The organism is Massiliimalia massiliensis (genome assembly GCF_900155615.1).
Classification (GTDB): domain Bacteria; phylum Bacillota; class Clostridia; order Oscillospirales; family Ruminococcaceae; genus Massiliimalia; species Massiliimalia massiliensis.
This window is the reverse complement of the sequence record NZ_FUHT01000002.1, coordinates 230687-288357: the sequence shown is the minus strand read 5'-3', so window position 1 is coordinate 288357 and position 57671 is coordinate 230687. Positions and strand designations below refer to the sequence as shown.

Below are 57671 nucleotides of genomic sequence, written 5' to 3'. Positions count from 1 at the left end.
TCCTCTCTGGCCTGTTTAAGCAGGAAGTGTAGATCCGTCAAAGCAGAGAACGCCGCGCAGCCGGCATACTGCTCCGGTTTTTTCAGCGCGCATTTCAACGCGCCATAGCCGCCCATAGACAATCCCATGACATAGTTATCCTCCCGCTTGTCGGAAAGGCCGAATAAGCGCTTGCAGATTTTCGGCAGCTCCTCCGTTACATAAGTGAAATAATCCAGGCCATAGGCCATATCAGTATAGAAACTGCGCTGCACCTCCGGCAGGACAAAGGTCAGGTTATAGTCATTGGCCAGCAGGGGAAGCTGGGCGTTTTTTAACCACGCGTCCGCGTCGTCCGAAAGCCCATGCAGAAGATAGACGATCTTCCCATTGTCCGGTACGTCCAGGATATCCTTGGGGGTAACAATATTAAGGTGCGTCCGCATGTCCAAAGTTTTGGAATAGATGGTTCCGCTGAAATTTGCCATATCATTTGCACTCCTTTTTGCCCGATCTTGTATCAGGACTCTTTTCCTTTATTATAACATAATTCGTGTACTTTGTGAAAGGATATCCTGTTTTGCAGAATAGAAAAGCCTTCCGTTTTACGGAAGGCTTTTTTGTTACTTGAGCTGGATGATGAAGTCAACATCATAATCAATGTGCGTGAGTTCTTTTTTGCCAGTATATACGGAGAGCTCGCCTGCGCCGTCGTTGCAATCATGGATTAACGCGACATAGTTTTCATTCAAGGCGGAGAATGACGAAACATCATAAGCGAGCTGCTGTGTTTTGCCGTTTTTGAATACGCAGAATGTTCCCATCTGGGCCAGGCTGTCACAATCAGATTGGAAGAAGGCGGCTCCGTCCAGGATAGAAAGAGAATCCATTTTTACGTCATATGCAATAGACTGATCCTTATAGTACAGGTCTGCTACGTCGGATCCTTCCTCACCGTCCCGGAAATACCAGATTTCTCCATCAGAAAGAACATAGCTTGATACATCGTCATATACTGTTTCGGATTCCCCGATTCCCTTATCGGATATTTTAGCACGGAACAGAGTGCCGGCAGCCTCTGGGAATTCTTTTTCCACATAATATAGATAGCCGGAGTCTTCCACTTTGATATCATAGATTCCTTTTTCCTTGTCTACATTGACGATGGATTCGGTTCCGGCAACAGAAATGCAGGGGACTGTTTTCACTTCGATCTCCTCAAACGGATTCTCTTCTCCGGCAGCAATCCGCAGACTGAACATGGAGATATTCTCCTCAGTATCGAAATATTCTGACATTTTAACCTTTTCGGGAGCGGCAGATTCGTTTCTGTAATAACAGATGATATTTTTTTCTTCATCCGCAGAGACAAGATCGGAACGAGAAATGGATTCTAAATAGTTCTCACAGACCTTGACATCTTCCTTGCCGTTGTAATAGAATAGGTTGGTTTTGGTATAGCTGACCGATGCGCCCTTGATATCCTCACGAAGCTGATTACGGAGCTGGTAGACCTGCAGCGGTTTTTCCCAGCTATAGGAGATATAATACTTCCCTTCCGCGACAATTGGGGCTTCAGTTCCTTCGCCATCCGGCGCCTCCTCAATCATCTTGTTGGTCACCTGGATAACGGGACGGTCATTCTCCATTTTTAGAGTAAAGGTGTTTTCCAGCTTACCGTTCCCATTATAGTCGGTAGTAGTATAGACCGCGGTATTATCATCGGTGAATTCCGCTTTTCCGCCATCAAAGCCGTTATACCAGTCGTTCAGGTCAAAGGAAAAACCGTCGGCCGTCATATCATAGATATAAAGTGACGTACTGTTAAAATAGCTGGAATCATTATCCGGATAGAAGATAGTATCGTTCAGGTCTCGCAGGGTCAACGGCTTTTCATCCTTGGCAGCCTGTGTATCAGCTTCGAGCAGGTCATCATCAATAAGATCGGAAATCGGAGTGCTGACCTCTTCATTTTTTGTATAATAGAAGGTTCCGTTATCATTAAAACTAAATGCCTCTATGATATCAGAAGCCAGCTTTTCGGATTTGTTATCCTGCACGGAATAGCGATAGCAGGCTTCATCTTTGATGTAGAAGACCTCCTGCGCATCCTCAGAGACATAAGAAATGCTGTCAGCCTCTGCTGTGATTTTTTGTTTTTCCTGCGTGTCCATATCAGCCTGATACAGTGCCTCGTCTTCTCCTAAGTAAATGAGAGTACTATCATCCTCAGAAAGCCGATAGGTAGAGACGCCATTGAAGAGACGTTCCTTTTGCCTGCTTTTTAAATGATAACGGAAAAAATCTCCATTGCTGGTCAGATACAAAACAGACTTTTCATCTGAGGAAAATTCAAAATAATAAGAAATATCATCATCAATTTTGATCCGCTCTCCGGAACGCAGCGCCTTGTCAGTGAGATCCTGATAATAGAGTGTATCGTTTTCACCGTCCATATAGAGCAGCTTTGTCTGCTTCTCATTGCAGACATAATAGGGGATTAGCGCTTCGCCCTCCAGCTCATAGCGGTTCTCTTCTTTTCCTTGGAGGGTGAGATGCACCTCATCGCCAACAGCATATGCCAGGAAATGCTGCTCCTTTTGCGAGGCAATCAAAACAGGGATTAAAATAGCAAGAATTATTACAAGAGCCAGGCCGCATCCAGAAAGGATCAGTGCTTTGGGGTGCTTGCTCCATTTTTTCCATAGCAGAGAGAGGCGTGACGATAAGGCCGGGGAGATTGGCTCCTTCGGTTGGGGGATTGCCTGAACGGTAGGAGCTGGCGTTTCCTGCGATTGACCCGATACCGGCTGCATAGGAGCAGCAGCCTGTTCCTCTGGTTTGTTCGATGCTTCTTCAGTGGAACGAAACGGGACTTGTTCCGCTGTTTTCCCTTCCTCAGGGGATTTTTGGATGATAGAGCCGCAGTTCGGGCAGAAGAAATCGTCTTCCGTGACCGGCGAACCGCATTGTGTACAAAAAGCTGCCATAAATCATTCTCCTTCTGTCTAGTTAATTATAGCTTTTTAGGCTGATCTTTTGTTATCTTTGTATGCAAATCACGAACCAGTGATTTTAATAAAAAATGAAAAGGAGACCTACGTATGAAAGCAATGAAAACACTTGTGTCCATTCTACTAGCAGGCGCCTTAACCGCTTCCGTTTTTTCCGGATGCGGTAAAGAAGGGGAAGGCGGCACATCAGGCGATGCGAAGAGTGGCGAAACGACTAAAATCACCTTTTGGAAAGCGCCGCATGCCTCGAATGAAGCCGAGCTGTGGCAGCCTGTTTTTGACAAATTCGCTGAAGAGCATCCTGAGATCGAGCTTGAATTTTTGGTTACGCCTTGGGAATCGTGGAATGAAAAATATTCCGCAGCGTTTGCCGGCGGAACACCTCCGGACGTTTCCTACATGACAGAAGGTTTCCCGAATTTTGTCGCGGCTGGGCAGTTGGAAGACCTGACGCCTTACATAACGGATGAACTGAAAGATAAATATACCGACGCGTTGTGGAGTTCCGGCGAATATGACGGAGTTATGGCCAGGGTTCCATTTCTTAACCTGACCTCGATTGTGTTCTACAATAAGGCGCTGTTGGAAGCCGATGGCGTAGAAATCCCGCAGACCTGGGATGAACTGCTTGCTGCGGCGCAAACTCTGACGAAGGATACTGACGGGGATGGAAAAACTGACCAGTGGGGTTATTTTTTGAACCATTTCACTGGTGAAATCAGCATCCACCAGACCGCACCCTATATTTATCAAAGTGGCGGTACTTTTCTGAATGAGGATGAAACTGCATTGGGATTCAACAACGAGGAAGGAATCAGGGGACTGAGATTCGTCACTGATCTGATGGTTAAATACAAGGTTGCTCCGGCGCTTGACGACTACTCCGCCGAGGAAGCACAGCAGCTTTTCTATAACGGTAAGGTTGCAATGTTTGCGGATCAGTGCCAGGCTGGCAGCGCAATCAAAACCAATGCTCCGGATCTGGACTTCGGCGCATTCCAGATGCCTGCCGGGCCGAATCCGGATGAAGCGATGAGCCGTGCAAACTATGGCGGAAACGGCGGCCTGTCCATCGCATCTGCAAGTAAAGTCAAAGATCAGGCTTGGACCTTGATCGAATTTTTGACATTAGAAGAAAACGGCGCAATTTACCTGAAAGCAAATAATATGCTGGACGCTTCCGCAGAAGTAAGCAAGGAGATGTGGGGCGACGATGAGATCATGTCTGTTGCGGCGGATGCAGTACCGTCTGCCTATCCGGTTCCGACAGATCCCAGATGGTTCTCGCAGGTTGACCCTGTAATCAAACTGATGATTGAAGAAATTTTGCGCGGCACCAAGGATGTTGAAACAGCCGTTGCTGACGCAGACGCACAGGTAAAAGAGATTCTTGCCCAATAAAACAGATCATTAAAAGGTGGCTGCCACTATTGCTGAAGAGCAGTTATTGTGGCAGCCCTTTTCCATTCGGATGAGAGGAACGATGTCCATGAAAGAGAAAAATACAGACACTGTCTCAACGATTGTAACCAAGAAGTATGGGACGAAAGCGAGGCAAAGGGAAATGCTGTCCGGGTATCTGTTTATCCTTCCCTTTATGCTGTTTCTGATTACCTTTTCACTCCTGCCTATTATCATGACCTTTATTCAAAGTTTCCAGACAGGCGGAACGGTGGGACCGAGAACCTTCGTCGGACTGCAAAACTACGTGAAGATTTTAACGGACCGGCAATATTATGATTATTTGCTGAACAACTTCCTTTATATTATTATGTCACTGCCAGTGGGCCAGTTCATTGCGTTTGGCTTGGCATTATATCTGAAAAAAACCTCTAAACTGTCTCCTTTCTTTGAGACTGTTTATTTTATGCCGCTCTTAATTTCCATGGTAGCGGCCAGTATGATCATGTCCTATATGTTTTCTGTCAATGGGCCGATTAATTACCTTCTGGAGATCATTGGAATTGATGCGCCGAATTGGCTGAATAAAACAGAAACCGCCCGGATAGTAATTGTCATTCTGGAAATTTGGAAGGGCTGTACCTTCTATATTTACATCTATGTCGCCGCTTTGCGCGGTATCCCAAACGACTTTTATGAGGTTGGTCTGATCGAGGGAGCAAATCCATGGCAGATGCTGCGGAAGGTAACCTTGCCGTTAATGAGAAACAGCATTTTGCTCTGTATCGTAATGTCTACAATCTGGCAGCTTCAATTATTTGATTCTGTCTTTACTACAACAAACGGAGGGCCTCTTAATTCTACCAAAACTGTCGTATTTGCAATCTACGAGCTGACCTTTAAGAATAATTTGACTGGATTAGGCGCGGCATTATCTATGCTGTTCCTGCTTGTAATTCTGCTGATTACAGCTTTGCAGCTTCGATTGAATAAAGGCGATATTGAGTATTAGGAGGATGAACAGATGAAAAAGGGAATTACGCTTGGCAAGGTAATAAAGGCTTTGATTCTGCTTATTACCAGCCTGATTATTATTCTGCCGTTTTGGCTTTTTTTAATGACCTCTCTGCGCGATAAGACCGTACTGTTTGAAACGCCTCCAAAACTATGGGTGGAGAATCCCACGCTTGACAACTATGCGGAGTTGCTGCTGAGCAAAACCAGTGCCTTTCCACTCTGGTTTGTCAACAGTCTGATAGTATCCGTAACTACAACAGTTCTTACCCTAATCCTGGCTTCCCTCGCGGCCTATGCCTTTGCCAAAAAGACATTTCCGGGAAGAAACGCGATCTTTATGCTCTGCATGGCGACGATGATGGTGCCGAGCACGGTAACTCTGTTGCCTGCATTTATGATCGTGCGCCAATTTCATATGGTAGATTCCTTATGGGGGATGATTATTCCATGTGTTACAAATGTGTTTGGTGTATTTCTCCTTAAACAGTTTATGTCGACAATTCCAAGCTCATTGATAGAGTCCGCCAGAATTGACGGAGCTTCGGAGCTGAGGGTATTCGTCAAAATTATCGTCCCGGTGTCCCGTTCCGCGATGGGCGTATTAGCAATCAATACGTTTATGAACCAGTGGAACAGCTTACTTTGGCCGCTCATTATGGCAAATACGGAAACAGTCAAAACACTGCCGGTCGGAATCGCAGGATTGAAGGGCCAGGCTCTGGTTCCGTGGAATCTGATTATGGCGGCAACTATGCTGTCCTTCATCCCTGTGCTGATTGTCTTTATCTTCGCAAGAAAGAGCTTTATTGAGGGGATGACCGCAGGCGCGGTAAAAGGATAGTGGAACTTGGGCTGAGATGACGGTAGAACTTCCGGCCAAGATATGTTATGATAGAACGAAAGTAGAGTTGAGAAAATGATGTCGCAGACAATCTTGCAGCGTGCAATGAACGGAGATTCCTTTGAGGATTTAGAGATTATAGACGTTCATTGCCATATGGGGAATTTTGCTTGTTTCCAGTTTTCGGAGGCAGGGATTGATCCCATGATCGAGGATGCGAAACGGATGGGTGTGGCCAAAATATGCGTTGTTGCGCAGGCCGGCACCTCTAACGCATATCAAAGAGGAAATATGGATACCCTGCAGGCTGCCGAACGCTATCCGGAGCATGTTCTGGGATATGTGGCGCTAAATCCGCATAAACCGGAGGAGGCAGAAAGGGAAATAAAGGCCTATTATCCATATCGTCAGTTTGTAGGGGTGAAGATTCATCCCGGAGCTATGCAGGCAAAAGCAAACTGCGAGGGATATCGAAGAATCTTTGAGCTGGTGCGGCAGTACGGCGGCTATGTGCTTGTCCATACCTGGGAGGCCTGCCCGTACAGCAATATCGATTTATGTGAGGATATCATCAAGGATTTTCCGGATGTGAATTTTGTGCTGGGGCATTCCGGCGGCTATGTGCTTGTCCATACCTGGGAGGCCTGCCCGTACAGCAATATCGATTTATGTGAGGATATCATCAAGGATTTTCCGGATGTGAATTTTGTGCTGGGGCATTCCGGCGGCACGGTGGACGGAGTAAAAAAGGCCATTCATTTGGCAAACCGTTTTTCCCATGTCTATCTGGACTGCTGCGGCTTTGATGTGACAGAACATGCCCTGCCTGAAATGGTGGAGCAGATGCGTGATCCGGAACGGCTGTTGTATGGTTCGGATTATCCGTTCCATGATCTTCGCTATGGATTGACAAGGGTTTTATTTTCTGATTTGGATGATGACATGAAGCAAAAAATCCTGTCCGCCAATGCGCAGACCCTGTTAGATCGCAGCCAGAAAAGATAAACATTCAGAAAGGATCGAAGATAAATGCAGTTTATAGATATTAACGCAATGCTGGGAGAATGGACTCCCAAGAATTTGTTCCTTCGTACTGCTGACGAAATGGAGCAGGAAATGAAACGGGTTGGTATAGAAAAAGCCTATGTGATGGATACCAAAGCGTGGCTGTCTGAACTGACTGCAGGGAATAACGCTGCAGTGCAGGCGGCTAAAGAGCACAGTATGCTCTCGCCGGTTATGGTGATGACCCCGTTGCTGGAGCAGGAGTTCGGCGGACGGGAAGGAGCTGTGGAGTTTATCTGCAAAAACAGGATCGTCGCAGTGCGGCTGTTTCCTCGTGATCACGGGTATACGTTAAACCCCTGGAACATAGATAAGCTTTTTACCTTGTTAAGTGATTTGAGAATGCCGGTGCTGATTGACGAAATGGAGCACACAGGCGGCCTTGAAAGCTATGATGAGCTGTACCATCTGTGCTGTGAGTATCCAGATGTCCCTATCGTGCTGCTGACTCCCGGCTACCGGAGCGCCAGGATGATTTACCCCATGATGGAGAAATGCAAAAATTTCCATATTGATACCAGCCTGCTGATCGCTTACCGCGCGGTAGAGGAAATCGTTGCGTGCTTTGGCGCGGAGCATATTCTGTTTGGTACCAGAATGCCTTATCTGGAACCAGGTACCTTTGTAGGACGAATTCTTTATGCGGACATCAGCCAGGAGGATAAAGAAAAGATTGCATATGGTAATATTGATTCACTAAACCGTCAAATCCGGTATCCGTATTAAGGAGGTGGCATGATGGCACAACAAATTTTTGAGAGAGCGATGAAAGGGGAAATATTCCCTGAGCTGCGTATTATTGATGCTCACTGCCACCTTGGAACTGGACACGAATTTTATCATGCGCCGGCAGATATCGACCAGATGATACGCGAGGCGGATTCAATGGGAGTTGAAAAGCTGTGTATCGCTCCCGAAGCAGGAATCGAATGTGATTATAAGTATGGCAATGAGCTGATGCTTGACAGTATTCGCAGATATCCGAACCGAGTGTACGGTTATTTATGCTTGAATCCGTTTCATGAAGATGAAATTGAGGAGATGTTTGATACCTACTATCCTGTGGAACAGGTAGTCGGCGTAAAAATCCATCCGTCCGGACATCGCGCGCGGATTGACTGCGAGGGATACCGGAAAATTTTTCAGCAGGTAGAAAAACGCGGCGGCTTTGTTTTAAGCCATACCTGGGGGGATTTTGATCCTTTCTGTAATCTGACCTTGTGCGAAGAGGTCATGGGCCGGTTTCCGAAGGTTTCATTTATCCTCGCGCATTCAGGCGGGACTGTAGAGTCGGTTAAAAAGGCGATCAGACTGGTAAACGCCTATCCGAATATTTATTTGGACACCTGTGGATTTGATATAACTGAGCACTGCATTAATGAGCTGGTTGACCAGTGCCCTTTTGAAAAGATTATATTTGGAACAGATTTTCCTTATCATGATCTGCGGTATGGAATGACGCGGATTTTGTTTGCTGATCTGGATGATTCCCAAAAGGCCGGGCTGCTTCATGAAAATTTTGCTAATCTTTTGAAGAAGAATCCCAAAAAATAGAACATGATTGGAACTTAGCGCATGACGAATAATCTAACAACTGGAAATGAAACAAGGGTGATGCTCCGGTTTAGCATTCCGTTCATCATCGGAAATTTGCTGCAGCAAATTTACAATATTGCAGATACCTTTATCGTTGGCCATTTTTTGGGCTCGAACGCATTGGCGGCCGTAGGGTCTGCCTATGCGTTCATTGTTCTGTTTACTTCGATTATCTTAGGGCTCTGCATAGGAAGCGGGATTGTATTTTCCCAGTTGTTTGGCGAAAAAAATATCGGGCAGCTCAAAACGGCGATCTGGAATGGCCTGGTCTTTGTCTTTGCGGTGACATGCCTGATTTTCTGTGTTTCATTTTTTCTGTTAGATCAATTCCTTTTACTGCTTCAGGTTCCAGAATCTATTTTTGAGGATACCAAGCTGTATATCCAGATAATTCTTTATGGGCTTTTTTTCACCTTCCTTTATAATTTTGGCGCGGCAATTATTCGAAGCATTGGAAATTCCCTGATTCCTTTACTTTTTCTTGTAATCGCCTCGGTCATTAATATTGTACTGGATATTGTACTAATCGTTGCCTTCCATATGGGTGTTGCCGGCGCCGCAATTGCGACTGTGATTGCACAGACCGTTTCGGCAATCCTGATCGTAGGCTATTATCAAATGAAAATCCCTATGCTCCGTTTAAAAAGAGAGAATTTGCGGCTGGATAGGGAGCTGTTGAAGCGGGTAGCAAGCAATTCTGTTTTGAACAGTATCCAGCAGTCGATTATGAATTTTGGAATCCTTATGGTGCAGGGACTGGTTAACAGTTTTGGCGTTTCTGCGATGGCTGCGTTTGCGGCCGGGGTAAAAATTGACGCCTTTGCTTATATGCCGGTACAGGATTTTGGCAATGCGTTTTCTACCTATATTGCCCAAAACTATGGCGCACGGAAAATGGGACGGATTAAAACGGGAATTCGTCAGGCGATGAAGCTCAGCCTGTCCTTCAGCGCCGTAGTTTCTCTGTTGATCTTTCTGTTTGCAGAGCAGCTAATGGGGATCTTCGTAAGGGAAGAAGAAATCATCCAAATCGGTGCGTCATATCTGCGGATTGAGGGAGTCTTTTATATGGGAATTGGACTGTTGTTTCTCCTATACGGTCTGTACCGTGGATTGGGAAAGGCGCAAATGTCCATTGTTCTGACGGTAATCTCTCTTGGGAGCAGGGTACTGCTTGCCTATGTGCTGGCTCCGATTCCCAGGATTGGGCTTTCCGGTATCTGGTGGGCAATCCCGATTGGCTGGATTTTAGCCGACTTGACGGGACTTCTGTACTGGAAACGATGCCAGAAAGCATGGAAAAATTTGAATGAATAGAAGCTATCATTTAACATAGTCTTTGAAAACGGAAAGGAGTGTCAAATCATGACTACATTACCAATTGGCGTACAGGTTTATTCTGTGCGGGATACAGCGGAAAAGGATTTTAAAGGTACAATTCAGGCCTTAAAGGATATGGGATATGATTTTTTAGAATTAGCCGGACTTTATGGATTGACGGCCGGAGAGCTTCGGGCAATAGCAGACGAAGTAGGAATTCCTGTTTTTTCCGCCCACCTATCGCTCGATGAGCTGCTAGCCGATCCGGAAAAGATAATTGAGGATTATATTTCAATCGGCTGCAAATATATTGTGATTTCTTATCTGCCGGAAGAACTGCGGCCGCTGACGCCGGGCTTTGATACAGTGCTGGAGGAAATGCCAAAGCTCGGTAAGCTCTGTGCTGAAAAGGGAATCGTGCTGTTGTATCACAACCATGATTTCGAATTTGTAAGATTAGCAAACGGGGAATATGGGCTGGATCATCTGTATCAGACAGTACCGGCGGATTTTCTGCAGACTGAGCTTGACTGCTGCTGGATTAAGGTGGCGGGAGAGGATCCGGTCTCATATGTCCGCAAATATGCAAACCGCTGCCCGGTAGTGCATTTGAAGGACTTCTATCTGGAGGGTGCACCCAAGAGCCTGAATGAGCTGATCGGGCAGGCGAGCGGGGAAATAGAGGATCAAGGAGACGGGTATTTTGAATTCCGTCCAGTGGGACATGGGATGCAGGATATCCCGGCTATCCTGAAAGCAGCGGAGGAGAGCGGTGCACACTACGTTGTTGTGGAGCAGGATTATTCCAAGGGGCGCACACCGATGGAGGCTGTTAAAATAAGCCTGGATTATTTGAAATCTATATAGGTGGCATCCACTGCAAATAGAATATTGGAAAAGGCTCATACCATATGGTATGAGCCTTTTTGCATGGGATAAAGCGGTTTTGCGGCTTGATAGCGTTTTTACAGCAGATCCTCAGTGATGATTCCGATCGGAATCTCAATCCACGGCTCGGGCTGCTGCTTTTTCACCAGATATTCGAATAGAACCTTTACAAGCTGATAGCCTTGTGTCTGTGGGCCTTGGTCGATTGCAAAGTCGAGCGTGCCGTCTGCCAAAAGCTTTTTGGCCTCCGGCGTTACATCGTGGCAGACCAGCTTTACGCGGGGTGATTTTCCGGTGATAGCCAGTGCCCTTGCACATCCCATCACACCGCCGCTCGTGATATAAATCCCGGACAGGTTGGGATAACGGCTGCAGTATTCCAGGGTAAGCTCAAACGCCCGGTCCTCCTGATCCTGGTTTTCCTTGATGCCGATCACAGTGAGTCCTGAATTCTTTCGCTGGATCCGGTCTTGAAAGCCGCTCAGCCGATCCTCGTGGCAGGAAAGAGAATGAGAACTGATAATCACGCCGATTTCTCCGCCCATAGGCAGCAGCTTTTGCAGCAGTCCGGCTGTGGCGGCCCCTCCCTTGATATGGTTCTGTCCAACAAAGCACAGGCTGTTGATTCCTTCGGCCCGGGAATTGAAGGTAATGACCGCAATGCCTTCTTTAATGAAGGTATTTACCAATTGTCTTACCCGGTCATCGTCAATAGGAAATAGGGCGATTCCCTGTACGCCGTTCATTTTGAGCTCATTTAGGATGCTGATCTGTTCAGCCGGTTCCAGCGCGGTCAGCATCCGTACCGAAATTTCGAGATTAAAAACAGTATATTCCCGCTCTGCACGCCGGATTCCTTCCAGCATTTCGAGAACAAAAGGATTATATTCCGGCGTTAGGATGATACCTATCTTGACCGGTTCGCGGGAAACCAACGCTTTTCCCAGGATGTTGGGCTGGTAATGAAGCGCCTTTGCGATTTCCAGCACCTTTTTCTTAGTCTCGGCTTTCACACCGGGACGTCCGTTGAGCACCTTGTCTACTGTTCCCCGTGATACGCCTGCCAGCTCGGCCAGCTTTTTCATAGTGATTTGTGTAGACATATCTATTCCCTCCCTTATCCGCACTGAATTCATCTTCTGCGGTGCTGCTCCCGCTGATTGAGCCGGAGTAAAATTTTTCAAATTTATGAGAAAGGTCTTGCCTTCCAAATCAAATCGTGATATAATTGCAATCAGAAATTGAGCACGTGCTCAAAAAGAAAAATCAATATCAAAATCTATTATAAACTAAATATATCAGATATTCAAGCAGTTTTGCCGATGTATTGCAAATTTACTTTATACACGTGATCATAAACTGGAACTAGTATACGCTTCAAATAGGAGATGGAGGATGACGCTGTGAAATTCGGGATTTTATTCGCTTATTGGACTCACGATTGGACTGGTGATTACCGATATTATTTAAAAAAAGCAAAGGAACTGGGACTGGATATTCTGGAAATTGCCGCGGGGGATCTGTTGCAGATGACAGATTCTCAGCTTAATCGGCTAAAAATGCTGGCAGATGAATTAGATTTGGAAATAAGCTGTAACATTGGCCCGGCAAAACAATATGACGTAGCTTCCGGCGATCCGTTGATCCGGGCAAATGGAATCAGATTTCTCACAAGTATTATGGAACGCATGGAGCAGCTTGGCTCTCATACATTAGCCGGAGTCATGTACACCTATTGGCCTAATGACTTTACTGATCTGGATAAGCCGGCTTTGTGGACGCGCGGAGTGGAAAGCTGTGCGGAGATGGGGAGAACCGCACAGCAGCTCGGAATCGACCTGTGCCTGGAAGTGGTGAATCGGTACGAAACCCATATTCTGAACACTGCCGAGGAGGCGGTGCAGTTTTGCCGGGAGGTCGGGAACCCAAATGTAAAGATTTTGTTAGACACCTTTCACATGAATATCGAAGAGGACAGCATTGCAAAAGCGATTCACTGCGCCGGCGATTTGCTCGGACATCTGCATGTCGGAGAAGGAAACCGGAGGATGCCCGGGCAGGGCAGCCTGCCATGGGCGGAAATTGGGACAGCGCTGCGCGGTATCGGCTATAATGGAAGCGTTGTGATGGAGCCGTTTGTATTGCCGGGCGGCCAGGTGGGAAAGGATATTAAGGTTTGGCGTGACCTTTCGGGAGGTGCAGATGAAGAAAAGCTTGACCGGGATGCAAAAATGGCGCTCAGTGTGCTGAAACAGAATTTTTTGAGATAGGAGAGATTGAGATGGCGGAAATTTGGACTATGGGAGAACTGCTCTGTGAGGTGATGAGACCGGAAGCGGATCTTCCTTTAGACCGGCCGGGAACATTTTTAGGGCCGTTTCCCAGCGGCGCGCCGGCAATTTTTATTGATACTGCGGCGAGGCTGGGACACCCGGCCGGAATTATCGGTGGTGTTGGAAAGGATGACTTTGGAAAATGCCTGCTTGACCGGCTGAAACGGGATGGGGTGGATTGCTCCCATGTGACGGAATATCAAGACGGATCAACCGGAGTAGCATTTGTAACCTACTTTGGGGATGGCTCACGCCGGTTCCTTTATCATTTTTCTGACACTCCGGCAACCAGGCCGTCGGCGCCGGAAGCAGCTTCTTTGGGAGAAGGGGTGCGTTTTTTCCACATTATGGGCTGTTCCTTGATGGCCAAACGCGCCTTTGGTGAGGAAATTGTCAAGCTGATGAAAGCGCTTTCCGAACGGGGGGCAAAAATTTCCTTTGACCCCAATATCCGGCCGGAATTGATGAAGGATGAGTCTGCCTTATCTATGGTTCGGGAGGTCATGCGGCGATGCAGTGTGTTTTTGCCCGGAGTTTCAGAGCTGTTGATGATCAGCGGAGAAAAAACAGTAGAAGAAGCGGTAGAAGCCTGCTTCGAAAATCCGGCTTTGGAAATTATTGCGCTGAAAAACGGCTCCAAGGGCTGTACCGTTTACACGAGAGAAGAAACGGTTACGATGGGAGTCTACCCGGTAAAGGTAGAGGATGCCACAGGAGCGGGAGACAGCTTTGACGGCGCTTTTCTCTGCGGACTGCTGGAAGGAAAAAACCTGAAGGAAGCAGCAGAGCTTGCTACTGCGGCAGCTTCCTTGAATACCGCGGCATTCGGCCCCATGGAAGGGAAAATCAACCGGGAGAATGTGGAAAAAATAATCCGTGAAAATCGGCGCGTGGAGGGATAGCAAGGTGATTTGCCTTATACCTTCTGTCAAACAAAAGAAAATGAGAAAGCTGAGGAAACGAGTATGCCTTATGTAACATCCGGGCAGTTAATCAGAGAAGCCCATAAAAATCATTATGCAGTGCCTGCTTTTAATTTTGAAAATCTCGAAATGGCGCAGGCGATTATCCGAGCAGCCGAGAGGGAACACTCCCCTGTACTGCTTCAGACAACGCCTTCGACTGTTGATTATCTGGGAGTAGAACAGGCGTATGCCGTTGTTTCGTCTCTTGCACGTCATGCTGCTGTCCCGATAGCACTGCATCTTGACCATTGCGAGACCTTTGAGCGGGTGATGCAGGCGATCAAAGCAGGATATAGTTCCGTTATGATTGACGCTTCCAAGCTTCCGTTTGCAGAAAATATAGCGCTGACAAAAAAAGTGGCAGAGACAGCGCATGCTATGGGTATCACGGTGGAAGCAGAGCTGGGCAAAGTGGGCGGAAAGGAGGACGGACTCAGCGTGGAAAACGCGGCATATACCGATCCGCAGGAGGCAGAGGAATTTGTCCGGAATACAGGGGTGGATCTATTCGCCCCGGCCATCGGAACTGCCCATGGGTTCTATAAGGGGGAACCGAAGCTTGATTTTGACCGCTTGGCCGCGGTGCAGCAGACAACGCGGGTACCGTTGGTTCTGCATGGCGGCTCAGGGATTCCGGATGAAAAGGTGCGGAACTGTATTGCGCTTGGGATTGCCAAAGTCAACTATGCCACGGAGCTGCGGTATGCCGCAACGGCTGCTGTGCGGGCTGCTCTGCAGGACGAAGCGGTATTTGATCCCAAAAAATACCTGGGTAAGGCAAGAGAAGCGGTAGAAAAGCTATGTATCCAGAAAATAGCGGTTTGCGGTTCGGCAAACCGGGTGTGAGCTGGATCGGTTTCATAATAAAAAGCTGCCAGAGGATTTATCCTCTGGCAGCTTTTTATTATTTGGATAAATTCAAGACGCTTTCTCTTGCGATTAAATGTGTTCCTACCTCCACTTTAACGGAATCGGAGTCCGGGTCAGCAATCCGCTTCATCAAGAGATCCAAAGCGCATTCGCCTGTTTTTTTTGCATCCTCGTGAAAGGTGGTTAACGACGGCGTAACTACTGAGGAAATGGGAATGTTGCCAAAACCAATGATCGATATATCCTCTGGCACTCGATATCCGGCCTCCAGCAATGCACGCATACAGCCGATAGCGACCAAATCATTATCCCCGAAAAACGCAGTAGGAAGATCACTGCGGATCATCTGCCCAAAATCCTGGCAGGAGCTTTCAATCGAAGTGGGATCTACCGCATAAATCCAATCCTCTTTTAGCTTCAGGCCATAGTGAACGATTGCATTTTGAAACAACTGATACCGAAGCTGAAATACATTCAGCGGTTGATTTCCCCGCAGATATCCGATGTTTTGATGTCCGCGTTCTACCAGATAGGAAACTGCGCCGAATACGGCTCTCCTGTGCTTTGATATGACAGTATCTTGATTGTCGCTGTCCCATTCATTGCAGACGATAACAGCAGGAACCTTTAAGGAACGTATCCGTACCAAATCCTCTTTGGAGGCCTGGATTCCCCAGACGATAATCCCATCGTACTGTTCCAGCTTTTCTAGGTGCGGATCTTCCTTTTCGATGGTTAGACTGCAGAAATCACATTGGTATTTCGGACACTGGGCTGAAATAGAATCGAACAACTGCCAGAACCCGGGGTTGTCCGGAGCAAGATCGTAATTTTTTAAAATCACCAATGCAATATGATATTGAGGCTTTGCCGCAACCTGGATCATTCCTTTTTCTTCTGCCAGATAGGAGAGCACCAATTCCCGGGTCTTTTCACTGACGCCCGGCTTGTTATTCAGCACAAGGGAAACTGTTGCGGGAGATATGTTGAGCTTCCGTGCAACATCCTTGCTCTTGATCTTGTTCGTTTCAATCCCTCCTAAAGATTTATTAGTTTTATTATAAAAGATCAACAGAGAAAAGTCAATGAATTTTTTAAATTAAATTTAAATACTATTTAAACAAATTTAGATATAGTTATTTGGATATATTAACAAATTGCATAGTTTTTCAAAAAAATATTTGACAAAAAGAGATTATAGTGATAATATTTAAATAAATTGATAAATAAGTTCAAAAATAAGTTGAAAAAATTTAAAAAGAAACATTCTTTTTTAACCTCATTACAATACCTAGTTGAATTTAAAGTTATGAAAAAGAATGACCTTGGGAGGTGATATAAGAACAAGCATAAAATCGTACACAGTTTAACAATGATATGGAAAGGAAATGTAACATGAAAAAACTTTTGGCAAGCTTACTTTGTGCAGCAATGGTAGTCTCAATGGCGTCCTGCGGCAGCGGCCAGGACAATGAAAACTCGAATGGCGGCGGTAACGAAGGCGGTGCGGCGAATATCCGTTTAGCGTTGCAGGCAGAAGATCCGGCGCTTCCCTTGATGCAGTCATGGGCAGAAGAAAATGCGGATGCTGTAAAGCTGGATATTGAAACAGCAGCCGGAAATGATCTGCGTACCAAGCTCACTACCGACATGGCATCAGATAATATGCCGGATATTTTCTATTACTGGACCCGCTCCTCCTTAAGACCGTTCATCGACAACAATATGCTGCTTGATATCTCAAAATATTTTGAGAAGTCTACCAAGGTAAAACGAGAGGACTTCAGTGCGACTGACTTTTTGGCGGTAAACCTGGATGGCGGCGAAACTGCTTATGGAATTCCGTGCGGCGGAAGCACACAGCTTTTGGCCTGCAATAAAGACCTGTTCGATCAATATGGATTGTCCTATCCGACAACCTATGAGGAACTATTAGAAGTAGGCGAAGTATTTAAAGAAAACGGTATTATTCCGATCGCCTGCGGTTCTGCGCACGGTGATATCGGATACTTCCTCTGGAGCTCGATCCTTTATCAGTATGCAAGCGTTGAGGAAGTAAACCAGATGATTTCTGAACCAGATGCTTTTGCTTCCTGCGACGGAGCAATCAAGGCAAGCGAATATATTTCCGAAATGGCAGAAAAGGGAATGTTCCCGGCTGACACAGTCGCCTCCGGAGATTTTGACGGAACTCTGGCTCTGTTCAACGCTGAACAGGCGGGGATGCTGGTTGCAACCTGCTGGAAAATTTCCGGTATCGAAGTGGAAAATACCGATTTTATCACCTATCCGAAATTCCCTGGTGCTAAAAATGATCCGGCAGCCTTTACTACCGGCGGAGCAAACAATGGTATCTATATCTTCCGTGAATCCTTTGAGGATGCTTCTAAAACAGACGGAATTGTAGCGGTAATGGATCAGTATTGCTCAGACGAAGTGATGTCTGCAAAGGCGGAAAACCTCTCTAACAGCAAAAATCTGCCGGAACAGCCGGCATTTATGAGCGAGCCGACCATGGAAAAATTCTTAACTGCCGGTGAAAGCCTTGACCTGCATATGGCAATGTGGGCTCTGATGCCGAATGTAGATTCCCGCGAGGTTTACATGGATCTGATGGACAGCTTATATGCGCGCCAGCTTACACCCAGCGAATATCTTTCCCAGGTACAGGAAGCTGTCAATGAGGATTTAGCGGACTAATCCAAAAATAGGAAATGCAATGGCCGGGCGGGCATCCGCCCGGTTCAGAAAGGACTGATAGAGGTGAATAAAGGGAAAAATCTGTTTGCCGCCTCCTTTTTGGCACCCGGACTGATCGTTTTTATCGGCTTTATAATTATTCCAATTATTATGAATTTCAGCTACAGCCTGTCGGAATGGGATGCGATTGGCTCGCCCGAATTCATTGGGCTGAAAAATTACATCGACATCTTTACCAATGACCCAGGCTACTGGGAGGCTGCGAAGAATAATCTGATAATCGTATTCTTTGCGTTTATTGTACAAAATCCGGTGGCCTTTATCATCGCGTGGCTGGTAACACGGATCAGGCGGTTCAGCAAGGCATATCAATCCGTATTTTTCCTCCCGGTTGTCATCTCAACAGTAGCGACTGCAACCATGTTCTACATCATGCTAAACTCTGATGTCGGTGTAATCAGCAAGTTTTTGGCAATGCTTGGGATTGAATATGCCTGGCTTTCTGACCCCAAGGTTGTGCTGGTTTCGGTTATCGCGCCGCAGCTTTGGCAGTATCTTGGCATCCATTTTATTATGTTCCTGGGGGGAATTCAGGCAATCGAAAACGATGTGTTAGAAAGCGCGAGGATAGATGGCGCCTCTACCGGCTGCCTGCTGTGGAGAATTATCGTACCTCTTTCATGGCCGAGTATTCAGATGAGCCTGATTTATACCTTTATCGGATGCCTGAAAACCTTTGATTATTCCTATATCATGACCAAAGGCGGGCCGGGGAACGCTTCTTCTTTTATTGCGACAATCCTGTTTAAGGAAGGATTTATGAAGAACCATTATGGTTACGCAACTGCAATTGCAGTGACGATCTTTGTCTATTCTTTGGTATTTACGCTGATTTTTAAAACGGTGACCAAAAAGATGGATCTAAACTAAAGCCGTCAAAAAAGAAGGGAGGTTTTCTGGTGCATAAGGCAAAAGTCTGTAAAGCAGCAATTTATTTTGTATTATCGATCCTGTTTCTGGTGAACCTGTTTCCGTTTTGGTGGGTGCTCAATACCTCTTTCCGGGATAATACAGCCGTATTTACCAATACGCTGGGACTGCCGGACAGTCTGAATTTTGAAAACTATATCAAGGCGTGGGATATTGGAAACTTTAGGCAGTATTTTGTTAACACATTTATTACAGTGGCGCTGACGCTGCTGATTTGTATCATCTTTGCTTCTATGGCGGCTTATGTTTCCGCCAGGATTTGGAAAAGTGTCTTTCTATATGGGTTCCTATCGCTCGGATTGATGGTGCCGACCCATGTTCTGCTGATTCCGGAAAAGGTAATTTTGCAGACATTAAACCTGACACAGAGCCGTTTGGGGATCACCCTGGTTTATATTGCGGTCAATTTCTCGTTCAGCTTCTTCATTATATACACCTCCATGCTGACTGTTCCAAAGGAACTGGAGGAGGCTGCGGCAATTGACGGGGCGAGCCGTGTCAGAACATTTTTCACGATTGTGCTTCCGATTGTAAAACCAGGCCTGGCAACTGCTTCGGTAATGCTATGTTATACCGCGTGGAACGAGTATCTGCTTCCATTGTGTATTGTCACGAACAATAATCTGAAGATGCTGTCCCAAGGGCTGAATGAGCTGAAAGGGCAGTATGGGATGGACTATGGCTTGATGACAGCGGGAATTGTCATTACAGTCATCCCAATTGTATTGATTTACACCTTTCTTCAGAAATATATTGTGGCTGGTGTGACATCTGGCGCGGTCAAAGGATAATATCAAACTACATATAAAGGAGATTACAACATGAACAACTATGAATTTACCTGTCCGGAACAGAAGAGAATCCGACTGATTATCGACACGGATGCAAAAAACGAGGCGGATGACCAGTTTGCAATCGTTCACCATCTTTTGAGTGAAAAGATGATTGTTAAGGGACTGATCGGTGCCCATTTTGAAAAACGATATGATATGGGTCAGGAAAAATCCATGGATATGAGCTATGATGAACTGAAAAAAATCCTGGAGCTGATGGATCTTCAAGATCAGTACCCAGTATTTCATGGCGCAACGCATGCGATGCCGGATCAGAAAACTCCGGTGATGTCTGAGGGTGCGCAGTTCATCATTGATGAGGCCATGAAGGATGACGACCGTCCTCTGTTTGCGGTGTTCATGGGCGCAATCACTGATCTCGCGGCAGCCTACCTGGCGGAACCGAGAATTGCGGAACGGTTGAATGTCGTCTGGATTGGCGGCGGCGAATGGCCGGTTGGAGGATTTGAATTTAATCTGATGCAGGATATTAATGCCGCAAACGTTGTGTTTGCTTCCAAGCTGAATCTATGGCAGGTTCCGAAAGACGTATACAAGCAGGTGAAAATTACTCTGGCGGAGCTGCAGCTCAAGGTTCGTCCATATGGAAAAATCGGGAGGTATCTGTTTGATCAGATGGTAGAGTTTAACAATGAGTGGGCCGATCACAAGGGCTTCCCAATGGGAGAGGGCTGGGTTCTGGGGGACCAGCCGACAGTTTCTGTCCTGCTTGAAGACCATGAGCACGCTTACGAATGGCGCCCGGCTCCGCAGGTATCAGATGAAATGTTCTATATCCATGAACAGAACAATCGTCCGATCCGTGTTTATAAATATGTCGATGTGCGGATGACGATGGAGGATCTCTATGCGAAACTGGCGATTAATTATCCCAACCAATAATTTTTGCCTATATTCGGAGGTTTGACGGAAGTCCTCCTTATTCTCTCCGATATAGAACAGCTCTTTTAGGACTTAAGAGCAGATAAGGCAAGCTATGAGGAAACGCTCATCCTCATAGCTTGCTTTTTAATGACAAAACGCAGCAAGATGTTTTTACCTTCCCTGTCTTGCGGGCTTTCCTGCTTACCCGGCATCAGTGGGAAAATCTGTGTTTATTCTTTTGAATTCACAAAGGTTTTGCATTGACTTTGAAGGGAGAATATGATATTCTAATAATAACGAAACGTTTCGGTTTTGCTTGATTCTTGAACTGGTCATTACAGAAGGAGGGGTAGAAATGCCACTGGTTACAACAGAACGTATGCTGCAAAAGGCTCAGAAGGAGGGTTATGCAGTAGGGGCATTCAATGTAGAAAATATGGAAATGGCGCAGGCGGTAGTTTCCGCGGCAGAGGAACTGAAAGCGCCGGTGATTATTCAGACAACGCCGTCTACGGTACGGTATGCCGGGGTTGACCTTTATTATGCTAATGTTGCGGCGCTTGCAAAGAAGGCATCCGTGCCGGTCGCGATGCATCTGGATCATGGGAGCAGCTTTGAACTGGCTGCACAGGCGCTGCGCGCCGGATATACCTCGATTATGATCGACGGCTCCCATGAACCGTTTGAAGGGAATATTGAGGTGACCGGCAGGGTCGTCTCTATGGCGAAACCCAATGAAATCCCGGTTGAGGCAGAGCTTGGAAAGGTAGGCGGGAAAGAGGACGACCTGGATGGAGGAAACGGCGGTTATACGGATCCAATGGAAGCCAAAGAATTTGTGGAACGGACAGGGGTATCTTCGCTGGCGGTTGCAATCGGCACAGCGCATGGGGTATACGCTGGCGAGCCGAAGCTGGATGTGGAACGGTTAAAGGAAATCCGGAGCGTGGTCACCATTCCGTTAGTACTTCACGGGGCCTCCGGGCTGTCCGACGAAGCGGTACAGGCGTGTATCCGGGAGGGAATCTGCAAGGTGAATTTTGCGACAGAGCTGCGGATCGCTTATTCTAATGGGATTAAAGAGGTGCTGAAAGAAAAGCCGGATACCTTTGACCCGAAGGCCTACGGAAAAGTCGGCCGGGAAAGGGTGGCAGAGCTGGTGAAAAACCGGATGGCAGTCTGCGGCTGTGCGGGAAAGGCATAGAGATAGAGGAGAAAATCAATGGCGGCGACAATGAAAGATATCGCAAACCGGACCGGACTGGGCTTGGCTACGATTTCAAAATACTTAAACGGCGGAAACGTGCGGGAAAAGAACCGGATTGCAATTGAAGCGGCAATCCGGGAGCTGGATTTTACCGTTAACGAGGTGGCGCGCGGCCTCAAAACCAGACATACCCGGACAATTGGGATAGTAATCCCGGAACTCAGCAATGTATTCATCACGTCAGTAATTTCCGCCATGGAGGATATCCTGCGGCAAAGGGGATATGGCGTTTTGGTCTGCGACAGCAGGACAGACCCGGTATTGGAACAGCAGGCTGTGCAGTTTTTGCTGAACAAACGGGTGGACGGGATTGTCGTCATGCCGGTATCCGGAGATGGAGCATCAATTCTTCCGGCCATTCAGATGGAAATCCCGGTAGTGCTGATCGACCGGCTGGTTGAAGCGCTGGACGGACAGGTGGACTCAGTTTCAGTTGATAACTTTCGGGCTTCCTATGACAGCATCGATTATCTGATTCAGCAGGGACATCAAAGGATAGGGATTATTGCTGGGCCGAAGGGGATTTATACTTCCCGGCAGCGTCTGGCCGGTTACCGTGCGGCGATGGAACGGCATCATTTGCCGGTTTCGGAATCGATGATCCATTTTTCTGACTACACTCTCCAGGGCGGTTACCATGCGGCAGAGGAATTTTTGGCCTGTGCACCGGAGGCGACCGCGTTGTTTGTCACCAACTATGAAATGACATTGGGTACCATGCTGCTCTTTAATGAGATGGGAATTAAAATACCGGATCAGGTGTCTGTTATCGGATTTGACAACCTGGAGCTTGCCAGGATCGTCAATCCCAAGCTGACCATAGTGGAACAGCCGATTCGGGAACTGGGCATCCGAACGGCGGAAATCCTGCTGGAGCGCTTTGCAAAGCCAGAGGAAGCGGAAAAACGAAGCAAGGTAGTACTATCCACCTCGCTGCAGTTAGGGAATTCTGTTAAGAAAATTGTATCCTCAAACGGTGACAGAGGAAAAGAAATATAAGTGTGGAGCGTGATCACCATGCCAAAATTATTAGCGATTGATATTGGAACCTCGGCCTGTAAGGCGGCACTGTTTGATGAGACCGGTGCGGTCATCGCGCAGCAAAGCGAGGAATATCCGGTTTATTATCCCAGAGAAGGCTGGGCGGAGCAGGATCCGGAGCAGTGGTGGGAGGCAGTGTGCAAGGCGATCCGGGAGATGCTCCTCCGGAGCGGTGTGACACCCGGGGAGATAGCCGGAATCGGGGTAGACGGGCAGAGCTGGTCTGCCATCCCGATGGACGGAGAAGGAAAGGCGCTCTGCAATACGCCGATCTGGTTTGATACCCGCAGCACAGAAATTTGCGAGAGGCTGAAGGCCAGAATCGGAGAAAAGGAAATTTTTTCGGTCTGCGGCAATCCGGTACAGCCGGGATATTCCCTGCCGAAAATTCTGTGGTTTCGGGAAAATCACCCCGGTGTCTATCGGCAGGCAGAGCAGTTCCTGCAGGCAAACAGCTTTATTGTTTATAGGCTGACCGGCGTGTTTTCCCAGGACAAATGTCAGGGATACGGCCTGCAGTGCTATGATATGAAGAAAGCGGCCTGGAACCTGGAGATGTGCCGGGAAATGGGAATTGACCCGAAAAAGCTCCCGGAGATTTATGCCTGCCATGATGTGGTGGGAACTGTTACCAAACGGGCGGCAGAACAGACCGGGCTATTGGAAGGGATTCCGGTGGTGGCCGGCGGACTGGACGCGGCCTGCGGCGCGTTGGGCGTCGGAGTGCTCAATCGGGGCGAAACCCAGGAACAAGGCGGACAGGCGGGCGGCATGAGCATCTGCATTGATACCTATCATGCCGATCCCAGGTTGATTCTCAGCTATCATGTCGTGCCGGACAGGTGGCTGCTGCAGGGCGGTTCTGTCGGCGGAGGCGGTGTGATGCGCTGGATGGAGCAGGAATTTGGCGCCGAGGAACGGCTTCTGGCAAAGGAAAAGGGGACAAATACCTTTTATGAGCTGGATCAAAAAGCTGCCTCTATCCCTGCGGGAAGTGAAGGAGTGGTATTTCTCCCTTATATGGCCGGAGAGCGTTCCCCGATTTGGGACGGACAGGCGAAGGGGATTTATTATGGGCTGGATTATGCCAAGACCAGGGCGCATTTTATCCGAGCCGGAATGGAGGGCGTTGCGTTTGCACTGCGCCATAATTTGGAGGTCGCGGAGGAATGCGGCGTTACTGTTGAGGTGCTCCGTTCAATGGGCGGTGCGGCGAACAGCCGGATTTGGACACAGATGAAAGCGGACGTGACTGGCAAACCGATTATTGTCCCGTCCTCGGATACAGCGACGACCTGGGGCGCGGCTATGCTGGCAGGCGTAGGAGTCGGGGTTTACAAAGGCTTTGATGAAGCGGTACAGCAGACTGTTCAAGTAAAGCGGGAGCATGCCGTTAACTGGGAAGAGCATGAGGGATACACAGACAGCTATGAAACCTATCTTGCGTTGTATCAGGCGCTGAGGCCGGTAATGCATCGCGGCGGACAGAAAGCAGAACGATAGTGTTTGGGAAGAAAGGAATGGTTGAAATGAAGGCAGCAGTATTATATGGAAACGAGGATATCCGGTATGATGATTTTAAAACACCGGAGGTAACGCCGGGTACGGTGAAGGTAAGAATTCGGGCAACTGGAATCTGCGGTTCGGATGTACCGCGGGTACTGCATCATGGAGCGCATTTCTATCCAGTTGTGCTGGGACATGAATTTTCCGGCGACGTTGTCGAAGTGGGAGAAGGAGTAAAAAATATCCAGGTTGGCGATACCGTTTCCGGCGCGCCGCTCCTGCCCTGCATGAAATGTGCCGACTGCCAGAGCGGGAACTATTCGCTCTGCAAAAACTACAGCTTTATTGGCTCGCGTGAACAGGGAAGCTTTGCGGAATATGTCGTGATGCCGGAAGAAAACGCAATCAAATATGACCCGTCTATCCCTTATGAGCAGGCGGCGATGTTTGAACCGTCTACGGTTGCGCTTCACGGGCTTTATTGCAATGATTACCAGGGCGGCGATTATGTTGCGGTGCTGGGCGGAGGAACAATCGGATTGTTCACTGCGCAGTGGGCGCGGATTTTCGGAGCAAAAAAGGTTGTAGTGTTTGATCTCGTGCAGTCCCGGCTGGAGCTTGCGAAGAAGCTTGGCGCGGATGAAGTGATCAATACCTCTGAACCTGATTTCATGGAAAAGGCCATGGCGTTAACCGGCGGCAGGGGATATGGCTTTGTCTTTGAAACCGCAGGAAATACCGTCACCATGCAGATGGCGTTTGACGTGGCGGCCAATAAAGCAAAGGTCTGCTTTATCGGAACGCCGCACGTTGACCTGACCTTTACACCGAAGCAGTGGGAAAACATGAATCGGAAGGAATTTAAGCTGACCGGCTCCTGGATGAGCTACAGCGCGCCTTTCCCAGGAAAGGAATGGGAACTGACCGCCCATTATTTTGCGACCGGGCAGCTGAAATTTGACCCGGCGCTCATCTATAAAACCTTCCCATTAAGCAGGGCGGATGAAGCGTTTGCCCTTTATAAAATTCCGGGCGAGGTGAAGGGGAAAATTATGCTGGTTAATGAGGAGCCGGCAGAATAAATCCATACGGCAATTTAAACAAAACAGCAGCAAAAGCATAGAAAGGGGAAAAATACCATGCAGAAAAAATTTGAGTCGACGTTTGACTCGCTTGGGCAGTATGAATGCCCAGATTGGTTCCGGGACGCGAAATTCGGGATTTGGAGCCACTGGGGGCCGCAAAGCGTTCCCATGTTCGGAGACTGGTACGCCCGGTTTATGTACATCCAGGGTACGCCGCAGTACTATTATCATCTCCGGCATTACGGGCATCCGTCAAAATTCGGATATAAAGACCTTTGTGCGCTGTGGAAGGCAGAACGGTTTGACCCGGACGCGTTAATGGAGTTATATACAAAGGCCGGCGCGAAATATTTTGTGGCGCAGGCGATGCACCATGACCATTTTTTCAATTACCCATCCGGGTATAACCGGTTTAATTCGATGCAGGTCGGGCCGCAAAAGGATATCTGCGGGCTCTGGAAAAAGGCTGCGGAAAAGCATGGGCTCCCATTCGGACTGACCGAGCATCTGGGCGCTTCCTTCTCATGGTTTGCAGTCAACAAGGGGCATGATACCTATGGCCCTTTTAAGGATATCCCATATGATGGGAATGATCCGGAATACCGGGATTTCTATTATGAAAATGAGGAGCATGTTGAGGAATTTCCGAAACCGTTCTATCCTTTACCTGTATGGTATACGTCGAACCGTAAATTCTGGAGCTATTGGCTGGATGTCATGAAGGAGCTGATCGACCTCTATCAGCCGGATCTGCTTTATTCGGATGGCGCGCTGCCGTTTGGCCTGCTTCATGAAGAATCTCCTGAGTCAGAGGCGTTTCACCCCGGCCTGGAAGCAGTTTCTTATCTCTATAACCGTTCGATTGAGAAGTACGGAGAAAACAGGGCGGTCTATACTCAGAAAGACCGCCGTCCGGAGATTTATCAGGTCGGTGTGCTTGACATTGAAAAAAGCCAGCTGCCTGGAGTCTTCCCCACTCCCTGGCAGACCGACACCTGTATCGGCAATTGGTTCTATGACGCGACCTGTGAATTTAAAAAGCCAGGCCATATCATTGAAATGCTGGTTGATATTATTTCCAAAAACGGTACGATGCTGTTAAATATCCTGCAAAAACCGGATGGCACCATCGACGAGGAGACTACCTATCTGCTGGAAGAGCTTGCGACATGGTTCCCTCTTTGCGGGGAAGGGGTATACGGTACCCGCCCATGGAGAGTCAATGCGGAGGGAAGCAGCGAGGTTGTCATCAATGGCTTCCAGGAAAGCGCGGTAGATTGGTCTGCTTCGGACTATCGCTTTACTATGAAAGGAAATACGGTCTATGCCTTCCAGATGAGGGCGCCGGAAAACCGGGTTTCGGTTATCAAAAGCCTCCTGCCGGAGGAGAAGGTGCAGTCTGTCCGTCTGCTGGGCTTCGGTGAAGTACCGTTTGAACAGGCCTTTGGCGTGCTGACTGTAAAGCTGCCTCAAAAGCTGCCGACAGGCTATGTGAACTGCCTGGCGATTACGCTATAGGATTGGAACAGGCGGCGGAAAGAATTTCTTTCCGCCGCCTGTTTTGTTAAAAAAGTGCAATTGCAAGTGTCCCTGCTACCAGCAGAATCAGCCCGCCCAAGGCCTTTCGGCTGAGCCGTTCCCTGAGGAAAATCCCTGACAGGATAATGGTGAAGAGAATGCTGAGCTTATCGATCGGGACAACCGCGCTTACCGGGCCGTCCTGCAGGGCGCGGTAATAGCAGAGCCAGGAGCCGCCGGTTGCCAGCCCGGACAGGATCAGGAAAATCCAGCTTCTGCGGTCAATCTGCCGGGCGTGCTTCTGCTGCCCTGTGCCGACTGCCATTCCCCATGCGAGTACCAAGACAACAGTGGTGCGGATCGCAGTGCCCAGATTAGAATCAAGCTGCTGGATTCCCATTTTGCCGAACAGAGCGGACAGCGCGGCAAATACTGCTGCGCCGGCGGCATAGGCAAACCACCGATGCTTTGCACCGGACGGGGAGGAATCTGGCTGCTTTTGAATCATCAGGCAAGTGCCGGCGCCGAGCAGGAGCACCCCAACCGCCTTCCCGGCAGTAACCGGTTCAGAAAAGAAGATCCAGGCCAGCAGAATGGTCAAAATCGTGCTTGATTTGTCTACCGGGGCGACTTGGCTGACGGTTCCGTTCTGGAGCGCCTTATAGTAAAAAAGCCAGGAACCGCCGGTTGCCAGTCCAGACAGGATCAGGAAAATCCAGGTTTCTCCGGTTAAAACGGCTATCCCGTTCAGGGCCTTAGTCGCCAGGACGATTCCCCATGCGAAGACCCATACGACCGTTGTCCGCACTGCGGTAGCGAGGTGGGAGGGGATCTCATCCAATGCGTATTTAGCCAGCACAGCGGTCAGCCCGGCAAAAAAGGCCGAGGCAAGCGCCAATATCAGCCACATTGCTATCATCTCTCATTCCAATCATTTCCTTATTATATATTGTAGCAAAACCAATAAAAAATGCAAGAAGAGACGATCATGGCAGTTCGGTTGTTTTTCTAAAGGTTTTATGTTATAGTACTGGTAGAATAGGAGCTATAAAAGGGGAAGAAAAACATGTCTGAATGGAACGCAGCGCAATATCTGAAATACCGGAAGGAAAGAACCCAGCCGGCGATTGATTTGGCACGAAGAATTGAAATGCAGTCCCCGCAAAGAATCATGGATATCGGATGCGGCCCGGGGAACAGTACTGCCGTTTTAAAAGAGCGCTTTCCGGACGCATACATTTTGGGGATTGACAGCTCTCAGGATATGATTGACCGGGCAAGGAAGGAACAGCCCGGACTGGATTTTATGCTCTGTGATGTGAGCCGGGACTTGGATTCCTTCACAGAATCGTTTGACGTTATATTTTCGAACGCCTGTCTCCAATGGATTCCAGACCATCCGGCCGTGTTAAAAAATTTGATGGGTCTGTTAAAGGAAAACGGCATCCTGGCAGTACAGATTCCAATGAACTTCGATGAGCCAATCCATCAAATTATCCGGGAAATTGTAAAAAGTCAGCGTTGGGCGGATAAGCTTTTCGATCTCCGAACATTTTACACCCTTACCCCGGAATGTTATTTTGATTTGCTGTCGGAGCTGTCGTCGGACTTTACCATGTGGAGAACCGTGTACTATCACAGGATGGGTTCGCATGAAGGCATTATGGACTGGTACCGGGGAACAGGCCTGCGCCCGTATTTGTCCGCACTGGAGGAAAAGGATCGGGCTGTATTCGAGGGCGAAGTATATCACGAGGTGGTAAAACGGTACCCTGTGCAGAAAAACGGAGAAATTATCTTTCCGTTTCCAAGGTTGTTTTTTATGGCGGTTAAGTAAGTATTTTTGCGGTCTCTTGTACAGAAGGCGACAAACCGGAGAAGCATATTTTCAGTGCTTCTCCGGTTTTTTGCTGGGAACTATTTATGATTCAGCCTCTTTACCGCGGCTAATCGGTTCCAGGTCTTTGATTTTGTGCCGGTAAACCATCAAAAGTAAGATCACGCTGGCTGCCAGTGAGACAGTCTCCGCGATTGGGAAGGAGAACCAGACATAAAAGAGCCCGATTTTAGAGAGCAGGTAAGCGACGGGAAGAATCACAACAAGCTGTCTCAGAACCGAGACAAACAGGCTTTTTCCGCCCATTCCGACAGCCTGAAAGAGGGTAGAACAGACAATTCCGATCGCGGCCGGGATAAAGCACAGGGAGATGCTGCGAAGTGCAGGAACCCCAATCTCTACCATTTGGTCGGAGGCTTCAAAGATGCTCAGAAGCCATTCCGGGAAAAGCCAGAAAATGAGCGTTCCGGCTGCCATAATGACAGCGGCGATCACCGTTCCGATTTTCAGGGCGCTTAAGAGGCGCTTTTTGTTGCCGGCGCCAAAGTTATAGCCAATAATCGGCATCAGGCCGTTATTCAGCCCAAACACCGGCATAAAGACAAAGGACTGGAGCTTAAAGTAAATCCCGAACAATGCGACTGCGGTCTGATTAAAGGAAATCAGGATTGCGTTCATTCCGGCGGTCATAACCGAACCAATCGCCTGCATTACCATAGACGGTACGCCAACCGCATAGATATCCCGGATTGTCCGCCAGTGCAGCTTGAAGCCGCGGAAGGTGATATGTACATCATGATCCTTGGCAAAAAGGAAAATCAATGCAATAATCATAGCAAGAATTTGCCCGCCGACTGTTGCAACTGCGGCTCCGGCAACGCCCAATTTTGGGAAACCGAGCAGACCGAAGATCATAATCGGGTCCAGGATAATATTAGTAATAGCGCCGACAAGCTGGGTGATCATTGGCACAATCATATTCCCGGTTGCCATCAGGATACGGGAAACATTCATCTCAACGAACATCCCGACTGAGACAATCAATACAATATAGGTGTAATCACAGCCCATTTTGTGGACGGTGGGATCATCAGTGAAGACGGAGAAAAAGGCACTGGTGGCCAGGATCCCAACCAGGGCGAATACAAGCCAGCTCAGGACTCCAAGCACAAGCCCATGCGTTGCAGCGCGGTCAGCATCCTTCTGGCGGCCTTCTCCGAGACGCCTTGAGATGAGGGAATTGAGACCGACAGCGGTTCCGCAGGCGACCGAGATCATCAGGGTTTGCAGCGGGAAAGCAAGTGAAACAGCGGTCAAGGCAGCCTCTGATACCTTTGCGACAAAGTAGCTGTCAACCACATTGTATAGCGCCTGCACCAGCATGGAAAGCATGGCGGGGAACGACATTCCCATAATCAGTGGAAACATAGGCGCGGTTCCTAGTTTGGTGGAAGTATTTTGTTCCATTATTTTCCCCTTCTTTCTTTTCTTTTTCGCTTCTTCTCAACAAACGATTAGTACATTTTATCAGAATTACATTTTTTTTGCAAGGACATCCTTGAAGTTTGTTATATTTATGATTTGTTGACCGGTTTGGCAAGGCTTCCTTGTTTAACCTGTATAGAAAAAATCCGGCAATCAAAAGCGCCTGCTTCTCTTAAGAGAAGCAGGCGCTTTTGATATTGTGAAATTACTGCCGGTTCTGGAGTAGAACCTACAGCATTATTGCTTGCGGAGCATCCTGCCAAGCTGGATCAGGATAGTGGGGACAACGGAGCATACCAGAATCACCAGCAGATTGCTCCCGCTGAGCGGAGTGATGTCAAACCAGCTATATAACGGCGGACAAAGCAGGACAAGGGCAAGCAGAGCGGCTCCAAGGAAGAACGCCCCGATGCTGTAGGGGTTGGAAAGTAACCCCAGCTTTGCCAGGGAATGTTTTCCGCGAGCGTTAAATCCATGCCAAAGCCTGGTCAGGCAAAGGGTGGCAAAGGCCATTGTACTTGCAGTCGCCGCGTTGACAGATAGTCCGACATAAAAGGCAATCAGCGTTGCAATCGTAAATAGCAGCCCTTGTACGCTGATCTGCAGCAGGAATTTTTTGTTCAGGATGGACTCCTTGCTGTCCCGGGGAGGTTCTGCCAGCAGATCCTTGGCAGGCGGTTCCATACTCACTGCAATGGCCGGCAGGCTGTCGGTAAGGAGGTTAATGAAGAGCAGGTGTACAGCCGCGAAAGGCACTGGCAGGGCGAAAATCGAACAGAACAGGACAGTCAGAATTCCAGCCGCGTTCCCGGAAAGAAGGAAACCAATGGCGTTTTTGATATTCGCGTAGATATTCCGTCCGTTGCCAACCGCCTTGATGATGGTGGCAAAGTTATCGTCTGTCAGGATCATAGAGGCCGCATCCTTGGAAACCTCTGTTCCGGTGATGCCCATTGCAATCCCAATATCTGCCTGCTTCAGCGCCGGGGCGTCGTTTACGCCGTCTCCGGTCATAGCAACAATTTTTCCAAGCTTCTGCCAGAGCTTGACAATTCTGATTTTATGCTCCGGGGAAACCCGGGCGTAGACAGAGATGTCGGGAAGCTTTTTCTGGAGGGTGTCGTCATCCATCTGATCGAGCTCAGGCCCGCTGACAGCAAGGCCTCCCTCTTTCAGAATGCCGATTTTCCTGGCGATGGCAGAGGCGGTTGCAACATGGTCTCCGGTAATCATCACTGGTTTCATTCCGGCGGAGTAGCAGTCGGCGACTGCCTGAGCGGATTCTTCCCGCGGCGGGTCGACCATGGCAATCAGGCCAAGGAAGATATATCCGGTTTCCATTTCATTGGAAACCTCCGTAGAATCCAACTTTTTCTGTGCAAAGGAAAGAACGCGCAATCCGTCTTCTGAAAAACGGCGGTTCTGCTCCAGGATACACGTCTGATCGGCAGCGGTAATCCGGCGTTCTGTCCCGTTTTCTGTGACCCATTCGATCCGATCCAGCAGAACATCCGGCGCGCCTTTAGTGACCATAGTCAACTGCCCGTTCATGGAATGGACGGTGCTCATCAGCTTCCGGTCGGAATCAAACGGAAGCTCGGACAGCCGGGGAAAAGAGGAAAGGACAGCCGGATAATCCGGACGCTGTTTCCGGTAATGGTCGATCAGAGCCGTCTCCGTCGGGTCACCGATTGTGGCGTCGTCCGATACGGAGCCGTCGTTGCAGAGAATACAGGCGAGAAGCAGGCCCTCTTCCTGTGATGGATCGAGGACAAAATGATCTGTAACAGTCATTCGGTTCTGGGTTAGGGTGCCTGTTTTATCCGAGCAGATGACTGAAACGCAGCCAAGTCCTTCTACGGCCTGCAGCTTTTTCATGATCGCATGTTCCTTAGCCATTTTGGAAGTCCCGATAGCGAGCGAAATCGTGACAATGGAGGAGAGCGCCTCCGGGATGGCGGCAACTGCGAGAGCGACTGCAAACATCAGGGAATCCAGGATTGGCATCTGCCGGAAAAGGCTTAGGGCAAATACCAGCGCGCAAATAATGAAGATTAGGATAGATAGCTTTTTGCTGAATTCGTTTAAGCTGACCTGAAGCGGGGTTTTCCGTTCCTGCGTCGCATTCATCAGCTTGGCGATCTTCCCGATTTCCGTATCCATCCCTGTAGCAGTAACCAGCATCAGCGCTCGCCCATAGGTGACGAGCGAGCTTGAAAAGGCCATGTTAACCTGGTCGCCCAGAGCTACCTGGCCGGATTCAATTGAATCGGTGGTTTTTTCCACGCTTTCTGCTTCTCCGGTCAGTGCGCTTTCCTGTACCTGCAGGGAGTGACATTCAACAATTCGTCCATCGGCAGGAACCAGGTCGCCCGCTTCCAGTACAACCAGATCACCGGGAACAATTTTTTCTGCGGGGATTTCGGTTTTTTGTCCGTTTCGAATTACCTTGGCATGAGGGGATGAAAGTGTTTTTAGACTTTGCAGAGATTTTTCCGCTTTAAAATGCTGTACGGTTCCCAGCACTGCATTCAGAAGAATGACAAATAAAATGACGATTGTGCTCTCCAGGTTACCGGTGAGCATGGAAATGATACTGGCGGCAATCAGGATGACAACCAAAAGGTCGGCGAATTGCTCTAAAAATACCCGGATTACGCCTTTGCGTTTTGCTTCAAGAAGCTGATTTTCTCCATATTTCTCCAGCCTGCTTTGCGCCTGCTGCTCGGATAGTCCGCGAAATCCGCTCTCTAAGGCTGAGAAAAGGGTTTCTGCTGATTCCTGAAAAGGTGGTTTCATTTTGTCCGCACTCCTTTATTTTCCTGTTAGGATTATACCCAAACGCTTGGTTTGGCATACGATAAAAGGGAAAATAAAAAAAGACTTTTACGAGAATCTTGTTTCTCGTAAAAGTCTTGCCGTTTCAAGTAAAGGCGGATGAGAACTCTCATCGAAATGACGCCGGATACTACGGGATATTCCCGCCAGCTACTCCCTTTTGTATCTATAAGGATATCTGATTAACCAAGAATTGTCAAGAAAAATGGATGAATGAAATGTAAACTTTTTGATTTTGTCTAAGAAAGAGGATAATCGTCCATACTTTGGGCAAAGCTAAGAATTTTTAAATTGAGGTGAATTATTTATGATTCAGCAAAATATCCGCCTGCGGTCTTTCCGGGAAATTGAGCATTTTGTACAGGCAGTAGACTCTGTTCCATATATGGTGGAAATCTCCCAGGAGGGCAGACAGGATTTCACCATGCGTGCCTCCTCCGTCATTGGAATCTGCAGCTTAGACTTGAGCCATCCGCTCCTTCTTCAAGCGGATACGGATGACCATGATTCAGTCTACAGTGCCTTCCGTGACTACATTGTCTGATGGTGCGGGCTTTGAAGCCTCTGTCTTGTCATATAGCGGATGGATTTTCGTTCTGTAAATCCTGCGGAAAAACAGCGAGCTGCACAGCAGGGATACCAGTTCGGCAATCAGGAAAGCAAACCAAACGGCGTCAAGCCCGAAGCAGACTGCCAGCAGGTAGGCCGACGGGAGCAGTGCGCCGAGCTGCCGGCACAAGGAAATAATCAAGCTGAATATCCCATTGCCTAATGCCTGGAAGACAGAACCAACAATGATACAGAAAGCAGCGACCGGGAAATGGATCGCAATGATCCGAAGCGCCGGCACGCCAATCTGGAGCATGTAGTCTGAGGCGTTGAAGATGCTCAGAAGCTGGGCAGGGAAGCACTCAAAAAGGAGCACGCCAATGCACATTAAAACAAAGGCATAGATAATGCTCAGACGGATTGTACCCGTCATCCGTTTCGGATTTTTTGCGCCGTAATTATAAGCGACAATAGGAACCATTCCGTTATTCAGTCCAAACACCGGCATAAAGATAAAGCTCTGGAGCTTAAAATACACGCCGAACACACTGACAGCAGTCGAGGAGAACATCAACAGGATTTTGTTCATTCCATATGTCATTACAGAGCCGACCGACATCATGATGATGGAAGGAAGACCGACGCTGTAGATTGTCCCAATAGTTTTGAGGTCTGGTTTAAAGCCTCGGAAGGACAGCGAGATTTCGTGATTGCAGAAATGGTTGAACAGGAGGCCGAGTGCTGCCGCAACGATCTGTCCGGCAACGGTTGCAATTGCGGCGCCCTTTACCCCGAGCTCCGGGAAGCCAAACAGGCCAAAGATTAAAATCGGGTCGAATATGATGTTGATGATCGCCCCAATCCCTTGGGTAATCATCACAAAGATTGTTTTTCCGGTAGACAGCAGCAGCCGTTCCAGCATTACCTGTAAAAATACACCAATTGAAGCAACGGTGCAGATCAGCAGGTAGTCCGTACCATACCGCACGATTTCAGGATCATTTGTCTGCGTATGGAAGAAAAATTCAGAAAAGAAAAATCCCAATACCGCAAAAACAATGTATCCCAATACCGCGAGAAAAAGGCCGTTGGTAGCAGAAAGGTTTACCTTCTGATAATTTTTCTCTCCCAGGCTTCTGGAGAGCAGCGCGTTTACCCCGACGCTGGTACCGCTGGCAACTGCAATCATCAGGTTCTGAACCGGAAAGGCCAGGGAAACTGCAGTGAGCGCGTTTTCGCTGATCTGTGCAACAAAGGCGCTGTCCACAATATTGTAAAGTGCCTGGATGAGCATGGAAACCATCATGGGGAGCGACATTGTGATCAATAGACGCCTAATCGGCATGACTCCCATTTTATTTTCCTGGATGGGAGCGGTTTGTGTGTTTTCTGACATAATATTATCTTTCTCCTTTCGCTGTAGCCATTTTCTTGAGCAGAAAATAGAGGGTATCCTGCTCCTCTGGAGTTAATCCTTCTATGAGCTTTTGCTCTCCGTCTACAATGATTTGATTGAAGGTATTATGTGTTTTTTCTCCCTTCTCTGTCAGCAGCATCTTTTTAGTTCGTCCATCCCGGTCGCCGGTAATACGCCGGATGAAGCCGCCCCGTTCCAGGCCATGGAGCACGCTGGTGACAGAGGATCCCTTTAGGTGGAGCTCCTCCTCCAGATGCTTTTGGCAGAAAAAATCGTCTTCCTGATGGAAGGCGATATAGGATAACACCCTGGCTTGTTGGCCGGTGATGCCATATGGCCTGAGCTGCTCGTCATTAAAGCATTTCAGCTTATGGGAGAGATGGTGGAGATAAAAACCGTACAGTTTCACGCCAAGAAGCCGTTCGAGTTTACATTCCATAATTACAGCTGCGCCTTACTGTGCGGAGCAAGGCATCCTTTCCATTCTAACTGCCTGTTTGCTTGAAATATTACGATTTCTGCAAATTAATTAGAATTCTAATTAAAATTATAAAATGGATTACAAAAATTGTCAAGCAGCTTTTACAGATAAAAAGACGCTGGACTGACAGAACCGGTCCAGCGTCTTATAAAAATTTCTTTCTGCTTCTTAATTTTAGAGATTAACCGAAATATCTCTTCAGCAGGCCAACAAAGCCACATCCGTGTCTTGCTTCGTCCTTTGCCATTTCGTGGACGGTATCGTGGATTGCATCCAATCCATCTTCTTTTGCACGTTTTGCCAAAGCCATTTTACCTTCACATGCGCCATGCTCAGCAGCAGCGCGGAGTTCGAGGTTTTTCTTGGTGCTGTCGGTCAAAACATCACCGAGCAATTCCGCAAATTTTGCAGCATGCTCTGCCTCTTCAAAAGCATATCTCTTAAATGCTTCCGCGACCTCCGGATAACCTTCTCTGTCAGCGACTCTGCTCATAGCAAGATACATGCCGACTTCGGTGCATTCACCGGTAAAGTTCTGGTTTAAGCCTTCGATAATATCGTCAGCGACACCCTTTGCGATTCCAACAACGTGTTCTGTCGCATAAGAGACTTCGCCTTCTTTTCGTTCTACAAATTTACTTGCCGGAGCCTTGCACTGTGGACAGAATTCCGGAGCTGCAGCTCCTTCAAAAACGTAACCGCAAACCTGACATACAAATTTTTTCATCTCTTTTATCCTCCTGTTTCTGTACTTTTTTAATTGGGAAAAATTTCTTTTGACTACGCTTTTAATTATACCATAACAGTATAATTATTGCAATAGTTTTTTTGAAAAAAATTCTATCTTTATTATAACGCAGCAAAGGTAAATAAATCGTGACCAAATCACAAAAAAAATAAAAATATTTTTAAACAGACTAACTTTCTATGATATAATAAATAAAGAAAATAAAATTTAGAAAGGGAGCGGTACAAAAGATGAGAATGATCGATATTATTGAAACAAAAAAGAGAAAAGAGACGCTTTCAAAGGAGCAGATCGATTTTGCAGTAAATGGATACACCGGAGGGGAAATCCCCGACTATCAGATGTCAGCGTTGTTAATGGCGGTTTATCTCAATGGGATGAACCCGAGAGAAACCAGAGACCTGACCCTTTCTATGGCCGCCTCAGGAGATCAGATGGATCTTTCCGGAATCAAGGGAGTTAAAGTGGATAAGCATTCAACCGGCGGTGTAGGAGACAAGACCTCTATGGTAATCGGGCCGATTGTCGCGGCCTGCGGCGTCCCGGTGGCAAAGATGTCCGGACGCGGGTTAGGGCACACCGGCGGTACAATCGACAAGCTGGAATCCATTCCGGGCTTTGAAACGATGCTTGCCCCGGAGCAGTTTATTTCCCAGACGAACAAAATCGGCATGTGTCTGGTGGGTCAAACGGGAAACCTGACGCCGGCTGATAAAAAAATCTATGCGCTTCGGGATGTTACGGCGACAGTTGACAATCTTTCCCTGATCGCTTCCAGTATTATGAGCAAAAAGATTGCTGCGGGGGCGGATGCAATTCTTCTGGATGTAAAAACCGGCAGCGGCGCCTTTATGAAGACAAAGGAGGAGGCAGCGGCGCTGGCGAAAGAAATGATCACCATCGGGAAAAATGCCGGAAGGAAAACGGCGGCTTTGATTACCAATATGGATGTCCCGCTTGGAAATGCGATCGGCAACGCGCTGGAAGTGATCGAGGCGACCCAAACCCTCAGGGGAGAAGGGCCGCATGACCTGGAGACACTCTGCCTGGAGCTGGCGGCAGCGATGCTCGAGCTTGCTGGGAAGGGGACAGAGACGGATTGCAGGGCCATGGCACAGGAGGCGCTGACGTCCGGGCGTGCCCTGGAAAAGTGGAAAGAAGTAGTAAAAGCACAGGGAGGGGACTCCGCTTATATAGAAGATCTGTCCCTTTTCCCGAAGGCGGAGATTATCCGCCCATACCGCGCTGCAAGGAGCGGCTATCTGGATAGATTTGATACCGAGGCCTGTGGGATCGCAGCCTGTATGCTGGGCGCGGGACGTGAAACCAAGGAAGATACTATTGACTTCCGGGCTGGGATCGTACTGCTTAAAAAGCTAGGGGACTATGTGGAAGAAGGGGAACCCATCGCCATGTTCCACACCTCTTCTGAGCAGCAGTTTCTGGAGGCTTCACGAAAAATGGAAACAGCCGTAACTATTTCAGGTCAGGTTCCGCAGCCGAAACCGCTGATTTATGCGAAGCTGACAGAAGCCGGCCTATAACCGTATTGATTTGACAGCCTTTTTTCCGAAGAATATAATAGGTACAGAGGACAAGGGAAGAAGGGAAGGCAAAATGGGGCCTTTTTTACGGCAGAGATGGGATACGGGGATCGTCTATGCTAAGACTTTTTTAAAATGGACGGTTTGCTCGGTGATTACCGGGCTGGTGTGCGGGGCGATTGGCACCGCCTTCCAGCTTTGCGTACAATACGCAACTGATCTGCGGCTGGAATACAGTTGGCTGCTGTACCTTTTGCCGGTCGCGGGACTGGCGATTACTGGGATTTACCAGCTTGCCGGAATGCTGGATGACGGCGGAACCAATACGGTAATCCAGTCCATCCGTTCGGCGGAGAAGGTTCCGCTCAGAATGGCGCCGTTGATCTTTGCCAGCACAGTACTGTCCCATCTTTGCGGCGCTTCAGTCGGACGGGAAGGCGCGGCGCTGCAGATCGGAGGCAGCATTGGCCATTTCCTGGGACGTTTTCTCAGGCTGGATGAAAAGGATCTCCATATTATTACGATGTGCGGGATGAGCGCCGTATTCTCCGCGCTGTTTGGAACCCCGGTAACGGCGGCGATTTTCAGTATGGAGGTCGTCAGTGTTGGAGTGATGTATTATGTAGCATTCCTGCCATGTATCGTATCCTCTGTGATTGCGCATCTTCTGACCCGATATTTTGGCACGGTTCCCACCGATCTTCCGCAGGTGGAAATAGGAGAACTCAGCGCACTGTCGATTCTGCAGGTCTGTGCCCTGGCGGCAGGCTGCGCAGTTGTCAGTATTCTGTTCTGCATTGCGCTCCATCAGGCAAACCGGATGTGCAAGCAATGGCTCGGAAATCCCTACATGCGAATTTTCCTAGGCGGGGCCATAACCATTTTGATGGTCTGGGTGTTTCAGTCCAGGGACTATTGCGGCGCTGGGCTGGATGTTATTGTTTCCGCCCTGCGGGGAGAAGCGCAGCCTCAGATGTTTATCCTGAAAATTTTGTTCACTGCGGTTGCTTTGGGCGCCGGCTTTAAAGGCGGGGAGATTGTTCCGACCCTGTTCATCGGCGCAGCGTTCGGCAATATGGCAGGCGGCCTGTTGGGACTTGATCCGGCGATTGGCGCCTGTCTCGGCATGGTGGCGCTGTTCTGCGGCGTGGTTAACTGCCCTGTTGCGTCTTTGTTCCTGGGAATAGAATTGTTTGGAACGACCGGATTGCTGTGGTTTGCAATAGCCAGTGCAGTGAGCTATCTTCTATCCGGCTACTATAGCCTTTATTCCAGCCAGAAAATTGTCTATTCCAAGCTGCATCCAAATTATATCGACCGGAATGCAAAATAAAAGCAGGGGCTTCTTTCCAACAGAAGCCCCTGCTTTTATTCCGGATACCGCCCGCTAAAATCGAGGCTGGTATCAAACTCAAACAGACCGGTTTTGTCGATCTGTTCTATAATGGGAAGCACCTCCTGCTTCGCCTGCTCAAACAGATCGATTACAGACAGATTGGAAGATTGGGCAGGCGGTGCCGGATTCTGCCAGGCCGTTCGCTGCCAGTTTAAAACATCACGGCAGACCTTTTTTGCCTTCATGTGGTTGATGCTTCCCCGGATCGGACGGATCAACGAACCGGCGATGGCAGCCGTAGTATAAAGGATGCCGGAAGGATCATAGAGAAGAGAGCTGATCCGGAGCATGTCAGAGACAGCACGGTTAATCTCGAGAGCAGACACGTCTGCCCGGTAGACCTCTTTTAACAGGCCGGAGAAGAACCGGGAGATGATCCACTGCTCTGCCTGTGTCAGACCCATATGCTCCCGGACAGAAAAGGAAGTAATCGGCTGCTTGCGATAATATTGATAGAGTGCGGTATCAATCTCTGATTCAATCTTAACATGCAGCTCATTCGGGGTAGAGCTTGGCATAACCGCGCTCAGACGTTTTTCCTCTGCATATACATAGGGATGCACAGTACGATCCAGGAAATAGTGACAGACATATCCCAGGCAATAGGCGGCGAGTACTTCCTGCTCCATTCCTTTTTTGATAGGAAGCACCTGCGACATATAAAGGAAAGTTTCCCTGATTTTGGTACGGTGAAGCCGGTCGCCAAAAGCAGCCAGGGAATCCCTTCCCGCTTTCCGGAACAGAAACAGATCCGGTCCCTGCGCGCCGAAAACAAATATTTTTGAACGGGCTTCAAGCTTTGCCTTTAACGCTGGCTTGGTCAGGCTAAGTACCTGTTCTGCAAAAACGGCGTGGGTGGTTAAATCAGGCATAAAATCTCCTCGTTTCTTTTTATTCTAGGTTCATTATAACAAAAGAGGGGAATCTTTTCCAGTCAATTCCACAATTTTACACTCCTTTAAAGCAATATATCTTGCAAAACTTACAGAGAACGGGGATAATAAAAGAAAAAGGACAGAAAAGGGTACGGATTATGAAACTGAAAATGACAAAAGAAGAACTGAGCTGGAGTCTGTACGACTGTGCGAATTCTGCCTATATTATGATGCTGACCGCAATGGTACCGCCTTATATTGCTACCATTGGTCAGGAGTTTGCCGGTCTTTCTTCCGCGCAGACAACTGCAAACTGGTCGTTTGTCCAGTCAGGCGCAACGCTTGTAATCGCCTTGCTGGCGCCGTTGCTTGGCGTCTTGGCGGACCGCAAGGGAAAGAAAAAGCTCTTTTTCACCAGCTTTTTTGTGCTGGCGCTTGCCATGTTTTTTGCCATGGCTGTGATTGATAATTATTATGTCCTGCTGGCGGTCAACTTATTGACTGGAATCGGTTATGCCGGCGCCAATATTTTTTATGATGCGTTCCTGGTGGATGTTACCTCAGACGAGCGGATGGACTTTATTTCCTCATTCGGATATGCGGTCGGTTACATCGGAAGCTGTTTTCCCTTTATCGCGAGCATATTGCTTTATATGTTCACACCGTTCGGCTTGGACGCTATGGGCGCGGTCAAGATTGGGATTTTGATTAACGCGGTCTGGTGGCTGGTGTTCACAATCCCGATGATGCGCCGGGTACATCAGAAATACTACAGCGATGCGCTTTGCGGAAATGTATTTACCGCTGCGGTAAAACAGGTAGCGCATACCTGCCGGCTGATTGCAAAGAATAGGAATATCGGGCTGTTCCTGCTCGCCTATTTTTTCTATATTGATGGGGTTGATACCATCATCAAGCTCTCCACTACCTACGGACAGGCGGTGGGACTGGACACTACCGGGATGATTGTAGCACTTTTGGTGACGCAGATTGTTGCGTTTCCGGCGGTGCTGGTTTTTGCAAAGGTATCCCAGCGTTTTTCGACCAAACGCGTATTGCTGAGCTGTATTGTCGTATATGTGGGAATCTGTATTTTCGGGTATTTCCTCACGCATCAGTGGCAGTTTTGGATTATGGCTGTTGTGGTCGGAATCGTACAGGGGACAATCCAGGCCCTGTCCCGCTCCTATTTTGGAAAGCTGGTTCCTAAAGAAAACAATAACGAATATTTTGGCTTCTACAATATTTTTGGAAAATACGCGACTGTGATTGGGCCGGTTTTGATGGGCCTCGCGACTCTGATAACCGGAAATGCACGATATGGTGTGTTGAGTATTGCGGTATTGTTTGTACTGGGATTTGTGGTGTTGCTGTTTGTCCCGAATGCAGAGCGGGCCAAAACAGAATAACCGGTTTGGCAATAAGAATAGAATCAGGCAGCAGGAAAGATGATTTCTGCTGCCTGATTTTTTTTAAAAAGCACTTGACAAATAAGCAGGAGACATATATAATAAAATCAAACATATGAATAATTGCTCATATGAGGAGGAATTGAAGTGGAAAAGAAAGAGCCTATAGAACAGTGTGAGTGCATGCAGGTTCATCAGGACGTTGTGAACCGGGTGTCCAATGAGATGCCGGACGATGAAATCCTGTATGACGTTGCTGAATTATTTAAGGTTTTTGGCGACAGCACCAGGGTGAAAATCCTATATGCACTTTTTGAAAGCGAGATGTGCGTCTGCGACATTGCAGACCTGCTGGGGATGACCCAATCTGCAATCTCACATCAACTGAGAGTGCTCAAGCAGAGCCGGCTGGTGAAATACCGCCGGGATGGAAAAACCGTTTTTTATTCGCTGGCAGACGGGCATATTAAAACCATCTTTGACCAGGCGCTGGAGCATGTATTAGAGTAGTATGCTTTTGTAAATTGAGAGGGGAGAGAAGAGATATGTCAAAGCATTGCCGCGATGGATGCTGTGCTTCCTGCGAAGCCGGCCACGAGCATGCCCACCATGATCATAGCGGAAACGGACATTCACATGAACACGATGGATGTGGCTGCGGATGCAGCCACGGCCATGACCATTCAGCAGGAGAGATGAAAACCACCTTGATCCGTGCAGGAATCATCCTCCTTCTTGGAGCCGGCGGGATGCTTTTGCCCGTTCCGGAGCTTGTTTCGTTTTTCCTTTATCTGGCGGCCTTGTTGGTAATCGGATACGATATAGTAATCGATGCTGTGAAAAATCTGTTCCAGGGCCATATGCTGGATGAAAACTTTTTGATGTCCCTAGCTGCGATTGGAGCATTCTGTGTGGGGGAATATCTGGAGGGAGTAGCGGTTATGCTACTGTTCCAGGTCGGAGAAATGTTCCAGAGCTATGCCATTGGAAAATCGAGAAAATCAATCAGCAGCCTGATGGAAATCCGGCCTGACTTTGCCCGGGTAAAACGGCAGGGAGTCTTGCAGACTGTGCCGCCGGAGGAAGTAGCGCTTCAGGAAACCATCGTAGTACAGCCGGGAGAACGAATTCCGCTGGACGGTGTTGTAAGAGAAGGCAGCTCGATGGCCGACCTTTCGGCATTGACAGGGGAATCGGTACCGCAAAGGCTAAGGCCGGGTGAAAATGCGATGAGCGGGAGCATTAATCTTGACGGTGTCCTGGAGATTGAAGTATCCAAGGAATATGGGGATTCCACAGTGGCCAGGATTTTGAACCTGGTTGAAAACGCTTCTCAGAAAAAGGCCAGGTCGGAGCAGTTCATCACCCGCTTCGCGAGGGTATATACACCGATTGTTGTCGCGCTGGCGGTGCTGCTGGCTGTTGTTCCTTCCCTGATTACCGGGGTATGGTCAGTCTGGGTTTACCGTGCGCTGTCCTTCCTGGTTATCTCCTGTCCCTGTGCCCTGGTAATTTCCGTTCCGCTGAGCTTTTTCGGTGGGATCGGCGGAGCTTCCCGCCGCGGCATTTTAGTTAAGGGAAGCAATAATCTGGAGGCCTTGTCACGGGTAGAGACCGTAGCCTTGGATAAGACAGGTACGCTGACACACGGCGTGTTTCGTGTCAACCACATCAAACCGGAAACAGTGAGCGAGGAAGAACTGCTGCGGGTTTGCGCGGCGGCAGAGCAGTTTTCGAACCATCCTATTTCAAGATCGGTTTTGGAAGCGTACCGGCATCAGCCGGAAAAGATTGACAGTGCTGATTATGAAGAAATAGCCGGGCGAGGAATCCGGACACAACTCGATGGAAAAACGGTTTTGGTTGGAAATGCCAAGCTGATGAAGGAAAATGGCGTCGTTTACCGGGAAGCAAAAGAAATGGGCACTGTTGTTTATGTGGCGAGGGAACAGAAGTTTTTAGGCTATCTGGTCATTTCAGACGAGCTGAAGGCAGATGCGGCACTGGCGGTTTCAAGGCTGAGGGCGGCTGGTGCAGAACGAATTATTATGCTAACCGGGGATGCAGATGCCCCGGGGCAGGCTGTCGCCCGGAAGCTAGGTCTGGATGAAGCCTACACCCAGCTTCTGCCGGACGATAAGCTGAACCGGATTGAACAGTTACAGAAAGAAAAAAATCCCTGCAAAACAGTTCTGTTCGCGGGAGATGGAATTAACGACGCACCGGTTCTCATGGCGGCGGATGTTGGTGCCGCCATGGGCGGGCTGGGGAGCGACGCTGCAATCGAAGCAGCCGACGTTGTGATCATGACTGACGAGCCTTCCAAGCTGGCGGAAGCGGTTATGATTTCGCGCCGTACCCTGCGGATTGTCAAACAGAACATTGCCTTTGCGCTGGGCGTTAAGGCGCTGGTGCTGATCCTGGCGGCATTTGGCGTTTCTACCATGTGGGAAGCGGTATTTGCGGATGTTGGCGTCTGCCTGTTGGCGGTTTTAAATGCGACAAGGGCACTGCGCGCGCCAAAACAATCAGACGACGTAAAACAGGATGCAAAAATAGTGGAAGACTGCGCCGGCTAAAACAAATAAGTGCCAGACGGAATGCATATACCGGATCTCTTTTTTGCGGTAGAAGAACAAACCTCCGGTGTATGCGATTCCACCGAGCACCAGCAATGCGACGCCCATTGACTCCATTCTCTGGGTCAGCGGCACAATCGCCGCGATGACACACCAGCCGCTTGCGATGTAACAAACCATCGAAAGCACCTTAAAGCGTTCCACACTGACCGCATTCAAGATAATTCCAACTATGGCGGAGCCCCAGACTACCCCAAAGATGGTCCAGCCAATCCAGCCGCGCAGAGATACCAGCGTGAGCGGCGTATAGGTGGCGGCAATCAGGATGAAGATTGAGGTATGGTCAAACACCCGAAAGACAAATTTCGCCTTTTCATTGGTCAGCGAATGGTAAAGGGTAGACATGGTAAACATGATAATCAGCCCCGCGCTGAAAATCGCTGCGCTGACAATCTTGAACGGGTCTCCTGTCAGGGCGGCGAATACGATAATCACAGCACAGCCCGCAATTGACAACAGGGAACCGAGGCCATGGGTGACAGAATTGGCAATTTCTTCTCCTACTGTATAAAATGGAAGGAAGCGTTTTTTGTTTGGCTGCGGCATGGAGAAAACCTCTTTTCCTGTTTCATTTCTCTTATTATAGCATCCAAAAACAGATGAAATATGAACAGTCCTATGATTCCTGATGAATGGAAAAATATAACCGGAGGAAGGACGCCTTGTTAGAACACGCAAAAGGCTGGGCTGAATTTTCCCGGATTCGAACAGGATATACAAAATCGTGAATAGTGAAAAGCGGAAACTTGCAAAGTTTCCGCTTTTTCTGTATAATATGTAACAAGATTAGTATGGTATATATGTAGCTCTGCCTAAATTTTGGCGGACATTGATAGAGAAGAACAGCTCGGTGAATCAACCGGACGCGGTTCGATTTCTGAAGAAAGAAAGTGGTGCAGATGAAACGGTTTGAGATTGAGAATACAGTAATTGTGCCGGCGCTTGCAATGCGCGGGCTGGTCATGATGGAAAAGATGTCGCTTCATTTTGATGTTGGCAGAAAAAAATCTATTTTGGCATTGCAGCAAGCAATGGCAAATGATAAAAAAATTTTTCTGGTCGCGCAGAAGGACGTCATGACAGAGGATCCGAAACCGGAAGACCTGTATAAAGTCGGTGTAGTTGCAGTGATCAAACAGATGCTGAAAGGCCAGGAGGGCGTTGTCCACGTGATGGTGGAGGGGCTCTGCCGCGCCAAAATAGTGGAGTATCTGGAACAGAATCCGTCGTTGGTGGTTGAGCTGCAGGAATGTACGGTAAGTAAACGCCGTGCAGTCACCGTTGAAGAGATGGAAGCACTCATGCGGGTGGTAAAATCACTGTTTGAAAGCTACAGCCTGCTTGTGCCGAAAATGTCCAAGGATATTATTCTGGAGGCGCTTTCCCAAGATACGCCGGAGGGCCTGTTTGAGGCAATTGCTTATAATATTATGATCCCGTTTGAAGACAGGCAGGAGCTGCTGGAAGCAAACAGCTATTATAAGCGGCTGAAGCTGTTGACGGAAATTCTTCAGCGCGAGAGTGAAGTCCTTTCTCTGGAGCGGGATATCTATGAGCAGGTTAAGGAGCAGATGGACAAGAACCAGCGGGACTATTTCCTGCGGGAACAGATGCGGGTGATCGCCGGCGAGCTGGGTGAGGGAGAGGATGTCAAGGAAGACGCCGCCGACCTGTTTGACCAGGTTGCGGCGATCCAGCATATTTCCGAGGATGACCGCGAAAAACTGTATAAAGAGGCGGAAAGGCTTTCCAAATGCCCGCCGCAGTCGCAGGAGGCGAACGTGATCCGAACCTATCTTGAGACCTGTCTGGAGCTGCCGTGGGATACAGTAACAGTCGATACCCTCGATTTAAAGAAGGCGGAGCGGGTCTTAAACCGGGATCACTATGGCCTGGAAAAGGTGAAGGAGCGGATTCTGGAAATCCTTGCCGTACGCAAGCTTGCACCGGATATCAAAGGACAGATTATTTGCCTGGCCGGACCTCCGGGCGTGGGGAAAACGTCGATTGGGAAAAGCATTGCCGAGACGATGGGGCGCAGATATGTGCGGCTCTCCCTGGGCGGCGTGCGGGATGAGTCTGATATCCGCGGGCACCGGAAAACCTATGTCGGCGCAATGCCTGGACGGGTGATCAACGCCCTGCGGCAGGCAAAGGTGCGCAACCCTTTGATTCTGCTGGACGAGATTGATAAAATGGGCGCGGATTTTAAAGGAGACCCATCCGCCGCGATGCTGGAGGTATTGGACAGCGAACAGAACAATGCTTTCCGTGACCATTATATTGAAGTGCCGTTTGACCTGAGCGAGGTGCTCTTTATCACAACGGCAAACGATCTTTCTACTATCCCGGCGCCGTTATTGGACCGGATGGAGGTCATTGAATTATCCTCCTATACACGGGAAGAAAAATTTCAGATTGCCAAGAAGTATTTGGCTCCTAAGCAGATCAAAAAACACGGCCTGATCTCTAAAGATATTGTCTTTACACAGGAAGGGGTTTATACCCTGATAGACCGGTATACCCGGGAAGCCGGCGTGAGAAAGCTGGAACGTGCGATTGCTTCGGTTTGCCGGAAAACTGCCAAGAAAAAGCTGATGGATGGATTTAAACGAGTGTCGGTGAACGCACGCTGCCTGGAGGAGATGCTGGGGCCGAAGAAATATGCAGTGGCCAAAGCGGCGCAGGAGGATCGAATCGGTGCTGTAACGGGTCTTGCCTGGACGTCGGTCGGGGGAGAAACACTGGAGATTGAAACTGGTGTCTATGAAGGGTCGGGAAAGATCCAAATTACCGGGAATCTTGGAGATATTATGCAGGAATCTGCGAAGATTGCAGTCAGCTATGTCCGGGGAATTGCAGAGCAATATGGGATTGCATCCGACTTCTATAAGACCAAGGATATCCATATCCACGCGCCGGAGGGGGCCGTGCCAAAGGACGGCCCGTCAGCCGGAGTTACCATGACTACCGCGCTGGTATCCGCCCTGTCGGGTATCCCTGTACGGCACGATGTGGCTATGACGGGAGAAATCTCGCTGCGGGGCCGCGTGATGCAGATCGGCGGCCTGAAGGAAAAAGCAATCGCAGCATTTCGCGCGGGCATCCATACGGTGATTATCCCATATGAGAACAAACCGGATATTGCGGAATTCGACCCGGTGATCCAAAAGGGATTACAGTTTGTACCGGTAAAAACGATTGATGAAGTGCTGAGCGTCGCGCTTCTGCGGCCGGAGCGGCAGGAGGATTTGCCGGCCATGCTGTTGCCGGAGAGCGAACCAGAGCAGGCGGCGCTGATATCCTGCTGAGGAGTATTTTATAAAAGAGGAGGAGGTTTCGGCAATGAATTTTAATCAGGCTCGTTTTGTCACGTCCTACGGGCTGTCCAGCCAGCTGCCGGAGAGCAAGGGCATTGAATTTGCATTTGCTGGACGCTCTAACGTCGGAAAATCCTCGTTGATCAATAAGCTGTTTAACCGGAAAGCGCTTGCGAAGGTTTCGGCGGTTCCGGGAAAGACGGCGACCATCAATTTCTATCAGGTGGAGGATGTTCATTTTGTGGATCTTCCGGGATATGGCTACGCTAAGGTGGCTAAATCGGAAAAGGAGCGCTGGGCGGCGCTGATTGAAAAATATTTTCAGGCTGACCGAAATCTGGGATTGGTATTCCAGCTGATCGATATGCGCCATCCGCCTACAAGACTCGACCTGGATATGACAAATTATCTGATCGAATGCGAACTGCCCTTTGCAGTGATTCTGACTAAGGCGGACAAGCTGAACAAGACGCAGACGTCCGAACGCCTGAAAGCGATCCGGTCGGAACTGCCGTATGGCGACCAGCTTACGATCCTGCCTTGTTCGTCCCAGTCAGGGGCGGGAATCGAACAGATGAGGGAATTGATAGAGGAAATTGTCGGACAGGAGGCTGTCTGACTGAATAAAGGGGAGAGTAGTATGTTTGTGTCAAACAACCTGTCCGTGAATGGAAAGGGTCATTTAACCTTTGCTGACATGGATACAACCGAATTGGCGGGACGGTATGGAACGCCGCTGTATGTAATGGACGAGGAGATGATCCGGGAAAATATGCGGCAGTTCCGCAGTTCGATGGATAACTTTTACCAAGGTGGGGGCCTGGTTTGTTATGCTTCGAAAGCGTTTTCCTGCAAGGAAATCTACCGGATTGCCAAAGCCGAGGGACTCGGCGTGGACGTGGTTTCTATCGGAGAGCTTTATACGGCGATGAGCGTCAATTTCCCGGCAGAGAAAATTTGCTATCATGGAAACAACAAAACAGAAGAGGAACTGTCCCTTGCGCTGGATTATGGCGTAGGCTGGATTGTTGCGGACAGTTTTGGAGAGCTGGAGTTGCTGAACCGGCTTGCAGAGAATAAAGGCAAGCAGGCGAAAATCCTGCTCCGCCTGACTCCAGGAATTGAAGCGCACACCCACAGCTTTATTCAGACCGGGCAGATTGATTCTAAATTTGGTTTTACGATTGAGTTTGGGACGGCGAAGGAAGCGGTTCGGACGGCGCTTTCCCTGCCGAATTTGGTACTGGACGGGGTACACTGCCATATTGGCTCGCAAATTTTTGAAATTGATCCGTTTGTCCGTGCGGCTGAAATCCTGATTGGCTTTATTGCCGATATCAGAGATACGCTTGGCTATGATCTGAAAACCATGAATCTCGGCGGCGGATTTGGAATTAAATATATTCCGGCAGACCATCCTGCGGCCTATCAGAATTATATGCGTGAGGTTTCCGAAGCGGTAAAAGGACTGGCAAAGGAAAAAAAGCTCAGTCTGCCTTATATTATCATTGAGCCGGGACGCTCGATTGTCGGCGCTGCCGGGATTACCCTCTACCAGGTCGGCGGGGTAAAGGAGATTCCGGGTATTCGCAAATATGTCTCAATTGACGGCGGAATGACCGACAACCCGCGTTATGCGCTCTATGAGGCTGACTATGAGTTTATTTTGGCGAACAAGGCTTCTCAGGATAAGAACGATACTGTTACCGTTGCCGGGCGGTGCTGCGAGAGCGGCGACCTGCTTGGGAAGGACGTTCCGCTTCAGCAGGCGGAAATAGGGGATATTCTAGCGGTCTGTGCTACTGGGGCCTATAACTATTCCATGGCCTCCCACTATAACCGGGTGAGAAAACCGGCTGTGGTGATGGTCAAAGACGGTACTTCCCGGATAGTGGTGCGCAGAGAGACACTGGATGACATGATTAGCTGCGATATTTAAATAAAAGGCAAATACTGACGGCAGTCAACGCTTCCGTCAGTATTTTTCTATGAAAAGCACTTGACGGGGCTGATAAAGTGTGATATACTGTGAACAATGCTTTAATGAGTAAAATCATTAAAAGCAAAAAGCATAAAAGCTTTAAATCGATAAAGTGGGGGCTAGCAATGAGCATCTGGGTAATTCTTATCATTTATCTTGCGGTTATGATTGGTATTGGCGTTTACTGCAAGAAAAAAACGAGCAATGTGTCGGATTTCGTTCTTGGCGGAAGAAGTCTCGGGCCGTGGTTTACTGCGTTTGCATATGGAACTTCATATTTTTCCGCAGTCGTGTTTATCGGATATGCAGGCCAGTTTGGATGGGCATACGGGATATCGGCAACCTGGATCGGCATCGGGAACGCCCTGATCGGCAGCCTGCTTGCGTGGCTGGTATTGGGAAAACGAACCCGGATTATGACGAAGCATCTGGAAGCCACCACCATGCCGGAATTTTTTGAACGGCGGTTTGGCTGCAAAAAGCTGAAAATCGTTTCCGCACTCATTGTGTTTATTTTTCTGATCCCATATACGGCGTCCGTGTATAACGGCTTATCGCGCCTTTTTTCGATGGCGTTTGGCTTTGACTATGCCTACTGTATTATCGCGATGGCGGTAATCACTGCCGTTTACGTCATCCTCGGCGGATATATGGCGACCGCAATTAATGATTTTGTGCAGGGGATTATTATGCTGGGCGGCATTGTAGCGGTCATTTACTTTGCGCTGGCGGAAAAAGGCGGCCTTTTCACCGCGATGAAGAGCCTGGCTGAGGTTTCGGATGCCGGTGTGCCGCAGGGAAGCCTGGGTTCCCTGTTTGGGCCAGACCCAATCAATTTGCTTGGAGTTGTGATCCTAACCTCCTTGGGAACTTGGGGGCTTCCGCAGATGGTCCAGAAGTTCTATGCGATTAAGGACAACGCCTCCATTAAACGGGGGACAGTGATTTCTACCCTGTTTGCGGTAGTTGTGTCAGGAGGCAGCTATTTTCTCGGCAGCTTCGGCCGGATTTTTGTCGATAACCTGGAAGTGGGCTCGAACGGAAAGCCGGTCTATGATTCCATTATTCCAACCCTTTTGGATTCCGCCCTTCCGGATATTTTAATCGGGATTGTTGTTGTACTGGTGCTTTCAGCGTCTATGTCAACCCTATCCTCACTGGTTCTGACCTCCAGCGCGACATTGACGATCGACCTGATTAAGCCGCTGCGGAGCAATATGGGCGAGAAGCACATGGTGCGGATCATGCGGATTTTTATTGCCTGCTTCTTAGTCATTTCCGTTGTGATTGCACTTAATCCGAATGCGTATATCACGACCCTGATGTCGATTTCGTGGGGCGCCCTGGCCGGTGCGTTTCTGGCGCCGTTCCTTTATGGGCTGTTTTCGAAAAAAATTACCCGGGCGGCTGTCTGGGCCTCCTTTATCTCGGGTGTCGGCATTACGGTAGTACATATGGTGCTGTTCAGCCTGGGATGGTTCCCGGGATTGGTAGAAGCAGTGCAGGGGCTGGGCTGGAAGCTCAACATCCTTTCTCCGATCAATGCCGGTGCATTCGCGATGTTGTTTGGGCTGGTGCTGGTGCCGGTTGTCAGCGCGTTTACAAAAAAACCGGAACAGGAAATTATTGACCATGCTTTTGCGGGATATCAATCTGAAATATAACGGGCAAAAAGGCGGAATAAAAACCCGCCTTTTTACTATTGAATAAAAGAATGGAATCGTTTATAATTGATAAGGTAAGAAAGTAGGAGAGAATGACAATGTTTTTTCAAAAAGAAATTGAAACCATGGGCAGAAAAGAACTGGACGCGCTTCAGCTCGAGCGTTTGAAATGGACGGTCGACTACTGTTACCGTAATGTCCCGTTCTACCACAGACGCCTGGATGAGGCCGGCGTTTGTGCTGACAAAATAAAGTCTCTCAGCGATATCCAATATATTCCGATGACCACCAAGGCTGACCTGCGGGACAACTACCCGTTTGGGCTGTTTGCCGTCCCTCAAAAGGAACTGGTGAGAATCCATGCCTCCTCAGGGACAACCGGAAAGCCGACTGTGGTAGGCTATACGAAACGGGACCTGGATATGTGGTCGGACTGCATGGCAAGAATTGTGATGGCGGCCGGAGCTACCAGCGAGGATATTGTCCAGATATCCTTTGGCTATGGAATGTTTACCGGAGCGTTGGGGCTTCACTACGGACTGGAAAAGATCGGGGCAACCGTTGTTCCCAATTCAAGCGGAAACACCGAAAAGGCGCTGATGTATATGCGCGACTTTGGAACGACTGCGCTGGTTGCCACACCGTCTTACGCGCTTTATATGGCCGAAATCGCCAAGGAACTGGAATATCCGATGGAGGATTACCATCTGCGGCTCGGGCTGTTCGGCTCAGAAGGCTGTACGCCGGAAATGCGAGCTCAAATCGAAGGAGCATGGAATCTTTTTGCAACGGATAACTATGGGATGAGCGAGCTGATGGGACCGGGGGTGTCAGGAGAATGCCGGGAACGGAGCGGCCTGCACTTCAACGAGGATTACTTCCTGCCGGAAATCATCGATCCGCAGACTGGAGAGGTGCTTGGGCCGGGCGAGACCGGGGAGCTGGTTATTACGCCGCTGACTAAGGAGGGAATCCCGCTTCTGCGGTATCGCACAAGAGACATTACCCGCCTCAATTACGAACCTTGCGCCTGCGGCCGGACTCATGTTCGGATGGACAAGGTGCAGGGCAGAAGCGATGATATGCTGAAGATTCGGGGCGTGAACGTATTCCCGTCGCAGATCGAGAGCGTACTGGTGACAGTCCCGCAGATCAGCCCGCATTACCAGCTTATTGTCCGCCGGGAAGGCTTTGCGGATACACTGGAGGTCAAAGCGGAGATTGAGAATAAAGACCTGATTGACAGCTTTGTCAAAATTCAGGAGTTGCAGGGTAAGATCAAACATAAATTACATACTGTGCTTGGCATTCAATGCAAGGTGACGCTGGTTGGGCCAAAAACCTTAAAGCGGTTTGAAGGAAAGGCACAGCGGGTGGTTGACCTGAGAAGCCAGCCGGAACAGAAATAAGCGGCGCGTCCGTTTAAAACAGAAAGGATCATATTATGGAAAAGAAACTGATGATCGGAAATGAAGCGGCGGCCCGCGGATTATATGAGGGCGGCTGCCGGGTTGCTTCCAGCTATCCCGGAACGCCGAGTACCGAAATTACCGAATTTCTCGCTGCATATGATGATATTTACAGCGAATGGGCGCCGAATGAAAAGGTGGCAATGGAGGTTGCGGTCGGCGCTGCTATTTCTGGGGCGCGTTCCTTCTGCGCTATGAAGCATGTAGGGCTAAACGTTGCGGCCGACCCGCTTTTTACTGCATCTTATACCGGGATCAATGCCGGAATGGTGATTGCTGTTGCGGATGATCCGGGCATGCATTCCTCCCAGAATGAACAGGATTCCCGGCATTATGCCAAGGCGGCCAAGGTAATGATGCTGGAGCCTTCTGATTCCGCAGAATGCCTTTCCTTTGCAAAAGCGGCCTATGAGCTGTCCGAACAGTTTGATACGCCGGTTATCCTGCGTCTGACGACCAGGATCGCGCATTCCCGCAGCCTGGTGGCAACAGGGGAGCGGAACGACATTGGTGTGAAGGAATATGTGAAAGACCCTCAGAAATACGTAATGATGCCGGCAATGGCTAAGGGACGTCATATTGTGGTAGAGGATCGGATTGCCAAGCAGGTAGAATGGGCTGAAACAACCCCGATGAATCGGACGGAATACCATGATACTAAGATTGGAATTATTACTTCCGGAATCTGCTATCAATACGCAAAGGAGGCATTAGGTGAGAAAGCCTCTTACTTAAAGCTGGGCTGCGTATATCCGCTGCCGGTCAAACTGATTCAGGAATTTGCGGCAAAATGCGACCAGGTTTATGTCGTGGAAGAATTAGATCCATTCCTGGAGGAGCACTGCAAACAGATTGGTATTTCTGTGATTGGGAAGGAAGCATTCACCCTCCAGGGCGAATACTTCCAGAGCCTGGTGAAGAAGGTTATATTGGGCGAAGAAACAAAAAGTATTTCCACTGATCTCGATATTCCGGGACGTCCGCCGGTTCTCTGCGCGGGGTGTCCGCACAGGGGACTGTTCTATGCGCTGAAAAAACAGAAGGTGACAGTCAGCGGGGACATCGGATGCTATACACTGGGCGCGCTGCAGCCGCTGGGGATGATTGATACCTGTGTCTGCATGGGTGCTTCCGTTTCCGGACTGCACGGCAGAAACAAAGCTGATGCAGAAAATGCCAAGAAATCAGTAGCTGTGATCGGAGATTCTACCTTTATGCATTCCGGCGTCACAGGCCTGATCAATATTGCTTATAACCAGAGTAATTCGACTGTGATCATCCTGGATAACAGCATTACCGGGATGACTGGGCATCAGGAGAACCCGACCACTGGAAAAACCATCAAAGGCGATCCGACCACAGCCGTTAGTCTGGAAAAATTAGCGCAGGCAGTTGGGATTGACCGGGTTCGGGTAGTCGATCCATATAATCTGAAGGAAACCGAGGAGGCAATCCGGGAAGAACTGGCCGCGGAGGAACCGTCTGTTATTATTTCCCGCAGGCCCTGTGCGCTGCTAAAATATGTGAAACACAACCCGCCTTTGAAGGTGAATGCTGATAAGTGCACCGGATGTAAAATGTGCATGAAGATTGGCTGTCCGGCGATCAGCTTCAAGAACGGTAAATCCACCATTGATTTTACCCAGTGCGTCGGCTGTAACGTCTGTACACAGCTCTGCCGCTTTAACGCAATCGAGGAGGGAAAATAAGAGATGAATACAAAAAGTATCATGATCGTCGGTGTCGGCGGTCAGGGAACCCTGCTTGCAAGCCGTCTGCTCGGCAGCGTTTTAGTGGATCAGGGATATGATGTGAAGGTGTCTGAGGTACACGGGATGAGCCAGCGCGGCGGATCGGTCGTCACCTATGTAAAATATGGCGATGAAGTGTACTCTCCGTTGGTTGAAAAAGGGGAAGCGGATATTATCCTGGCATTTGAGCAGCTCGAAGCGGCAAGATGGCTGCCTTATTTGAAGGAAGGCGGGGCTATCGTAACCAATACGCAGAAAATGGATCCGATGCCGGTTGTGATCGGCACGGCAGCCTATCCAGAAGGAATTCTGGAGACAATTGAAGAGACCGGTGTGCGGCTGCATGCGGTAGACGCACTTAGCCTGGCGGTAGAAGCCGGATCGTCCAAGGCAGTGAATGTGGTGCTGATGGGCGTCGTGGCTTCTCATATGGATTTTGCAGAGGAAGTTTGGAAAAAAGCAATCCGGGAGACAGTTCCTTCCAAATTTGTAGAAATGAACCTCAAAGCATTTGATTTGGGCTATCAGTCCGGAAAATAAAGAGTTGGAGGGATTTTCATGGCTATTAAACAAATTTCTGCATTTGTGGAAAACAAATCCGGAAAACTTGCTGAGATCACCAGCTATTTGAATGATGCTGAGATCAACATCCGCGCGTTTGCCATATCTGATACGGCTGATTTTGGGATTCTGCGGATGATTGTCAGCGATCCGGAACGGGCGGAAGAAATCCTTCAGGATAATCGGGTTTCGGTTTCAATCACCGAGGTGCTGGTGGTTTCTATCCCTGATGTGCGCGGCAGCTTTGCACAGTGTGTGAAGGTATTGGCGCAGGCGGGCGAAAATATTGAATATGCCTATGCGTTTTTAACACCGGAGGCAGGCTGTGCGACCGTAATTATCCGCGTCGACGATCCAAAGGCTGCAGCGAAGGCACTCAGCGATGCCGGAATCCGCGTGCTGGAGCAGGATGAGATTATCTGATGAATAAAAAACACCTTCCTAACGGAAGGTGTTTTTTATTCATGTCAAGGCCTAGCCGTTTACGTTATAATGTTCGGACAGAAGGTTCATAGCTTTAAATAATTTATACGTATAAATAAATGGCCCTACGATAATTAAGGAACCGAGGACATACCATCCCCAGAATGTACCGGCGCTAAAGTCATAGGCAATCCCTCTTCTCTTCAGCTCATTGCTGATACGGGTTGAGAGATTGTGATACCATACGAGAAGACCGATTCCGCACGTAATCCCTGCGATTATAAAAATCAAGAGACAATAATGCATGGTTTTCTTCCCGTCATAGCGGCTTGCAATGACATTGATGTCAGTTGAAACTGATGACATTACAACAATCCCATAGATGCCAAAGGTAATTAAAGACAAAAGCACGAATTTTAATAATCCTCTGTTTGTCTTTAACTGGCCTACCGGCGCAGTTGATGTCTGATATGTTGTTTGCGTATCCATATGTACTCACCCTTTTCAATGAATTATGATGCTTGGATTATAAATGAATTATGAAATTTTGTTAATTATATTTTGAACAAATAGAATAGTTTTGTGGAAAATCAATTAAAGCCTTTGTCCGTTTTTGGAAAAGATGCAAAATAATAAGGAAAAGAAAGGAAATAATTACAATTACTGACAAGCCAAAAGAGAAAAATTACATTGTTTTTCCATATTGAATGTGATAAGATGGGGTTACCGAGATGAGACGAGGAGGAATCAGCCATGTCAATGATAAAATTTCCGGACAATTTCCTTTGGGGAGCTGCGACGGCTTCTTACCAGATTGAAGGTGCATATAATTTAGGCGGGCGGGGAGAGTCTATCTGGGACCGTTATTGCCGTACGCCGGGCAATATAGAAGACGGTACATCCGGGGACGACGGATGCGACCATTATCACCATTATGAAGAGGACGTCAAGCTGATGAAGGAGCTGGGGCTAAAAACCTACCGGCTGTCTATCGCTTGGCCGAGAATTTTTCCGGAGGGGTTTGGGAAACCAAATCCGGATGGAATCAAGTTCTATAAGAAGCTTTTAACCCTGCTCAAGAAAAATGGCATTCAGGCTGCCGTTACCCTTTATCACTGGGATTTGCCGCAGAAGCTGCAGGAAATCGGCGGCTGGGCAAACCGGAAGGTGGTTGATTACTTTGTGGAGTATGCGAATCTGATGTTCCAGGAGCTGGGCGACCTGGTGGCTTATTGGATCACCTTGAATGAGCCATACTGCACCTCTTTCCTCGGCAACTGGGTTGGCCGCCACGCGCCGGGATATCATGATTTTGGCACTGCGCTTCTGGTTGCGCATCATCTGCTGCTGGCGCATGGAAGGACGGTAAAAGCCTTTCGCGCGACTGGATTAAGGGCTGCAATCGGGATTACCCTCAATATGAACTACAACTATCCCAAAACAGACTCTGTAGAGGATCGTACAAAGGCGGAACTTTGCCATGCGGCTTGGAACCGTTGGTTTGCTGATCCGATTTTTAAGGGCTGTTACCCGCGGGAAGCGGTACAGTGCTACCAGGAAAAGGGAATTATGCCGAAATTTGATTCAAAGGATTTGGCTGAAATGATGCAGCCGATTGACTTTTTAGGGTTAAATAACTATTTCAGTGTTCAGGTAAGCAAAGACGCGAATAATTGGCCGCTGGAAGCGAAGGAAGAAAATTTTGGCGACGATTTCACCGAAATGGGCTGGGGAATCAACCCGGAAGGGATGTATGATCTCTTGATGCGCCTGACCGAGGACTACGGAGGCGTCAAAATCTATATCACAGAAAACGGCGCTGCTTTCCGTGACCTGATGGATCATAATGGAGAGGTAGAGGATAACAATCGGATTGAGTTCCTTTACCGTTATCTTTCCGATGTGCATCGTGCAATTGAGGACGGAGCGAATGTCCAGGCGTATTATCTCTGGTCTCTGATGGATAATTTCGAGTGGGCATTGGGATATTCCAAGCGCTTTGGAATTATTTATGTGGATTATGAAACCAAACAGCGCACCATCAAAAAAAGCGGCCGGTGGTATGCGGATGTCATTAAACATAATGGATTTGAGAAATAAGAAAAGCGGCTTTTGGCATTTTACCAAAAGCCGCTTTTCTTTTTCATCTAAACTGTTCATACAGGATTAG

The 57671-nt window shown here is 48.6% G+C and carries 49 protein-coding genes (1 of these 49 cut by a window edge); 36 read left to right on the top strand and 13 right to left on the bottom strand.

Annotated elements, in window-relative coordinates; translation table 11 throughout:
- Together CZ360_RS01285 and CZ360_RS01280 are read right to left on the bottom strand one after the other, a co-directional pair.
- Positions 1-467, bottom strand: partial view of an alpha/beta hydrolase gene (locus tag CZ360_RS01285; protein WP_077532394.1) — the 5' portion only. The gene continues 331 nt to the left of window position 1, outside the view; 467 of the gene's 798 nt are visible here — the first part of the coding sequence; its start codon is at positions 465-467; its stop codon lies off the left edge, out of view.
- 135 nt (positions 468-602) lie between these two features.
- Positions 603-2969 carry a zinc ribbon domain-containing protein gene (locus CZ360_RS01280; protein ID WP_077532393.1) on the bottom strand — a complete coding sequence of 789 codons (2367 nt, stop codon included), beginning with the start codon at positions 2967-2969 and terminating at the stop codon, positions 603-605.
- Between the two features lie 114 nt (positions 2970-3083).
- On the opposite strand from CZ360_RS01280, the gene CZ360_RS01275 reads away from it, so the two are divergent.
- The 8 genes from CZ360_RS01275 (at position 3084) to CZ360_RS01240 (ending at position 11100) form a co-directional block, all read left to right on the top strand.
- The gene (locus CZ360_RS01275) at positions 3084-4394 is read left to right on the top strand and encodes an ABC transporter substrate-binding protein (RefSeq protein WP_077532392.1); all 1311 of its coding nucleotides are present in this window, start codon (positions 3084-3086) and stop codon (positions 4392-4394) included.
- 88 nt (positions 4395-4482) lie between these two features.
- A complete protein-coding gene (locus tag CZ360_RS01270; protein ID WP_159438064.1) occupies positions 4483-5406 on the top strand; it encodes a carbohydrate ABC transporter permease in 924 nt (307 codons plus the stop codon).
- A gap of 12 nt (positions 5407-5418) precedes the next feature.
- Positions 5419-6252, top strand: coding sequence for a carbohydrate ABC transporter permease (locus tag CZ360_RS01265; protein WP_077532390.1), 834 nt, complete (start codon positions 5419-5421; stop codon positions 6250-6252).
- 75 nt (positions 6253-6327) lie between these two features.
- Complete coding sequence (locus tag CZ360_RS01260) at positions 6328-7257, top strand: amidohydrolase family protein (protein ID WP_077532389.1); 930 nt, start codon at positions 6328-6330, stop codon at positions 7255-7257.
- Between the two features lie 24 nt (positions 7258-7281).
- A complete protein-coding gene (locus tag CZ360_RS01255) occupies positions 7282-8043 on the top strand; it encodes an amidohydrolase family protein (RefSeq protein WP_077532388.1) in 762 nt (253 codons plus the stop codon).
- Positions 8044-8055: 12 nt separating this feature from the next.
- The gene (locus CZ360_RS01250; RefSeq protein ID WP_159438063.1) at positions 8056-8871 is read left to right on the top strand and encodes an amidohydrolase family protein; all 816 of its coding nucleotides are present in this window, start codon (positions 8056-8058) and stop codon (positions 8869-8871) included.
- Positions 8872-8892: 21 nt separating this feature from the next.
- Positions 8893-10230 (top strand): MATE family efflux transporter, encoded by a 1338-nt coding sequence (locus CZ360_RS01245; RefSeq protein ID WP_143530109.1) that lies wholly within the window; start codon positions 8893-8895, stop codon positions 10228-10230.
- 48 nt (positions 10231-10278) lie between these two features.
- Entirely contained in the window at positions 10279-11100 is an 822-nt protein-coding gene (locus CZ360_RS01240; protein ID WP_229407955.1) for a sugar phosphate isomerase/epimerase family protein, read from the top strand.
- 98 nt (positions 11101-11198) lie between these two features.
- Here the strand turns inward: CZ360_RS01240 and CZ360_RS01235 are convergent, their stop codons facing one another.
- Positions 11199-12224, bottom strand: a complete 1026-nt coding sequence (locus tag CZ360_RS01235; protein ID WP_077532386.1) for a LacI family DNA-binding transcriptional regulator — start codon at positions 12222-12224, stop codon at positions 11199-11201.
- 300 nt (positions 12225-12524) lie between these two features.
- Between CZ360_RS01235 and CZ360_RS01230 the strand changes: the two genes are divergently transcribed.
- The 3 genes from CZ360_RS01230 to fba (CZ360_RS01220) all read left to right on the top strand — a co-directional run bounded on the left by CZ360_RS01230 (position 12525) and on the right by fba (CZ360_RS01220) (position 15265).
- On the top strand, positions 12525-13391 hold the full coding sequence (locus CZ360_RS01230; RefSeq protein WP_077532886.1) for a D-psicose 3-epimerase: 867 nt from the start codon (positions 12525-12527) through the stop codon (positions 13389-13391).
- A gap of 11 nt (positions 13392-13402) precedes the next feature.
- Entirely contained in the window at positions 13403-14356 is a 954-nt protein-coding gene (locus tag CZ360_RS01225; protein WP_077532385.1) for a sugar kinase, read from the top strand.
- A 63-nt stretch (positions 14357-14419) separates the two neighbouring features.
- Positions 14420-15265 (top strand): class II fructose-1,6-bisphosphate aldolase, encoded by an 846-nt coding sequence (gene fba / locus CZ360_RS01220; protein ID WP_077532885.1) that lies wholly within the window; start codon positions 14420-14422, stop codon positions 15263-15265.
- A 58-nt stretch (positions 15266-15323) separates the two neighbouring features.
- Here fba (CZ360_RS01220) and CZ360_RS01215 read toward each other — a convergent pair whose 3' ends face one another.
- Positions 15324-16361 (bottom strand): LacI family DNA-binding transcriptional regulator, encoded by a 1038-nt coding sequence (locus CZ360_RS01215; protein ID WP_077532384.1) that lies wholly within the window; start codon positions 16359-16361, stop codon positions 15324-15326.
- A 323-nt stretch (positions 16362-16684) separates the two neighbouring features.
- Here CZ360_RS01215 and CZ360_RS01210 point away from each other — a divergent pair, with 323 nt between their 5' ends.
- The 9 genes from CZ360_RS01210 (at position 16685) to CZ360_RS01170 (ending at position 27114) form a co-directional block, all read left to right on the top strand.
- Positions 16685-17989 (top strand): ABC transporter substrate-binding protein, encoded by a 1305-nt coding sequence (locus CZ360_RS01210; protein WP_159438062.1) that lies wholly within the window; start codon positions 16685-16687, stop codon positions 17987-17989.
- A gap of 63 nt (positions 17990-18052) precedes the next feature.
- Positions 18053-18919: a carbohydrate ABC transporter permease gene (locus tag CZ360_RS01205; RefSeq protein WP_077532382.1), complete on the top strand. Its 867-nt coding sequence runs from the start codon at positions 18053-18055 to the stop codon at positions 18917-18919.
- Positions 18920-18948: 29 nt separating this feature from the next.
- Positions 18949-19770: a carbohydrate ABC transporter permease gene (locus CZ360_RS01200; RefSeq protein WP_077532381.1), complete on the top strand. Its 822-nt coding sequence runs from the start codon at positions 18949-18951 to the stop codon at positions 19768-19770.
- A gap of 30 nt (positions 19771-19800) precedes the next feature.
- On the top strand, positions 19801-20715 hold the full coding sequence (locus tag CZ360_RS01195; RefSeq protein ID WP_077532380.1) for a nucleoside hydrolase: 915 nt from the start codon (positions 19801-19803) through the stop codon (positions 20713-20715).
- A gap of 337 nt (positions 20716-21052) precedes the next feature.
- A complete protein-coding gene (fba, locus tag CZ360_RS01190; protein ID WP_077532379.1) occupies positions 21053-21901 on the top strand; it encodes a class II fructose-1,6-bisphosphate aldolase in 849 nt (282 codons plus the stop codon).
- 18 nt (positions 21902-21919) lie between these two features.
- Positions 21920-22963, top strand: coding sequence for a LacI family DNA-binding transcriptional regulator (locus CZ360_RS01185; protein WP_077532378.1), 1044 nt, complete (start codon positions 21920-21922; stop codon positions 22961-22963).
- An 18-nt stretch (positions 22964-22981) separates the two neighbouring features.
- Positions 22982-24508 carry a xylulokinase gene (gene xylB / locus CZ360_RS01180; RefSeq protein WP_077532884.1) on the top strand — a complete coding sequence of 509 codons (1527 nt, stop codon included), beginning with the start codon at positions 22982-22984 and terminating at the stop codon, positions 24506-24508.
- Between the two features lie 26 nt (positions 24509-24534).
- Positions 24535-25593: a galactitol-1-phosphate 5-dehydrogenase gene (locus tag CZ360_RS01175; protein ID WP_077532377.1), complete on the top strand. Its 1059-nt coding sequence runs from the start codon at positions 24535-24537 to the stop codon at positions 25591-25593.
- A gap of 57 nt (positions 25594-25650) precedes the next feature.
- Positions 25651-27114, top strand: a complete 1464-nt coding sequence (locus CZ360_RS01170; protein WP_077532376.1) for an alpha-L-fucosidase — start codon at positions 25651-25653, stop codon at positions 27112-27114.
- A gap of 46 nt (positions 27115-27160) precedes the next feature.
- Here the strand turns inward: CZ360_RS01170 and CZ360_RS01165 are convergent, their stop codons facing one another.
- Positions 27161-28024: an EamA family transporter gene (locus CZ360_RS01165; protein ID WP_077532375.1), complete on the bottom strand. Its 864-nt coding sequence runs from the start codon at positions 28022-28024 to the stop codon at positions 27161-27163.
- Between the two features lie 156 nt (positions 28025-28180).
- Between CZ360_RS01165 and CZ360_RS01160 the strand changes: the two genes are divergently transcribed.
- Complete coding sequence (locus CZ360_RS01160) at positions 28181-28951, top strand: methyltransferase domain-containing protein (RefSeq protein ID WP_077532374.1); 771 nt, start codon at positions 28181-28183, stop codon at positions 28949-28951.
- Positions 28952-29035: 84 nt separating this feature from the next.
- Here CZ360_RS01160 and CZ360_RS01155 read toward each other — a convergent pair whose 3' ends face one another.
- On the bottom strand, positions 29036-30418 hold the full coding sequence (locus CZ360_RS01155; protein ID WP_077532373.1) for an MATE family efflux transporter: 1383 nt from the start codon (positions 30416-30418) through the stop codon (positions 29036-29038).
- Positions 30419-30673: 255 nt separating this feature from the next.
- A complete protein-coding gene (locus CZ360_RS01150) occupies positions 30674-33235 on the bottom strand; it encodes a cation-translocating P-type ATPase (protein ID WP_077532372.1) in 2562 nt (853 codons plus the stop codon).
- Positions 33236-33581: 346 nt separating this feature from the next.
- Between CZ360_RS01150 and CZ360_RS01145 the strand changes: the two genes are divergently transcribed.
- Positions 33582-33818, top strand: a complete 237-nt coding sequence (locus CZ360_RS01145; protein ID WP_077532371.1) for a hypothetical protein — start codon at positions 33582-33584, stop codon at positions 33816-33818.
- On the opposite strand, the gene CZ360_RS01140 is transcribed toward CZ360_RS01145, so the two are convergent.
- From CZ360_RS01140 to CZ360_RS01130, 3 genes are all read right to left on the bottom strand, one after another.
- The gene (locus tag CZ360_RS01140; RefSeq protein WP_077532370.1) at positions 33783-35219 is read right to left on the bottom strand and encodes an MATE family efflux transporter; all 1437 of its coding nucleotides are present in this window, start codon (positions 35217-35219) and stop codon (positions 33783-33785) included. The two genes, CZ360_RS01145 and CZ360_RS01140, sit on opposite strands and share 36 nt — an antisense overlap.
- Before the next feature lie 4 nt (positions 35220-35223).
- Positions 35224-35679, bottom strand: coding sequence for a MarR family winged helix-turn-helix transcriptional regulator (locus CZ360_RS01135; RefSeq protein ID WP_077532369.1), 456 nt, complete (start codon positions 35677-35679; stop codon positions 35224-35226).
- A gap of 223 nt (positions 35680-35902) precedes the next feature.
- Positions 35903-36448, bottom strand: a complete 546-nt coding sequence (locus CZ360_RS01130; protein WP_077532368.1) for an NADH peroxidase — start codon at positions 36446-36448, stop codon at positions 35903-35905.
- Positions 36449-36699: 251 nt separating this feature from the next.
- On the opposite strand from CZ360_RS01130, the gene CZ360_RS01125 reads away from it, so the two are divergent.
- Positions 36700-38013: a pyrimidine-nucleoside phosphorylase gene (locus tag CZ360_RS01125; RefSeq protein WP_077532367.1), complete on the top strand. Its 1314-nt coding sequence runs from the start codon at positions 36700-36702 to the stop codon at positions 38011-38013.
- 73 nt (positions 38014-38086) lie between these two features.
- The gene (locus CZ360_RS01120; protein WP_077532366.1) at positions 38087-39346 is read left to right on the top strand and encodes a chloride channel protein; all 1260 of its coding nucleotides are present in this window, start codon (positions 38087-38089) and stop codon (positions 39344-39346) included.
- A 35-nt stretch (positions 39347-39381) separates the two neighbouring features.
- On the opposite strand, the gene CZ360_RS01115 is transcribed toward CZ360_RS01120, so the two are convergent.
- Entirely contained in the window at positions 39382-40281 is a 900-nt protein-coding gene (locus CZ360_RS01115; protein WP_077532365.1) for a zinc dependent phospholipase C family protein, read from the bottom strand.
- A 161-nt stretch (positions 40282-40442) separates the two neighbouring features.
- Here CZ360_RS01115 and CZ360_RS01110 point away from each other — a divergent pair, with 161 nt between their 5' ends.
- The 3 genes from CZ360_RS01110 (at position 40443) to CZ360_RS01100 (ending at position 44272) form a co-directional block, all read left to right on the top strand.
- On the top strand, positions 40443-41693 hold the full coding sequence (locus tag CZ360_RS01110) for an MFS transporter (RefSeq protein ID WP_077532364.1): 1251 nt from the start codon (positions 40443-40445) through the stop codon (positions 41691-41693).
- A gap of 183 nt (positions 41694-41876) precedes the next feature.
- Positions 41877-42203 (top strand): ArsR/SmtB family transcription factor, encoded by a 327-nt coding sequence (locus CZ360_RS01105; protein WP_077532883.1) that lies wholly within the window; start codon positions 41877-41879, stop codon positions 42201-42203.
- Between the two features lie 35 nt (positions 42204-42238).
- On the top strand, positions 42239-44272 hold the full coding sequence (locus CZ360_RS01100; RefSeq protein WP_324612692.1) for a heavy metal translocating P-type ATPase: 2034 nt from the start codon (positions 42239-42241) through the stop codon (positions 44270-44272).
- On the opposite strand, the gene trhA is transcribed toward CZ360_RS01100, so the two are convergent.
- A complete protein-coding gene (gene trhA, locus CZ360_RS01095) occupies positions 44222-44878 on the bottom strand; it encodes a PAQR family membrane homeostasis protein TrhA (RefSeq protein ID WP_077532362.1) in 657 nt (218 codons plus the stop codon). The two genes, CZ360_RS01100 and trhA, sit on opposite strands and share 51 nt — an antisense overlap.
- Positions 44879-45231: 353 nt before the next feature.
- Between trhA and lon the strand changes: the two genes are divergently transcribed.
- From lon to CZ360_RS01055, 8 genes are all read left to right on the top strand, one after another.
- Entirely contained in the window at positions 45232-47643 is a 2412-nt protein-coding gene (lon, locus tag CZ360_RS01090) for an endopeptidase La (protein WP_077532361.1), read from the top strand.
- A 34-nt stretch (positions 47644-47677) separates the two neighbouring features.
- Complete coding sequence (gene yihA, locus CZ360_RS01085) at positions 47678-48271, top strand: ribosome biogenesis GTP-binding protein YihA/YsxC (protein ID WP_077532360.1); 594 nt, start codon at positions 47678-47680, stop codon at positions 48269-48271.
- Positions 48272-48292: 21 nt separating this feature from the next.
- Positions 48293-49591 (top strand): diaminopimelate decarboxylase, encoded by a 1299-nt coding sequence (gene lysA / locus CZ360_RS01080; protein ID WP_077532359.1) that lies wholly within the window; start codon positions 48293-48295, stop codon positions 49589-49591.
- 167 nt (positions 49592-49758) lie between these two features.
- Complete coding sequence (locus tag CZ360_RS01075) at positions 49759-51297, top strand: sodium/proline symporter (RefSeq protein WP_077532358.1); 1539 nt, start codon at positions 49759-49761, stop codon at positions 51295-51297.
- A gap of 98 nt (positions 51298-51395) precedes the next feature.
- Positions 51396-52706: a phenylacetate--CoA ligase family protein gene (locus CZ360_RS01070; RefSeq protein ID WP_077532357.1), complete on the top strand. Its 1311-nt coding sequence runs from the start codon at positions 51396-51398 to the stop codon at positions 52704-52706.
- A 35-nt stretch (positions 52707-52741) separates the two neighbouring features.
- On the top strand, positions 52742-54475 hold the full coding sequence (iorA, locus tag CZ360_RS01065; RefSeq protein WP_229407953.1) for an indolepyruvate ferredoxin oxidoreductase subunit alpha: 1734 nt from the start codon (positions 52742-52744) through the stop codon (positions 54473-54475).
- Between the two features lie 3 nt (positions 54476-54478).
- A complete protein-coding gene (locus CZ360_RS01060; RefSeq protein ID WP_077532356.1) occupies positions 54479-55057 on the top strand; it encodes an indolepyruvate oxidoreductase subunit beta in 579 nt (192 codons plus the stop codon).
- An 18-nt stretch (positions 55058-55075) separates the two neighbouring features.
- Complete coding sequence (locus CZ360_RS01055; protein WP_077532355.1) at positions 55076-55501, top strand: ACT domain-containing protein; 426 nt, start codon at positions 55076-55078, stop codon at positions 55499-55501.
- Positions 55502-55552: 51 nt separating this feature from the next.
- Here the strand turns inward: CZ360_RS01055 and CZ360_RS01050 are convergent, their stop codons facing one another.
- Complete coding sequence (locus CZ360_RS01050) at positions 55553-55990, bottom strand: DUF4234 domain-containing protein (protein WP_077532354.1); 438 nt, start codon at positions 55988-55990, stop codon at positions 55553-55555.
- A 264-nt stretch (positions 55991-56254) separates the two neighbouring features.
- On the opposite strand from CZ360_RS01050, the gene CZ360_RS01045 reads away from it, so the two are divergent.
- Positions 56255-57601 carry a GH1 family beta-glucosidase gene (locus tag CZ360_RS01045; RefSeq protein ID WP_077532353.1) on the top strand — a complete coding sequence of 449 codons (1347 nt, stop codon included), beginning with the start codon at positions 56255-56257 and terminating at the stop codon, positions 57599-57601.
- The last annotated feature ends 70 nt before the right edge of the window (positions 57602-57671 follow it).

Coding starts and splice junctions, on each gene's coding strand:
- CZ360_RS01280 (WP_077532393.1), bottom strand. CDS start 2,969: ATGGCAGCTTTTTGTACACAATGCGGTTCGCCGGTCACGGAAGACGAT.
- CZ360_RS01275 (WP_077532392.1), top strand. CDS start 3,084: ATGAAAGCAATGAAAACACTTGTGTCCATTCTACTAGCAGGCGCCTTA.
- CZ360_RS01270 (WP_159438064.1), top strand. CDS start 4,483: ATGAAAGAGAAAAATACAGACACTGTCTCAACGATTGTAACCAAGAAG.
- CZ360_RS01265 (WP_077532390.1), top strand. CDS start 5,419: ATGAAAAAGGGAATTACGCTTGGCAAGGTAATAAAGGCTTTGATTCTG.
- CZ360_RS01260 (WP_077532389.1), top strand. CDS start 6,328: ATGATGTCGCAGACAATCTTGCAGCGTGCAATGAACGGAGATTCCTTT.
- CZ360_RS01255 (WP_077532388.1), top strand. CDS start 7,282: ATGCAGTTTATAGATATTAACGCAATGCTGGGAGAATGGACTCCCAAG.
- CZ360_RS01250 (WP_159438063.1), top strand. CDS start 8,056: ATGGCACAACAAATTTTTGAGAGAGCGATGAAAGGGGAAATATTCCCT.
- CZ360_RS01245 (WP_143530109.1), top strand. CDS start 8,893: ATGACGAATAATCTAACAACTGGAAATGAAACAAGGGTGATGCTCCGG.
- CZ360_RS01240 (WP_229407955.1), top strand. CDS start 10,279: ATGACTACATTACCAATTGGCGTACAGGTTTATTCTGTGCGGGATACA.
- CZ360_RS01235 (WP_077532386.1), bottom strand. CDS start 12,224: ATGTCTACACAAATCACTATGAAAAAGCTGGCCGAGCTGGCAGGCGTA.
- CZ360_RS01225 (WP_077532385.1), top strand. CDS start 13,403: ATGGCGGAAATTTGGACTATGGGAGAACTGCTCTGTGAGGTGATGAGA.
- fba (WP_077532885.1), top strand. CDS start 14,420: ATGCCTTATGTAACATCCGGGCAGTTAATCAGAGAAGCCCATAAAAAT.
- CZ360_RS01210 (WP_159438062.1), top strand. CDS start 16,685: ATGAAAAAACTTTTGGCAAGCTTACTTTGTGCAGCAATGGTAGTCTCA.
- CZ360_RS01195 (WP_077532380.1), top strand. CDS start 19,801: ATGAACAACTATGAATTTACCTGTCCGGAACAGAAGAGAATCCGACTG.
- fba (WP_077532379.1), top strand. CDS start 21,053: ATGCCACTGGTTACAACAGAACGTATGCTGCAAAAGGCTCAGAAGGAG.
- CZ360_RS01185 (WP_077532378.1), top strand. CDS start 21,920: ATGGCGGCGACAATGAAAGATATCGCAAACCGGACCGGACTGGGCTTG.
- xylB (WP_077532884.1), top strand. CDS start 22,982: ATGCCAAAATTATTAGCGATTGATATTGGAACCTCGGCCTGTAAGGCG.
- CZ360_RS01175 (WP_077532377.1), top strand. CDS start 24,535: ATGAAGGCAGCAGTATTATATGGAAACGAGGATATCCGGTATGATGAT.
- CZ360_RS01170 (WP_077532376.1), top strand. CDS start 25,651: ATGCAGAAAAAATTTGAGTCGACGTTTGACTCGCTTGGGCAGTATGAA.
- CZ360_RS01165 (WP_077532375.1), bottom strand. CDS start 28,024: ATGTGGCTGATATTGGCGCTTGCCTCGGCCTTTTTTGCCGGGCTGACC.
- CZ360_RS01160 (WP_077532374.1), top strand. CDS start 28,181: ATGTCTGAATGGAACGCAGCGCAATATCTGAAATACCGGAAGGAAAGA.
- CZ360_RS01155 (WP_077532373.1), bottom strand. CDS start 30,418: ATGGAACAAAATACTTCCACCAAACTAGGAACCGCGCCTATGTTTCCA.
- CZ360_RS01150 (WP_077532372.1), bottom strand. CDS start 33,235: ATGAAACCACCTTTTCAGGAATCAGCAGAAACCCTTTTCTCAGCCTTA.
- CZ360_RS01145 (WP_077532371.1), top strand. CDS start 33,582: ATGATTCAGCAAAATATCCGCCTGCGGTCTTTCCGGGAAATTGAGCAT.
- CZ360_RS01140 (WP_077532370.1), bottom strand. CDS start 35,219: ATGTCAGAAAACACACAAACCGCTCCCATCCAGGAAAATAAAATGGGA.
- CZ360_RS01135 (WP_077532369.1), bottom strand. CDS start 35,679: ATGGAATGTAAACTCGAACGGCTTCTTGGCGTGAAACTGTACGGTTTT.
- CZ360_RS01130 (WP_077532368.1), bottom strand. CDS start 36,448: ATGAAAAAATTTGTATGTCAGGTTTGCGGTTACGTTTTTGAAGGAGCT.
- CZ360_RS01125 (WP_077532367.1), top strand. CDS start 36,700: ATGAGAATGATCGATATTATTGAAACAAAAAAGAGAAAAGAGACGCTT.
- CZ360_RS01120 (WP_077532366.1), top strand. CDS start 38,087: ATGGGGCCTTTTTTACGGCAGAGATGGGATACGGGGATCGTCTATGCT.
- CZ360_RS01115 (WP_077532365.1), bottom strand. CDS start 40,281: ATGCCTGATTTAACCACCCACGCCGTTTTTGCAGAACAGGTACTTAGC.
- CZ360_RS01110 (WP_077532364.1), top strand. CDS start 40,443: ATGAAACTGAAAATGACAAAAGAAGAACTGAGCTGGAGTCTGTACGAC.
- CZ360_RS01105 (WP_077532883.1), top strand. CDS start 41,877: ATGCAGGTTCATCAGGACGTTGTGAACCGGGTGTCCAATGAGATGCCG.
- CZ360_RS01100 (WP_324612692.1), top strand. CDS start 42,239: ATGTCAAAGCATTGCCGCGATGGATGCTGTGCTTCCTGCGAAGCCGGC.
- trhA (WP_077532362.1), bottom strand. CDS start 44,878: ATGCCGCAGCCAAACAAAAAACGCTTCCTTCCATTTTATACAGTAGGA.
- lon (WP_077532361.1), top strand. CDS start 45,232: ATGAAACGGTTTGAGATTGAGAATACAGTAATTGTGCCGGCGCTTGCA.
- yihA (WP_077532360.1), top strand. CDS start 47,678: ATGAATTTTAATCAGGCTCGTTTTGTCACGTCCTACGGGCTGTCCAGC.
- lysA (WP_077532359.1), top strand. CDS start 48,293: ATGTTTGTGTCAAACAACCTGTCCGTGAATGGAAAGGGTCATTTAACC.
- CZ360_RS01075 (WP_077532358.1), top strand. CDS start 49,759: ATGAGCATCTGGGTAATTCTTATCATTTATCTTGCGGTTATGATTGGT.
- CZ360_RS01070 (WP_077532357.1), top strand. CDS start 51,396: ATGTTTTTTCAAAAAGAAATTGAAACCATGGGCAGAAAAGAACTGGAC.
- iorA (WP_229407953.1), top strand. CDS start 52,742: ATGGAAAAGAAACTGATGATCGGAAATGAAGCGGCGGCCCGCGGATTA.
- CZ360_RS01060 (WP_077532356.1), top strand. CDS start 54,479: ATGAATACAAAAAGTATCATGATCGTCGGTGTCGGCGGTCAGGGAACC.
- CZ360_RS01055 (WP_077532355.1), top strand. CDS start 55,076: ATGGCTATTAAACAAATTTCTGCATTTGTGGAAAACAAATCCGGAAAA.
- CZ360_RS01050 (WP_077532354.1), bottom strand. CDS start 55,990: ATGGATACGCAAACAACATATCAGACATCAACTGCGCCGGTAGGCCAG.
- CZ360_RS01045 (WP_077532353.1), top strand. CDS start 56,255: ATGTCAATGATAAAATTTCCGGACAATTTCCTTTGGGGAGCTGCGACG.